General features: G+C 72.9%; 47 protein-coding genes and 11 pseudogenes (1 of these 58 cut by a window edge). 30 read left to right on the forward strand and 28 right to left on the reverse strand.

What is annotated here, in order from left to right; genetic code table 11:
• Window positions 1–357, forward strand: the 3' portion of a protein-coding gene (locus BM536_RS05805) for a GNAT family N-acetyltransferase (protein ID WP_073491300.1). 183 nt of this gene lie to the left of the window's left edge; 357 of the gene's 540 nt are visible here — the last part of the coding sequence; the start codon falls outside the window, past its left edge; it ends in the stop codon at window positions 355–357.
• 3 nt (window positions 358–360) lie between these two features.
• Here the strand turns inward: BM536_RS05805 and BM536_RS05810 are convergent.
• Window positions 361–1,013 (reverse strand): annotated as a pseudogene (locus tag BM536_RS05810) (glycerophosphodiester phosphodiesterase).
• A 258-nt stretch (window positions 1,014–1,271) separates the two neighbouring features.
• Between BM536_RS05810 and BM536_RS05815 the strand changes: the two are divergent.
• From BM536_RS05815 to BM536_RS40225, 5 genes are all read left to right on the forward strand, one after another.
• On the forward strand, window positions 1,272–2,669 hold the full coding sequence (locus BM536_RS05815) for a DUF6421 family protein (RefSeq protein WP_073491299.1): 1,398 nt from the start codon (window positions 1,272–1,274) through the stop codon (window positions 2,667–2,669).
• Window positions 2,670–2,707: 38 nt separating this feature from the next.
• Window positions 2,708–3,454, forward strand: a complete 747-nt coding sequence (locus BM536_RS05820) for an SDR family NAD(P)-dependent oxidoreductase (protein ID WP_073491298.1) — start codon at window positions 2,708–2,710, stop codon at window positions 3,452–3,454.
• Window positions 3,451–4,521, forward strand: coding sequence for a threonine aldolase family protein (locus BM536_RS05825; protein ID WP_073491297.1), 1,071 nt, complete (start codon window positions 3,451–3,453; stop codon window positions 4,519–4,521). The genes BM536_RS05820 and BM536_RS05825 overlap by 4 nt, the downstream gene beginning before the upstream one ends.
• A gap of 96 nt (window positions 4,522–4,617) precedes the next feature.
• The gene (locus BM536_RS05830) at window positions 4,618–5,190 is read left to right on the forward strand and encodes a transglutaminase-like domain-containing protein (protein ID WP_170109881.1); all 573 of its coding nucleotides are present in this window, start codon (window positions 4,618–4,620) and stop codon (window positions 5,188–5,190) included.
• Between the two features lie 528 nt (window positions 5,191–5,718).
• Window positions 5,719–6,105, forward strand: coding sequence for a hypothetical protein (locus BM536_RS40225; RefSeq protein WP_073491295.1), 387 nt, complete (start codon window positions 5,719–5,721; stop codon window positions 6,103–6,105).
• A 348-nt stretch (window positions 6,106–6,453) separates the two neighbouring features.
• Here BM536_RS40225 and BM536_RS05840 read toward each other — a convergent pair whose 3' ends face one another.
• Together BM536_RS05840 and BM536_RS05845 are read right to left on the reverse strand one after the other, a co-directional pair.
• On the reverse strand, window positions 6,454–7,182 hold the full coding sequence (locus BM536_RS05840) for a lysophospholipid acyltransferase family protein (protein WP_073491294.1): 729 nt from the start codon (window positions 7,180–7,182) through the stop codon (window positions 6,454–6,456).
• 192 nt (window positions 7,183–7,374) lie between these two features.
• The gene (locus tag BM536_RS05845; protein ID WP_073491293.1) at window positions 7,375–7,791 is read right to left on the reverse strand and encodes a DUF4395 domain-containing protein; all 417 of its coding nucleotides are present in this window, start codon (window positions 7,789–7,791) and stop codon (window positions 7,375–7,377) included.
• A 74-nt stretch (window positions 7,792–7,865) separates the two neighbouring features.
• Here BM536_RS05845 and BM536_RS05850 point away from each other — a divergent pair, with 74 nt between their 5' ends.
• From BM536_RS05850 to BM536_RS05865, 4 genes and pseudogenes are all read left to right on the forward strand, one after another.
• Entirely contained in the window at window positions 7,866–8,279 is a 414-nt protein-coding gene (locus BM536_RS05850; RefSeq protein ID WP_073491317.1) for a TlpA family protein disulfide reductase, read from the forward strand.
• 213 nt (window positions 8,280–8,492) lie between these two features.
• Window positions 8,493–9,001: pseudogene (locus BM536_RS05855) on the forward strand (flavin reductase family protein).
• Between the two features lie 218 nt (window positions 9,002–9,219).
• Window positions 9,220–10,008 (forward strand): electron transfer flavoprotein subunit beta/FixA family protein, encoded by a 789-nt coding sequence (locus tag BM536_RS05860; RefSeq protein WP_073491292.1) that lies wholly within the window; start codon window positions 9,220–9,222, stop codon window positions 10,006–10,008.
• 49 nt (window positions 10,009–10,057) lie between these two features.
• Complete coding sequence (locus tag BM536_RS05865; protein WP_094102623.1) at window positions 10,058–11,020, forward strand: electron transfer flavoprotein subunit alpha/FixB family protein; 963 nt, start codon at window positions 10,058–10,060, stop codon at window positions 11,018–11,020.
• Between the two features lie 118 nt (window positions 11,021–11,138).
• On the opposite strand, the gene BM536_RS05870 is transcribed toward BM536_RS05865, so the two are convergent.
• Window positions 11,139–12,083 carry an endonuclease/exonuclease/phosphatase family protein gene (locus BM536_RS05870; RefSeq protein ID WP_073491291.1) on the reverse strand — a complete coding sequence of 315 codons (945 nt, stop codon included), beginning with the start codon at window positions 12,081–12,083 and terminating at the stop codon, window positions 11,139–11,141.
• A 193-nt stretch (window positions 12,084–12,276) separates the two neighbouring features.
• On the opposite strand from BM536_RS05870, the gene BM536_RS05875 reads away from it, so the two are divergent.
• Window positions 12,277–13,581, forward strand: a complete 1,305-nt coding sequence (locus BM536_RS05875) for a DUF6986 family protein (protein WP_073491290.1) — start codon at window positions 12,277–12,279, stop codon at window positions 13,579–13,581.
• A gap of 67 nt (window positions 13,582–13,648) precedes the next feature.
• On the opposite strand, the gene BM536_RS05880 is transcribed toward BM536_RS05875, so the two are convergent.
• From BM536_RS05880 to BM536_RS05890, 3 genes are all read right to left on the reverse strand, one after another.
• Window positions 13,649–14,038 carry a VOC family protein gene (locus BM536_RS05880; RefSeq protein WP_073491289.1) on the reverse strand — a complete coding sequence of 130 codons (390 nt, stop codon included), beginning with the start codon at window positions 14,036–14,038 and terminating at the stop codon, window positions 13,649–13,651.
• 86 nt (window positions 14,039–14,124) lie between these two features.
• Window positions 14,125–14,790, reverse strand: coding sequence for a hypothetical protein (locus tag BM536_RS05885; RefSeq protein WP_425444611.1), 666 nt, complete (start codon window positions 14,788–14,790; stop codon window positions 14,125–14,127).
• 79 nt (window positions 14,791–14,869) lie between these two features.
• The gene (locus tag BM536_RS05890) at window positions 14,870–15,919 is read right to left on the reverse strand and encodes a LacI family DNA-binding transcriptional regulator (RefSeq protein ID WP_094102624.1); all 1,050 of its coding nucleotides are present in this window, start codon (window positions 15,917–15,919) and stop codon (window positions 14,870–14,872) included.
• 201 nt (window positions 15,920–16,120) lie between these two features.
• On the opposite strand from BM536_RS05890, the gene BM536_RS05895 reads away from it, so the two are divergent.
• The 3 genes and pseudogenes from BM536_RS05895 to BM536_RS05905 all read left to right on the forward strand — a co-directional run bounded on the left by BM536_RS05895 (window position 16,121) and on the right by BM536_RS05905 (window position 18,570).
• Window positions 16,121–17,074 (forward strand): ROK family protein, encoded by a 954-nt coding sequence (locus tag BM536_RS05895; protein WP_094102625.1) that lies wholly within the window; start codon window positions 16,121–16,123, stop codon window positions 17,072–17,074.
• A gap of 116 nt (window positions 17,075–17,190) precedes the next feature.
• Window positions 17,191–17,385, forward strand: coding sequence for a hypothetical protein (locus BM536_RS05900; RefSeq protein WP_073491287.1), 195 nt, complete (start codon window positions 17,191–17,193; stop codon window positions 17,383–17,385).
• Window positions 17,386–17,525: 140 nt separating this feature from the next.
• Window positions 17,526–18,570: pseudogene (locus BM536_RS05905) on the forward strand (NUDIX hydrolase).
• A 258-nt stretch (window positions 18,571–18,828) separates the two neighbouring features.
• Here BM536_RS05905 and BM536_RS05910 read toward each other — a convergent pair.
• Window positions 18,829–19,545: an MBL fold metallo-hydrolase gene (locus tag BM536_RS05910; protein WP_094102626.1), complete on the reverse strand. Its 717-nt coding sequence runs from the start codon at window positions 19,543–19,545 to the stop codon at window positions 18,829–18,831.
• Window positions 19,546–19,610: 65 nt separating this feature from the next.
• The gene (locus BM536_RS05915) at window positions 19,611–20,966 is read right to left on the reverse strand and encodes a dipeptidase (protein ID WP_073491285.1); all 1,356 of its coding nucleotides are present in this window, start codon (window positions 20,964–20,966) and stop codon (window positions 19,611–19,613) included.
• A gap of 134 nt (window positions 20,967–21,100) precedes the next feature.
• Here BM536_RS05915 and BM536_RS05920 point away from each other — a divergent pair, with 134 nt between their 5' ends.
• The 4 genes and pseudogenes from BM536_RS05920 to BM536_RS05935 all read left to right on the forward strand — a co-directional run bounded on the left by BM536_RS05920 (window position 21,101) and on the right by BM536_RS05935 (window position 25,280).
• Entirely contained in the window at window positions 21,101–22,363 is a 1,263-nt protein-coding gene (locus BM536_RS05920) for a geranylgeranyl reductase family protein (protein ID WP_094102627.1), read from the forward strand.
• A gap of 135 nt (window positions 22,364–22,498) precedes the next feature.
• Window positions 22,499–23,220: pseudogene (locus BM536_RS05925) on the forward strand (TetR/AcrR family transcriptional regulator).
• A gap of 124 nt (window positions 23,221–23,344) precedes the next feature.
• Window positions 23,345–24,574, forward strand: coding sequence for a sensor histidine kinase (locus BM536_RS05930; protein ID WP_094102628.1), 1,230 nt, complete (start codon window positions 23,345–23,347; stop codon window positions 24,572–24,574).
• A 41-nt stretch (window positions 24,575–24,615) separates the two neighbouring features.
• A pseudogene (locus tag BM536_RS05935) lies at window positions 24,616–25,280 on the forward strand (response regulator).
• Here the strand turns inward: BM536_RS05935 and BM536_RS05940 are convergent.
• Both BM536_RS05940 and BM536_RS05945 read right to left on the reverse strand, forming a co-directional pair.
• Window positions 25,241–25,651 carry a DUF6332 family protein gene (locus BM536_RS05940; RefSeq protein WP_073491284.1) on the reverse strand — a complete coding sequence of 137 codons (411 nt, stop codon included), beginning with the start codon at window positions 25,649–25,651 and terminating at the stop codon, window positions 25,241–25,243. The pseudogene BM536_RS05935 and the gene BM536_RS05940 overlap by 40 nt on opposite strands.
• Before the next feature lie 67 nt (window positions 25,652–25,718).
• On the reverse strand, window positions 25,719–27,209 hold the full coding sequence (locus BM536_RS05945; RefSeq protein WP_073491283.1) for an MFS transporter: 1,491 nt from the start codon (window positions 27,207–27,209) through the stop codon (window positions 25,719–25,721).
• Between the two features lie 85 nt (window positions 27,210–27,294).
• Here BM536_RS05945 and BM536_RS05950 point away from each other — a divergent pair, with 85 nt between their 5' ends.
• Window positions 27,295–27,690 (forward strand): MarR family winged helix-turn-helix transcriptional regulator, encoded by a 396-nt coding sequence (locus BM536_RS05950; RefSeq protein WP_073491282.1) that lies wholly within the window; start codon window positions 27,295–27,297, stop codon window positions 27,688–27,690.
• 7 nt (window positions 27,691–27,697) lie between these two features.
• On the opposite strand, the gene BM536_RS05955 is transcribed toward BM536_RS05950, so the two are convergent.
• Both BM536_RS05955 and BM536_RS05960 read right to left on the reverse strand, forming a co-directional pair.
• The gene (locus tag BM536_RS05955; RefSeq protein WP_094102630.1) at window positions 27,698–28,450 is read right to left on the reverse strand and encodes a maleylpyruvate isomerase family mycothiol-dependent enzyme; all 753 of its coding nucleotides are present in this window, start codon (window positions 28,448–28,450) and stop codon (window positions 27,698–27,700) included.
• A gap of 217 nt (window positions 28,451–28,667) precedes the next feature.
• Complete coding sequence (locus tag BM536_RS05960; protein ID WP_211362830.1) at window positions 28,668–29,873, reverse strand: MFS transporter; 1,206 nt, start codon at window positions 29,871–29,873, stop codon at window positions 28,668–28,670.
• A 74-nt stretch (window positions 29,874–29,947) separates the two neighbouring features.
• Here BM536_RS05960 and BM536_RS44750 point away from each other — a divergent pair.
• Window positions 29,948–30,112, forward strand: a pseudogene (locus BM536_RS44750) (carboxypeptidase-like regulatory domain-containing protein); the annotation flags it as partial.
• A gap of 209 nt (window positions 30,113–30,321) precedes the next feature.
• Here the strand turns inward: BM536_RS44750 and BM536_RS05965 are convergent.
• Window positions 30,322–31,794 (reverse strand): FAD-binding protein, encoded by a 1,473-nt coding sequence (locus BM536_RS05965; protein ID WP_073491281.1) that lies wholly within the window; start codon window positions 31,792–31,794, stop codon window positions 30,322–30,324.
• 137 nt (window positions 31,795–31,931) lie between these two features.
• On the reverse strand, window positions 31,932–32,711 hold the full coding sequence (locus BM536_RS05970; RefSeq protein WP_094102631.1) for a DeoR/GlpR family DNA-binding transcription regulator: 780 nt from the start codon (window positions 32,709–32,711) through the stop codon (window positions 31,932–31,934).
• A gap of 80 nt (window positions 32,712–32,791) precedes the next feature.
• Here BM536_RS05970 and BM536_RS05975 point away from each other — a divergent pair.
• Both BM536_RS05975 and BM536_RS05980 read left to right on the forward strand, forming a co-directional pair.
• Window positions 32,792–33,672 (forward strand): annotated as a pseudogene (locus tag BM536_RS05975) (SIS domain-containing protein).
• Between the two features lie 78 nt (window positions 33,673–33,750).
• Window positions 33,751–34,606: pseudogene (locus BM536_RS05980) on the forward strand (class II fructose-bisphosphate aldolase).
• Here the strand turns inward: BM536_RS05980 and BM536_RS05985 are convergent.
• The gene (locus BM536_RS05985) at window positions 34,593–35,729 is read right to left on the reverse strand and encodes a methyltransferase (RefSeq protein WP_073491279.1); all 1,137 of its coding nucleotides are present in this window, start codon (window positions 35,727–35,729) and stop codon (window positions 34,593–34,595) included. The pseudogene BM536_RS05980 and the gene BM536_RS05985 sit on opposite strands and share 14 nt — an antisense overlap.
• A 67-nt stretch (window positions 35,730–35,796) precedes the next feature.
• Between BM536_RS05985 and BM536_RS05990 the strand changes: the two genes are divergently transcribed.
• The 4 genes and pseudogenes from BM536_RS05990 (at window position 35,797) to BM536_RS06005 (ending at window position 40,045) form a co-directional block, all read left to right on the forward strand.
• Window positions 35,797–36,459, forward strand: coding sequence for an alpha-ketoglutarate-dependent dioxygenase AlkB family protein (locus tag BM536_RS05990; protein WP_094102632.1), 663 nt, complete (start codon window positions 35,797–35,799; stop codon window positions 36,457–36,459).
• Window positions 36,460–36,526: 67 nt separating this feature from the next.
• Entirely contained in the window at window positions 36,527–37,771 is a 1,245-nt protein-coding gene (locus tag BM536_RS05995) for an ROK family protein (RefSeq protein WP_094102633.1), read from the forward strand.
• Between the two features lie 902 nt (window positions 37,772–38,673).
• Entirely contained in the window at window positions 38,674–39,564 is an 891-nt protein-coding gene (locus BM536_RS06000; protein WP_073491277.1) for an NAD(P)-dependent oxidoreductase, read from the forward strand.
• A 59-nt stretch (window positions 39,565–39,623) separates the two neighbouring features.
• Window positions 39,624–40,045, forward strand: a pseudogene (locus BM536_RS06005) (PPOX class F420-dependent oxidoreductase).
• A gap of 22 nt (window positions 40,046–40,067) precedes the next feature.
• Here the strand turns inward: BM536_RS06005 and BM536_RS06010 are convergent.
• The 3 genes from BM536_RS06010 to BM536_RS06020 all read right to left on the reverse strand — a co-directional run bounded on the left by BM536_RS06010 (window position 40,068) and on the right by BM536_RS06020 (window position 41,663).
• Window positions 40,068–40,253 (reverse strand): DUF1272 domain-containing protein, encoded by a 186-nt coding sequence (locus BM536_RS06010; RefSeq protein ID WP_073491275.1) that lies wholly within the window; start codon window positions 40,251–40,253, stop codon window positions 40,068–40,070.
• A 229-nt stretch (window positions 40,254–40,482) separates the two neighbouring features.
• Complete coding sequence (locus BM536_RS06015) at window positions 40,483–41,067, reverse strand: DUF4865 family protein (RefSeq protein ID WP_073491274.1); 585 nt, start codon at window positions 41,065–41,067, stop codon at window positions 40,483–40,485.
• A complete protein-coding gene (locus BM536_RS06020; RefSeq protein ID WP_170109883.1) occupies window positions 41,043–41,663 on the reverse strand; it encodes a TetR/AcrR family transcriptional regulator in 621 nt (206 codons plus the stop codon). Before BM536_RS06020 ends, BM536_RS06015 begins: the two co-directional genes overlap by 25 nt.
• A 168-nt stretch (window positions 41,664–41,831) precedes the next feature.
• On the opposite strand from BM536_RS06020, the gene BM536_RS06025 reads away from it, so the two are divergent.
• Window positions 41,832–42,107 carry an SHOCT domain-containing protein gene (locus BM536_RS06025; RefSeq protein WP_094102684.1) on the forward strand — a complete coding sequence of 92 codons (276 nt, stop codon included), beginning with the start codon at window positions 41,832–41,834 and terminating at the stop codon, window positions 42,105–42,107.
• 172 nt (window positions 42,108–42,279) lie between these two features.
• Here the strand turns inward: BM536_RS06025 and BM536_RS06030 are convergent, their stop codons facing one another.
• A complete protein-coding gene (locus tag BM536_RS06030) occupies window positions 42,280–42,810 on the reverse strand; it encodes an ATP-binding protein (RefSeq protein WP_073491273.1) in 531 nt (176 codons plus the stop codon).
• A 270-nt stretch (window positions 42,811–43,080) separates the two neighbouring features.
• Window positions 43,081–43,404 carry a hypothetical protein gene (locus BM536_RS06035; RefSeq protein ID WP_073491272.1) on the reverse strand — a complete coding sequence of 108 codons (324 nt, stop codon included), beginning with the start codon at window positions 43,402–43,404 and terminating at the stop codon, window positions 43,081–43,083.
• A gap of 372 nt (window positions 43,405–43,776) precedes the next feature.
• Between BM536_RS06035 and cds1 the strand changes: the two genes are divergently transcribed.
• Window positions 43,777–44,901 (forward strand): L-cysteine desulfhydrase Cds1, encoded by a 1,125-nt coding sequence (gene cds1, locus BM536_RS06040; protein WP_073491271.1) that lies wholly within the window; start codon window positions 43,777–43,779, stop codon window positions 44,899–44,901.
• A 55-nt stretch (window positions 44,902–44,956) separates the two neighbouring features.
• Here cds1 and BM536_RS06045 read toward each other — a convergent pair.
• Window positions 44,957–45,432: pseudogene (locus BM536_RS06045) on the reverse strand (SRPBCC family protein).
• A gap of 54 nt (window positions 45,433–45,486) precedes the next feature.
• Entirely contained in the window at window positions 45,487–46,317 is an 831-nt protein-coding gene (locus tag BM536_RS06050) for a DeoR/GlpR family DNA-binding transcription regulator (protein ID WP_094102635.1), read from the reverse strand.
• A 302-nt stretch (window positions 46,318–46,619) separates the two neighbouring features.
• Here BM536_RS06050 and BM536_RS06055 point away from each other — a divergent pair, with 302 nt between their 5' ends.
• Entirely contained in the window at window positions 46,620–48,947 is a 2,328-nt protein-coding gene (locus BM536_RS06055; protein WP_094102636.1) for a hypothetical protein, read from the forward strand.
• Here the strand turns inward: BM536_RS06055 and BM536_RS06060 are convergent.
• The 4 genes from BM536_RS06060 to BM536_RS06075 form a co-directional block, all read right to left on the reverse strand.
• Window positions 48,944–51,385, reverse strand: a complete 2,442-nt coding sequence (locus BM536_RS06060; protein WP_073491270.1) for a right-handed parallel beta-helix repeat-containing protein — start codon at window positions 51,383–51,385, stop codon at window positions 48,944–48,946. The two genes, BM536_RS06055 and BM536_RS06060, sit on opposite strands and share 4 nt — an antisense overlap.
• A 169-nt stretch (window positions 51,386–51,554) precedes the next feature.
• Window positions 51,555–52,160, reverse strand: a complete 606-nt coding sequence (locus BM536_RS06065) for an Rv1733c family protein (protein ID WP_073491315.1) — start codon at window positions 52,158–52,160, stop codon at window positions 51,555–51,557.
• A gap of 201 nt (window positions 52,161–52,361) precedes the next feature.
• Window positions 52,362–53,186, reverse strand: coding sequence for an MOSC domain-containing protein (locus tag BM536_RS06070; RefSeq protein ID WP_073491269.1), 825 nt, complete (start codon window positions 53,184–53,186; stop codon window positions 52,362–52,364).
• Window positions 53,187–53,228: 42 nt separating this feature from the next.
• A complete protein-coding gene (locus BM536_RS06075; protein ID WP_073491268.1) occupies window positions 53,229–53,660 on the reverse strand; it encodes a DUF6643 family protein in 432 nt (143 codons plus the stop codon).
• Between the two features lie 297 nt (window positions 53,661–53,957).
• Here BM536_RS06075 and BM536_RS06080 point away from each other — a divergent pair.
• Window positions 53,958–54,683, forward strand: a pseudogene (locus tag BM536_RS06080) (TerD family protein); the annotation flags it as partial.
• Window positions 54,684–55,152: 469 nt separating this feature from the next.
• Here BM536_RS06080 and BM536_RS06085 read toward each other — a convergent pair.
• Entirely contained in the window at window positions 55,153–56,067 is a 915-nt protein-coding gene (locus BM536_RS06085; RefSeq protein ID WP_094102637.1) for an NAD-dependent protein deacetylase, read from the reverse strand.
• Window positions 56,068–56,256 lie beyond the last annotated feature (189 nt).

Consider the following 56,256-nt stretch of genomic DNA (forward strand, 5'->3'; position numbering starts at 1 on the left):
CCCGACACCCGGGTGCTCGCCGTGGAGCGGGCCGGCCGGATCGTCGCCTGCTGCCAGCTCGAAAACCGCGGCGACCACGCCTACTTCGGCATGTTCGCGGTCAGCCCCACCGTCCAGGGCGGCGGTCTCGGCAGGACGGTCCTCGAGGAGGCCGAGCGCCGGGCCCGCGCCGACTGGGGCGTCACCGAGATGCACATGACGGTGATATCCCTGCGCGAAGACCTCATCGCCTGGTACGAGCGGCGCGGCTACCGCCGTACCGGACGGATGACGCCGTTCCCCTACGGCGACGAGCGCTTCGGCATCCCGCAGCGCGACGACCTCGAGTTCGAGCTGCTGGTCAAGCCCCTCGGCTGAGGTTCACGCCGTGAGCCGGCCGGTGTGCCTGATCTCCGGACGGTCGGTGGTCGCGCCGTCCAGTCCGAAGGCCCGGACCAGCCGCAGCTGGTCGGCGTGTTGACCACCCAGCCGATGATCCGCAGGCCGTGGCGGCGGGCCTCCTCGACGATCTCCAGGGTGAGCCGCCGCAGGTTCAGACACACGGTCGCGGCCCCGACGGCCACCGCCCGTTCCACGATGCCGAGGCCGTCGTAGCGGCTGGCGATGAGCGCGGTGCGCACCCCGGGCACCAGCCTGGCGATCTCGACGATCGCCTCGTCGTGGAACGAGGACACCTCCACCCGCTCCACCAGGTCCCGCTCGAGCATCACCGCGGCGAGCGCCCGCGCCGCCTGCACGTCCTTGATCTCGGCCTGGAGCGGCACCGACACCGCCGCCAGGACCTCCTCGAAGACCGGCACGCGCTCGCCGAGCCCCGCGTCCAGGGCGCGCAGCTCCGCGAGGGTGTGGTCCGCGACGGGCCCGCTGCCGTCGGTCGTGCGGTCCACGTCGGCGTCGTGCATGACCACGAGCGCGCCGTCCTTGCTCAGGTGCAGATCGAGTTCGACGGCGTCGAGACCGGCCCGCTCGGCGGCGACGAACGACCTGAGGGTGTTCTCGGGCTCGACACCCATGACCCCACGGTGACCGATGGTGAGGAGGTGGTTCAAGAGACGGCTCGCTTCCCTGGACGGACCGGTGCGCCGACGTCGCACCGCGGGAATCCCTACCCAGCGGTCCGCGCCCAAAGCATCTGCCCACTCGGTGAAGTGCAGGAAGAAACGCGGTGACCATGGAGGTACGCAGGATAATTTCCCGAAGGTCATCTTGCTGGAAGAAACCTCTTATGCGTACGGTGTCACCACGTGAGGCTTTCCCGTGGAGGATGGGACATGACGCAAATTCTTGTGCAGGTGGGTACGGAGGAGCGGGTTCCTCCCGTGGCCAGGGTGGTGGAGCACCCGGCCTGGCCCGTGCTCAAGGATGCCGTGGAGCGGATCCGGCCCTGGCAGGCGAAGGACGGGTCGATCGACTTCACGGCCGAGGATGCCCCTGAGCGTGCCGACGCCGAAGACGCCGTGCACCGGGTGGCCGCCGCGGTCGACGAGCTGTCACCGCTGCTCCCGCACGACGCGGAATATCACCGCGCCCTGGTGCGGGACCTGCGCCGGTGGGCCGAGGGCGGCTTCGAGGTGCCGGACTTCCTGGACTCGCTGCTTGCCTTCCAGCCCGCCGAGAACCGTGCGGACGGCCTCCAGCACCTGGTCGTCTTCCCGATGTACACGCAGAACGGCAACCCGGACCGCAACCTCGAGGCGGTCGTGCTGCGCATGGTCTGGCCGGACTGGCTGGCCGAGCTGGAGCGCACCCGCTACGACAACCCGCTGTTCTGCGGCATCACCTTCGAGGACTTCACGGCGGGCTACGACACCAACTCCGCGGTCCTCTTCCCGGAGACCATCGCCGTACGCGAGGCGCCGGAACGTTTCTCCTGGGGTGGCATCTTCTGCGACCGCGAGGCCGCCCGCTTCCGCCGGGTCACCGACGCCGCCGTGGGCATCCTGGGCCTGGAACTGCCCGAGGACATCGCCGCCATGGTCCACGACCAGAAGCGCTGCGAGGAGGCCTTCGTGCTGTGGGACATGGTCCACGACCGTACCCACAGCCACGGCGACCTGCCCTTCGACCCCTTCATGATCAAGCAGCGCCAGCCGTTCTGGATGTACGGCCTGGAGGAGCTGCGCTGCGACCTCACCGCCTTCAAGGAGGCCGTGAAGCTGGAGGCCGAGGGCGTCCCGCAGGCCCGTGACGTGCAGTACGCGGTCCTCTTCGACCGTATGTTCCGCTTCCCGGTCACCGGCGAGCGCGTGCGCAACTACGACGGCCTCGGCGGCCAGCTCCTCTTCGCCTACCTGCACAAGCACGACGTCGTCCGCTGGACCGACAACAACCTGCACATCGACTGGCAGCGCGCCCCGCAGGTCACCAACGAGCTGTGCGCCGAGATCGAGAAGCTCTACCGCGACGGCATCGACCGGCCCAAGCTCGTCCACTGGTTCGCCGGCTACGAGCTGGTCTCCACCTACCTCGCCCCGCACCCCGGCTCGAAGTGGGCCAAGGGCCCGGACGCCCTGGACCTGACCCAGCCGCCGCGCAAGCTCGTCGATGACGTGCTTCCGGACGAGTTTCCGCTGAGCATGTTCTATGAGGCACTGTCCAAGAAGCTGAAGAACGTGATTGCCTCGACGAAGGGCATCACGGCGGACGGCGCCGAGCGGATCGCCGCGTGAGCGGCCTGCGTACCGAGAATGCTCAGGAGGCGAGGACCATGGGGAACGGGGCTCTCAGCGGTGCGGTGATCGCGGTGGCCGGCGCGGGCGGACCCGCCGGCCGGGCCGCGCTGATCAGGCTCGCCGAGGCGGGCGCGACGGTGGTGGGCGCGGACAACGACCCGGAGCGTCTCGCCGAAGCCGTGGACGCGGCGAGCTACGCCTCCGGCGGCGCGACCGTCATGGGCGAACCGGTCGACCTGCTCGACCTGCGCTCCACCCACGAGTGGGCCGCCCGCGTCGAGAAGGACTTCGGCCGGGTCGACGGTCTCGTGCACCTCGTCGGCGGCTGGCGCGGCAGTGAGACCTTCACCAAGACCAGTCTCGACGACTGGGACTTCCTGGAACTGCTGCTCATCCGCACCGTGCAGCACACCACCCTCGCCTTCCACGAGGCGCTCCAGCGCAGCGACCGCGGCCGGTACGTCCTGATCAGCGCCGCGGGCGCGAGCAGCCCCACCGCGGGCAACGCCGCGTACGCCGCCGGAAAGGCCGCCGCCGAGGCGTGGACGCTGTCGATGGCCGACTTCTTCCGAAAGGCCGGGGGGCCCGACGGGCCGACCTCCGCCGCGGTCATCCTGGTGGTGAAGGCGTTGGTGCACGAGGCGATGCGCGCCGACCGACCCCACGCGAAGTTCGCGGGATTCACCGACGTCAAGGATTTGGCCGAGGCCATCGCCGACGTCTGGGAGAAGCCCGCCGCCGAAGTGAACGGACACCGTCTGTGGCTCACCGAGAAGCCGTGAACCCACCCCGCACCGACGCCCGTCGCCACCACGATCCGGAGGTCCGCGGTTTCGCCAGCGACAACTACGCCGGCGCCCACCCGGAGGTGATGGCCGCCCTGGCCCTGGCCAACGGCGGCCATCAGGTGGCGTACGGCGAGGACGACTACACCGAGAACCTGCAGAGCGTCGTCCGCGGCCACTTCGGGCCTACGGCGGAGGCGTTCCCGGTCTTCAACGGCACCGGCGCCAACGTCGTCGCGCTCCAGGCGGTCACCGACCGCTGGGGCGCGGTGATCTGCGCCGAGAGCGCGCACATCAACGTGGACGAGGGCGGCGCCCCGGAGCGCATGGGCGGCCTCAAGCTGCTCACCGTGCCGACGCCGGACGGCAAGCTCACCCCCGAGCTGATCGACCGTCAGGCGTACGGCTGGGAGGACGAGCACCGGGCGATGCCGCAGGTCGTCTCGATCACCCAGAGCACGGAGCTGGGCACGCTCTACACGCCCGACGAGATCCGCGCGATCTGCGAGCACGCCCACGCGCACGGCATGAAGGTCCACCTGGACGGCTCCCGCATAGCCAACGCGGCCGCCTCCCTGGACGTCCCGATGCGGACGTTCACCAACGCGGTCGGCGTCGACATCCTCTCGCTCGGCGGGACGAAGAACGGCGCGTTGTTCGGCGAGGCGGTCGTGGTCATCAACCAGGACGCCGTCTCCCACATGAAGCACCTGCGCAAGCTGTCCATGCAGCTCGCCTCCAAGATGCGCTTCGTCTCGGTGCAGTTGGAGGCCCTGCTCGCCAAGGACCTCTGGCTGCGCAACGCCCGGCACGCCAACGAGATGGCGCAGCGCCTGGCCGAGGGGGTGCGCGCGGCACACGGCGTGGAGATCCTCCATCCGGTCCAGGCGAACGGCGTCTTCGCCAGGCTGCCGCACGACGTGAGCGAGCGCCTCCAGAAGCGGTTCCGCTTCTACTTCTGGGACGAGTCGGCGGGCGTCGTCCGCTGGATGTGCTCCTTCGACACGACGGAGGAGGACGTGGACGCCTTCGTGGCGGCGCTCAAGGAGGAGATGGCCCGCTAGAGGCAACCGCCACAGCGGACCCCGGTAATGCATAGGTATGCGATCACCTGAAAAACAATTGACGATCGGGTGATCGTGTTCCTATGCTCTCCCGGCATGGAGCTGATCCAGGAAACCCCCGACCTGTCCGCCTACCTGGCCGCTGACGAGGTCATCGACCACCATCACCCGCTGGTCCGGGACACCGCCGCGCGGCTCGCGAAGGACGCGGAGGACTCGTATGCCTATGCGCGGCTGGCCTTCGAGTTCGTGCGGGACACGATCCCCCACTCGCAGGATTCCGGCGACCTGCGGGTCACCTGGCGCGCCTCCGACGTACTGGAGCAGCGCACGGGCATCTGCTACGCCAAGGCCCACGCGCTGACCGCGCTGCTGCGCGCCGAGGACATCCCCACCGCGCTCTGCTACCAGACGTTCGACGTCGTCCACGGACTGGTCGCCGTCCGCTTCAACGGCGCCTGGCACCGACAGGACCCGCGCGGCAACAAGCCCGGAGTGAACGCCCGGTTCTCCTTGGGCGAGGAACAGTTGGCCTTCCTCCCCGACACCGCCGCCGGTGAAAGCGATCACCCCGTCCTGTACGCCGCACCGCCCCCGTCCGTCCTGCGCGCACTCCGGGCCGCCTCCGACCGCCCCCACCTCTGGAAGACCCTTCCCACCACGCTGTGACACCCCGCCGCACACCCGGCCGGCCGCAGTCGCAACCTCACCGGCATGCGCGATGGGGGAGAGGCCCGAGAGGCCGATGCGGACGGGGACGACGCACCGCGACAGGAGACCGGCCGGCCGGCGGAGCCCGCACCACCGACACTCCTGGGCCGGCTGAGGAGACACCGGCCGCTCGCCTCCGCCGTCGCCCTCGCGCTGGTCGCCACCGGCGTCGCCGTACCGCTGCTGCTGGCCGGCTCGGACGACGGCCCACCCTGCCAGGAGATCCCCGCCGCCACCCGCGCCCTCGCCGACGAACCCCGCGGCCGCCACCCGTGCCCTCGACCCGGGCGACGACCTGAGGCGTTTCGACGCCGTGCGCGCGATCCTCGCGCACGAACACCCCTGCGGAGACGGCGGCGAGGTGCTCGGCGCGGTCGTGCACGCGGCCACCCGCGCCGCCCGCCCCGACGCGCCACACGCCCTCGCCAGGCCCGCGCCGCCTTCGCGGTGGCCGCCGCTCCGAACGATGCCGAACCACCCGAGGGCATGGGATCCGCCGTCGCCCGCATGCTCGCCCGGTACATCGTCGACCAGCACCGGTACCTCGGCTCCGACGACGAGGCCGTCCTGCCCGCCGTCCCCGCCGAGTCGGCCCGGCCCGATGACGAGGGCTGGACCGATGACGAGGACTGGACCGCTCTCGGCCGTTTCCTCGCCCCCGGCGAGGCGCATGCCGACTTCGAGCACACCCAGCCCCACACGTCCGTCAGGGCCGATCCGGAGGACCTGCTCGCCGTACTCCCCAAAGGACCCGCAGGCGTTCACGATCCTCTACGCCCCCGAGCGCGCCTGGTTCGCCTACGACCTGGAGCGGCTCGACGGACGGGGCAGCGACTACGGGTACCCGGTCCCCGCTGTGCTCGCTTCCGATGAAGATGTCGCAGCCGTAGTCGCCGAGTTCCTTCACCCCGCCCGACGAGGTGCTCTCCACCCGTGCGCCCTCGGGAAGCAGATCGCACACGGCGTCACCGGGCAGCACCCCGTCACAGGCCGAGCGGATCGTCCACCATTCGTCGACGTACGGCCGGGCGATCCAGCACGGTCAGGCCGAGCACCAGCACAGCCGCCATCGACACCTTGATCCAGCGCCGTATCCTCGCCCCCCGTAGCGCGTTCGGCGGACGAAGCCCGGCCGACGGCCGCACCGGCCACGGGACACCGGGCTTCCCGTTCCTGGCCGGGACCCTGTCGGCCGCCGTGCCGATCCCCGGGGGGCGGAGGTCAGCGGGCCTCGGCCGCGCGCACCTGCTCCGGTGTCGGAGCCGTACCGCCCAGGTGGGCAGGCATCCACCAGGTGTCGTTCGCGTCCTTGGGGCGGACCGGGTAGGCGCGCTGGGCGGCCTCCAGCAGCTCCTGGACCCGCTCGCGCACCTGACGGGTGATCGCGCCCGCGTACTTGTCGCGGGAGGCCTCGAGCCCCTCGCCGACCCGCATGGTGATCGGGGTGTGGCTGCGCTTGAAGTTGCGCGGGTGGCCCTTGGTCCACAGCCGCTGCGTCCCCCACACGGCCATCGGCACCAGCGGCACGCCCGCCTCCTGGGCCAGGCGCGCCGCGCCGGACTTGAAGGTCTTCAGCGTGAACGACTCGGAGATGGTGGCCTCGGGGAAGACGCCGACGATCTCGCCGGAGCGCAGCGAGTCCAACGCGTGGGCGTACGCGGCCTCACCCTGCTTGCGGTCCACCGGGATGTGCTTCATGCCGCGCATCAGCGGCCCGGAGACCTTGTGGCGGAAGACGGACTCTTTCGCCATGAAACGAACGAGACGTTTCTGCGGGAGCGCCGCGAGCCCGTTGAAGATGAAGTCGAGATAGCTGATGTGGTTGCTCACCAGCACGGCTCCGCCCGAGCGCGGGATGTTCTCCGACCCCTGGCAGTCGATCTTGAGGTCCCAGACCTTGAACAGTGTCTGGGCGAGGCCGACGACGGGACGGTAGACAAGCTCAGCCATGGGCGAGGCGAACCCTTCCTGATCTCTGCCCGGGAGCGGCTCCCCGGCGGCAAAGTTACGCAGCCGTAGGTTTTACGGCATCCCGCAGATCGTGCCCGAAGAACGGCCGGGTAGCCAGTCCTCGCGCCTGCTTGGCGCGAGATTCTCGTCACTTCCGCCCCGCTTGATCCACCTCGGGCTTTTAGCTGGTCTTTACTCCGCCCGAACCTTCACCCGCCGTACGAGCAGGTACATCTCACAGCCCAGGCAATACCCGAAAGCGGCATTGAGGAACGCCGCCGCGAGCGCCGCCCCGGTGGCCGCCAGCCCCAACCAGTCGGCGCCCAGGGCGAAACCGAGCAGACCCGCACCCGCGAAGGCCAGCCCCACCGCCTGAGCGAAACGCGGTGGCTGCGGCGCCTCGAAAGCGGTGGGCGGCCCGAGCCTCGGGCGAACGGCCACCCGGAACGCCCAGCCGTACGGCGAGCGGCCGACCCCGCCGACCGTGCCGAGCGCGAACACCAGCGTCTGCCAGGCCAGCGGCCACGGGTTCAGGGTGATCAGTGCGACCGCCAGCACGACGGTCGTGACGGCCGCCCCGAACCGCGGTCCTCGCGCATCAATGTCCATGAATCAAGCATTCCGCAACGGACGGGCCGGCGGAGCCGGGAATCTTTGCGGTCTCATGAATGCTTGTGCCGATGATGACCGGATTCATGGTGTGCGTGGCGGTGCTCGCGGTGGCGAGCGCCTACGGAGTGGTGCACCGACGGCGGAGCGGGAGGGTGCGCGTGCGCGGGCGCGACGAAGGACAGCGGCTCGGGGCCGACCGGTTGGGCGGTGAACTGGGCGAGCGGGCCACGCTCCTGCAGTTCTCCAGCGCCTTCTGCGCCCCCTGCCGGGCCACCCGCAGGATCCTCGGCGAGGTGGCGGACCTGGTCCCCGGCGTCACCCACATCGAGATCGACGCCGAGGCACGCCTCGACCTCGTCCGGGAACTCGCCGTCCTCAAGACCCCGACCGTGCTCGTCCTGGACGCCGACGGCCACGTCGTGCGCCGTGCCACCGGACAGCCCCGCAAGGCCGACGTCATCGCGGCCCTGGGCGAGGCGGTGTGAGTCCGTGCCGCCGACGGTGAACCGGCTCCCGGATGCCGGAACGCGCTTGACTGCGCGCACCACCTATCGTCAGCCTGACCGTATGCCTGAGGAACTCCTTCTCCACGGACGGGTGCACGTCGACCTCGTGCGCACCGCGAGCGCGCGCTGTCCGGGCCGTTGAGCGGCCACGCCTTTGCCCGTCGCCCCCGGCAGAAGGACCAGGACCATTCCATGACGGCCACGCCCGGTCTCCATACTCCCCAGCTCGCCTCTCCGGAGCTGCTGCGCTCCGTCTTCCGCCGCCACGCGGCCGGCGTCGCCGTGATCACGCGCCCGGAGAGGGCGGGCCGGTCGGCTTCACCGCCACGTCGCTCACCTCCGTCTCCGCCGAGCCGCCGATGCTGTCCTTCGGCATCGGTACCGGGGCCTCCAGCTGGCCGGCGGTCTCCGCGGCCGGGCATGTCGGCGTGCACATACTCGGCGACCACCAGCGGGAGCTGGCCGCGACCTTCGCGCGCAGCGGCGCGGACCGGTTCGGCGCGCCGACGTCCTGGCGCGAGGGCCCCGAGGGGGTGCCCGTACTGGACGACGTGCTGGCCTGGCTGGTGTGCCGGGTCGTCGCGCGCGTGCCCGCGGGGGACCATCGGATCGTCCTGGCCGAAGTGGTGCTGGGCGATCCCGCGGGAGCGGGCCGGCCGCTGCTCTACCACCAGGGGCGTTTCACCGCTCTGCGGGATTGATCACTGTCCGGCGCTCCTGCGGAGCCCTTGAGTTCCGATTACGCTGCGTTGCGGAGGTCACAGTTCAAAGCGCTTGCTTAGCGGGCAGGAACTGGGTGTACTGATGAGTAATGTTTCGTTCGGGAGCGCAGGCGGCCCCGATCGGAATCGGCCGCTTGTGGCGCCTATGCTGCCTGAAAGAAGGCAGCCAGAACTGACGATGCAGTAGGAGAGCCGGCGTGAGCTTGAGGATCGTTGTCACTGTGAAGTACGTGCCCGACGCCACTGGCGACCGGCACTTCGCCGATGACCTGACCGTCGACCGGGACGACGTGGACGGTCTGCTCTCCGAGCTCGACGAGTACGCGGTCGAGCAGGCGCTGCAGATCTCCGAGAACTCCGACGACGACGTGGAGATCACCGTCCTGACAGTGGGCCCCGAGGACGCCAAGGACGCGCTCCGCAAGGCCCTCTCCATGGGCGCCGACAAGGCGATCCACGTCGAGGACGACGACCTGCACGGCACCGACGCCATCGGCACCTCCCTGGTGCTGGCCAAGGCGATCGAGAAGGCCGGCTACGACCTGGTCATCTCCGGCATGGCGTCCACCGACGGCACCATGGGCGTCGTCCCGGCCCTGGTCGCCGAGCGCCTGGGCGTCCCGCAGGTCACCCTGCTCTCCGAGGTCTCTGTCGAGGACGGCACCGTCAGGGGCCGCCGCGACGGCGACGCCGCCTCGGAGCAGCTCGAGGCCTCCCTGCCGGCCGTCGTGTCGGTGACCGACCAGTCGGGCGAGGCGCGCTACCCGTCCTTCAAGGGCATCATGGCCGCCAAGAAGAAGCCGGTTCAGTCCTGGGACCTGTCCGACCTCGACATCGAGGCGGAGGAGGTCGGCCTGGACGGCGCCTTCACCAAGGTCGAGACCGCGACCGCGCGTCCGGCCCGCACCGCCGGCACGATCGTCAAGAACGAGGGCGAGGGCGGTAAGCAGCTCGCTGAGTTCCTCGCGGGCCAGAAGTTCATCTGAGCCCTCACTCGCTGACCGCCCCTCATTCCGTACGCAGGAGAGCAATCCCATGGCTGAAGTCCTCGTCTACGTCGACCACGTGGACGGTGCCGTCCGCAAGCCCACCCTGGAGCTGCTGACCCTGGCCCGCCGTATCGGTGAGCCCGTCGCCGTGGCCCTCGGCAGCGGCGCCGCCGACACCGCCTCCGTCCTCGCCGAGCACGGCGCGGTCAAGGTCCTCACGCACGACGCGTCCGAGTACGCCGACTACCTCGTGGTGCCGAAGGTGGACGCGCTCCAGGCCGCCGTCGAGGCCGTCTCCCCGGCCGCGGTGCTGGTCCCGTCCTCCGCGGAGGGCAAGGAGATCGCCGCCCGCCTCGCGCTGCGCACCGGCTCCGGCATCATCACCGACGCCATCGACCTCGAGGCCGGCGCGGAGGGCCCGGTGGCCACCCAGTCGGTGTTCGCCGCGTCCTTCACCACCACCTCCCGTGTCGTCAAGGGCACCCCGGTCATCACGGTCAAGCCGAACAGCGCCGCCGTCGAGGCCGCTCCGGCCGCCGGTGCGGTCGAGGCCCTCGCGGTGACCTTCTCCGCCCAGGCGACCGGCACCAAGGTCACCGGCCGCACCCCGCGTGAGTCCAGCGGGCGCCCGGAGCTGACCGAGGCCGCGATCGTCGTCTCCGGCGGCCGTGGCGTCAACGGCGCGGAGAACTTCGCGATCATCGAGGCCCTCGCCGACTCGCTCGGTGCGGCCGTCGGCGCTTCGCGTGCCGCGGTGGACGCCGGCTGGTACCCGCACACCAACCAGGTCGGCCAGACCGGCAAGTCCGTCTCGCCGCAGCTCTACATCGCCAACGGCATCTCCGGCGCCATCCAGCACCGCGCCGGCATGCAGACCTCGAAGACGATCGTGGCCGTCAACAAGGACGCCGAGGCCCCGATCTTCGACCTGGTCGACTACGGCGTCGTCGGCGACCTGTTCGACGTCGTCCCGCAGCTCACCGAGGAGATCAAGGCCCGCAAGGGCTGATCCCCGACCGCCGCTGTACGAGGCCCCCGTGACCGAGCCGGTCACGGGGGCCTCGGTTCGTCCAAGGATCCCCTGTCCAGGGGTCACCTCATGCGGGGACACCTCATGCGGGGACACCTCATGCGGGGTCACCTCGTCCGAGGGTCACCGAGGCGCACACCGGCAGGTGGTCGCTGGGGTACTGGCCGTCCAGCGAGAAGGTGTCCACCCACGTCCGGTGGACCGTGACCCCCGGCGTCGCCAGGATCCAGTCGATGCGGTCCCCACCGGGCTGCGGACCCCGGTACGCGTGGAAGGTCCCGTAGGCCGGGCCGCGCCGCTCCGCCGTGTCCCAGGTGTCGACGAGGCCGCCGCCCAGCAGGGTCTCGTGGATCGTGCTGCGGTGCGCGGCGGCGTTGAAGTCGCCGGTCACCAGCAGGGGCAGGCCGGGATCGAACGCGGCGAGCCGCTCGACGATCATCGCGGTGGCGCGTTCGCGGGCGTACCGGCCGGCGTTGTCGAGGTGGGTGTTGAAGACACAGAACTGCCGCCCGGCCGCCTTCAGATCGCGGAACCGGACCCAGGTGACCATCCGGGGATGGGCCCCGCCCCAGGTGTTGGATCCGCGCACGGCCGGGGTGTCGGAGAGCCAGAAGTGGGCGTGCTCGACCGCGGCGAGCCGCCGGGTGTCGTAGAAGACGGCCATCGACTCGTCGTCGCCCCCGCCGCGCCCGGTGCCGATCCAGTCGTAGTGGGGTCCGAGGTCGGCCTCGATCTCGCGCAGTTGGGGAGGTTCGCCCTCCTGGGTGCCGATGACGTGGGGCGCCGCCGCGCGCAGCAGGGCGGCCATCACCGGACGGCGGGCCGTCCAGCTGTGCGGTTCCCTGGTGCTGGGGAACCGGAGGTTGAAGGTCATGACGTCCAGGTCCGGGACGACGGCAGCCCTCCTGATCGACTTCTCTTCGGCCGTGGCGACCCGGACGGCCGAAGAGGCCGGAAGCGTGCCGATCAGGGGAACGCCGACGGTGGCGGCCAGCGCGGTCCTCAGTCCCGTGCGCCGCGTGAGCCCTCTGCGGTCCGCCAAGTGGCTCCCCTTTCCCCTCGTACGCCAGGGTGATTGTACGAACGAGCGGACGGAAGAGGGCCCCGGGACGGAAGCGAGGGGAGGGCCGGCGCGGTCAGGGCATGGACAGGGTGTTGACCCACGAGAAGCCCCACGGTTAGCTTCGTTCAACGGATTGTTGATTCCGTACAGTGGAAAACAGAAGGGTGCGGGAATGGGCGAGGGCCAGCAGGAGACGGTGTCGACGAGCCTCGCGGGTGCTGTCGGCGAGGAGATCAGCGCCTCCCTCGCCCCGGTCGACGCCGAACTCGAACGCCGCTATCCGGGCGACCCCGGCACCCGCCAGCCCGTCCACACCGTCTACGTCCCCGGTGACGCCTTCGCCGCCGACACCATCCGCTCCTGGGGCGACCGGGCCCTCGCCGCGCTCGACGAACACGCCCCCGACGCGGCGTCGTTCGCCGCCGTCCTCGGCCTGTCCGGTGAACTCGCCGAGCCCGTGTACACGCGCGTGCGCGCCAAGCTGGAGCGCGAGCCGATCGAGGACCTGCGGGTCGACTTCGAGGACGGCTACGGCTCCCGCCCGGACGCCGAGGAGGACGAGGCCGCCGCCCGAGCGGCCCGGCTGATCGCCGAGGCGTACGCCTCGGGCACGGCCGCCCCCTACATGGGCATCCGCATGAAGTGCATGGAGGCCGCCGTCCGCGACCGGGGCATCCGCACCCTGGACATCTTCCTCACCGGCCTGATGGAGGCCGGAGGCCTGCCCGACGGGCTGGTGCTGACCCTGCCGAAGGTGACCTACGCCGAGCAGGTCACCGCGATGGTCCGGCTCCTGGAGGCCTTCGAGAAGGCGCGAGGTCTCACCCCCGGCCGGCTCGGCTTCGAGATCCAGATCGAGACCAGCCAGGCCGTCCTCGCCGCCGACGGAACCGCCACCGTCGCCCGCATGATCCAGGCCGCCGAGGGCCGCGCCACCGGCCTGCACTACGGCACCTTCGACTACAGCGCCTGCCTCGGCGTCTCCGCCGCCCACCAGGCCGCCGACCACCCGGCCGCCGACCACGCCAAGGCCGTCATGCAGGTCGCCGCCGCCGGCACCGGCGTACGGGTCTCCGACGGCTCCACGAACGTCCTGCCGGTCGGCCCCACCGGCCAGGTCCACGACGCGTGGCGCCTGCACTACAGGCTCACCCGCCGCGCCCTCGCCCGCGCCTACTACCAGGGCTGGGACATGCACCCCGGCCACATCCCGACCCGTTACGCGGCCGTCTTCGCCTTCTACCGAGAGGGCTTCGCGCAGGCCGCCGAGCGCCTCTCCCGGTACGCCAACCGGGCCGGCGGAGACGTGATGGACGAGCCGGCGACCGCCAAGGCCCTCAGCGGCTACCTGCTGCGCGGCCTGGACTGCGGCGCCCTCGACGCGGCCGAGGTGACCGACGCGACCGGGCTCACGCGGGACGCCCTGGAGGGCTTCGCGGCACCGCGCCGGGGCGATCTGACGGCCGCCGGACGGTGACCACCGGAAAGCGGGAGGGCCGCCGGAGCGTGGGTCACTCCGGCCGGCCGTCGGCGTTCAGCCCCGGCTACTGCTCGGGAAAGGTGTACGGGGTGGTGATGATCTCCATCCCGTGCCCCGCGGGATCCATGAAGTACAGACCCCGCCCGCCGTGGTGGTGGTTGATCTCACCCGGCCGCTTTCCGTGCGGATCGGCGAAGTACGTGATCCCGGCTTCCCTGATCCGCTCGAAGGCGGCGTCGAACTCCTCGTCGGAGACGAGGAAGGCGTAGTGCTGCATGGTGATGGACTCCGCCGGGATGGTGACGAAGTCCAGGGTGACGCCGTTGCTCGTGTCGACCGGGACGAACGGGCCCCACTCGGAACCGACTTCGAGCCCCAGGACGTGGGCGAGGAACTCGGCGGACTCCCGGTTGTCGCGGGAGTGGACGATCGTGTGGTTCAGCTCGACAGACATGTGTGGAATGCCTCCGTAAGGCAAACTCACGGGCACCTCCATGCCTCACCCAGCCGGTGACCGACACGCGATGCCGTGTGATGATCCTAACGGACGCGGAGGTGTTCCAGCCCGGAACGGGTCACCATCTTCTCCTTCGCGAACAGCTGTGTACCGCGCTCGCAGAGCCGCGCGTCGGCCCTGGCGCGGACACAGAACTCCTCCGGCGTCACGCCGAACATCCGCCGCAACTCGGTTGACGCCAGCAGGAGTTCGGTGATCAGGGGACGCTGTCCCGGATGGTTGCGCGGCACTCCGGCGCCGTTGTGCAGGACCCCGTGACGGTTGACGTACGCGAACACCCCGGACAACGTCCCGCCGTCGTCCGGTTCGACGCGCACCGACGGTTCGGGCAGCCGGACCCGGTCGAAGTTCGGCTCGGTCGCGTCGACGACGGCGAGCTGTTCGGCGTCCAGCCAGATGACGAACAACTCCCGGGTCACACCGGGCGCGTGGACGGGGGAGGCGGACACGTACCCCAGGATGCTCACATGGGCCGACACACCCACGTCGATGCCCGTGACCCGGGTCCGGACCATCGGGATCGGCGAGGTGAGGGCGAACCCGGCCATCTTGTGCCGCAGTTGAGCGGGGCACGCATTGGAGCCGACGGCCAGCACGGGCGTCCGGTCCGGGAACGTCAGGCGGTCCAGCGGCAACAGCCGGTCCCCGTCGAGCAGTCCGGACTCCGCCGGCCAGACTCCGGGATACATCAGCGGATGGTCGCGCGGGGCGTCGGACAGGCCCAGCGCCTCCAGGGTGCGGTCCTCCTCGTGTCCCTCCACGCCGGGCTCAGTCCGCCGGGGGCAGCTCGCCCGAGCCGCGGGTGACGAGCCGGGTGGGCACTTCGATGCGCTCGGGCGCGATCAGGGTGCCGTCCAGCTGCCGGAAGAGACGGTCCGCGGCGGTACGGCCGATGGCGGCGGCGTCCTGTGCGACCACCGTGACGCCCGGCTGGAGCAGGTCGGCCAGCTCCAGGTCGTCGAAGGCCACGAGGGCGGTACGGCGGCTCTGCTCGGCGAGCACCCGGATCACGGTGACCGTCACCCGGTTGTTGCCCGAGAACACGGCGGTGACCGGCGCCGGCCCGGTCAGCATCTCCTCGGCCGCCCGGCGGACCCGCCCGGGATCGGTGGCGCCCAGGGACATCCAGGCGTCCTCGACGGCTATCCCGGCGTCCTCCATCGCCGCGCGGTAGCCGCGCAGCCGCTCGGCCGCGGTGTGGATGCGGGGCATGTCCCCGATGAAGCCGATCCTGCGATGCCCGTGCGCGACGAGGTGGGCGACGCCCTCCCGGGCCCCGCCGAAGTTGTCCGACAGCACGCAGTCGGCGTCGATCCGCCCCGCGGGCCGGTCCACGAACACCGTCGCGACGCCCGCCTTGATCTCCGGCTCCAGATAGCGGTGGTCGTCACCGGCCGGGATGACCACGAGGCCGTCCACCCTGCGCGCGCACAACGCCAGCGCCAACTCCTGTTCCCGGTCGGGGTCCTCGGCGCTGGAGCCGTTGATGAGCAGCGCGCCGTGCGCCCGCGCCACCTCCTCGACGGCCCGGCTGAGGGGGCCGTAGAACGGGTCGGCGAGGTCCTCGAGGACCAGGCCGACGGTGGCGGTGCGGCCCTTGCGCAGGACACGCGCGCTGTCGTTGCGGCGGAAGCCGAGCGCGTCGATGGCCTCCTGGACGCGCCGCTCGGTCTCCGGTGTGACGCCCGGCTCGCCGTTCACCACGCGCGAGACGGTCTTGAGTCCGACCCCCGCGCGCGCCGCCACGTCCTTCATGGTGGGACGATTGCCGTAGCGGTTTCCGGAGATGCCGACAGCGCGGCGGGGCGTCTCGGGCACGGTGCGGGTCCTGTCCTGTTGTCCATGGAGACGCCCGCGGTGCGTGCGCCCCTGGAGATGGGTGAGGATGTGCCGACGAGCATAGGGCCTGGACAACGTTGTCAGATGCGGGAGAGACTGTCCACCGCAATCCCGGCCCACGTCCCCACCGCTGGACCGGCCAGCCCTTTTTTCGATGGTTGACGGGGAGAACCGAGACTGATGCACACCGACCTCGTGGCCGCGCTGGACATCGGCGGCACCAAGATCGCCGGCGCGCTGGTGGACGGCGACGGCGCGATCCTGGTCCGCGCCCAGCGGCCCACGCCCGCCCAGCAGGACGGCGACACCGTGATGCGGGCCGTCGAGGAGGTGCTCGGGGACCTGACGGCCTCGCCGCTGTGGGTGCGCGCCCGCGCCCTCGGCATCGGCAGCGCCGGCCCGGTGGACGCCTCCGCCGGCACGGTGAGCCCGGTCAACGTGCCCGGCTGGCGGGACTACCCGCTGGTCGAGCGGGTGCGGGCGGCCACCGGGAACCTCCCCGTCGAGCTGATCGGCGACGGCGTGGCGATCACCGCCGCCGAGCACTGGCAGGGTGCCGCCCGCGGCCATGACAACGCCCTGTGCATGGTGGTGTCCACCGGCGTCGGCGGTGGTCTGGTCCTGGGCGGCCGACTGCACCCCGGCCCTTCCGGCAACGCCGGGCACATCGGTCACATCAGTGTCGATCTCGACGGCGACCCGTGTCCGTGCGGGGCGCGCGGCTGCGTGGAGCGCATCGCCAGCGGGCCGAACATCGCCCGGCGCGCCCTGGAGAACGGGTGGCTGCCCGGCCCGGACGGTGACACCTCCGCCGCCGCCGTGGCCGCCGCGGCCCGTGCGGGGCACCCCGTCGCCGTGTCCTCCTTCGAGCGCGCCGCGCAGGCCCTGGCCGCCGGCATCGCCGCCACCGCGACCCTCGTCGAGATCGACATCGCGGTGATCGGCGGCGGAGTCGGCAAGGCGGGCGGCGTCCTGTTCACCCCCCTGCGGCGGTCCCTCGCCGACTACGCCACCCTGTCCTTCGTGCGGAGACTGACCGTGGTGCCCGCGCAGATGGGCACCGACGCAGGCCTGGTGGGTGCGGCCGCCGCGGCGCTGGCCAGCGGGCCGGAGATGACGGCCGCGGGGGTCTGAGCGGAGCCCTGGACAGCCGGTCCGGAGGAACGTTCCCTCACCGGGACGACGCACCCGCTCCGGAGCAGGTCGCGGTCGGCGCGTGACCTCACGCGGCCCGTGCAGTTGATCCGGGCATGAAGAAGCGCAGCATGCTCGCCATCGCCTCCCTCGCCACCGGTTTCGTCGTCGCGGCGATCACCCCCTCGCACGGCCTCGGCGGTGAGGGCCTCGACGGACTGAACGTGGGGGACACCCTCAGCACCCTCGACGACACCATCGCCAGGGACAGTCTGGCAGTCGACGAGGACGCCCTGGGCCAGACCGACTGACGGATTCCGCACCAGGCCGTGGCGCCGGTCCCCACCGCCCGGGGGCCGGCGCACGGCGTTCACGCGCCCTCAACGGGACGCGAATTCCGTGGCAGGGTGGAGCGGGCAAGCCACAGGGGGCCGACAGCAGAGGGGGAAACGTGACCGTCGTCTGGATCAACGGCGCGTTCGGTGCGGGAAAGACGACCACCGCACGGGAACTGATCGACCTGATCCCGAACAGCACGCTCTTCGACCCCGAGGTCGTGGGGGCGGCGCTCCCGCAGTTGCTGCCGCCCAAACGACTCGCCGAGGTCGGCGACTTCCAGGACCTGCCGATCTGGCGCCGCCTCGTGATCGACACCGCGGCCGCGCTCCTCGGCGAACTGGGGGGCACTCTCGTCGTCCCCATGACCCTGCTGCGCCAGGAGTACCGCGACGAGATCTTCGGTGGCCTCGCGGCCCGCCGGATCGCCGTCCGACATGTGCTGCTGGCCCCGGGGGAAACGATCCTGCGCCAGCGAATAGCCGGGCGGGAACTCCCGCCCGACCTACCCGACGCGGAGATACGGGTACGGCAGTGGTCGTACGACCACATCGAGCCGTACCGCGCCGCGCTCGCCGGCTGGCTCACCGCCGACGCCCACCCGGTCGACTCCAGCCACCTCACGCCGTACCAGACCGCCGCCCGTATCGCGGAGGCCGTCGGCAGCGGGTCGGTGGCCGCCTGCGAGATCGTGCAGACCCCCGAGCCGACCGCCGAGACGCTGGCCGCCGGAGTGCTGCTCTTCGACGAGCGGGACCGGGTGCTGCTCGTCGACCCGACCTACAAGCCCGGCTGGGAGTTCCCCGGCGGTGTCGTGGAGCCGGGCGAGGCGCCCGCGCGCGCGGGCATGCGCGAGGTCGAGGAGGAGACCGGCGTCCGGCTGGACGACGTACCCCGGCTGCTCGTCGTCGACTGGGAGCGGCCGACGCCTCCCGGCTACGGCGGGCTGCGCCTGCTCTTCGACGGCGGCCGGCTCGACTCCGCTGCGGCCGAGCGGCTGCTGCTGCCCGGCCCCGAACTGCGCGGCTGGCGCTTCGTCACCGAGGAGGAGGCCGCCGACCTGCTGCCCCCGGTCCGCTACGAGCGGCTGCGCTGGGGCGCTGCGGGCGCGGGAGCGGGGCGCCGCGCTCTACCTGGAGGCGGGGGTCCCCCTCGGGTGACCCGCACGCGGCCACGGCGCGGCGCAGTGCTTGCGCCGGGTAGGGGGTGGAGCGGCTCTCCTCCCGCAGCCGGCGTTCGAAACCGGTCATCCGGCCGGCCCTCCACGTCGACGCGCAACACCTGTCCGCCGACCCGGCTGCCGAGGGGCACGCCGGTCGCCACGAGATCCGCCGCCTCGCGGTCGCTCGGCGGGACGAGGGCTGTGGCGAGGGCGCGATGGGCGGTGAGGCGCGGGGACAGGGGCGTGATCCCCAGCCTCACGGCGTGGGGCGATGGCTGTCAGCCGCTTCGCGCAGGGCGGCCGACGCCCGTTCGGTCACCGGGTCGCCGTGGCCGAAGCAGGCCACGTCCGTGTCGAGCGCGGCGAGCCGGTGGAGCGCGGCGACGGTCAGGGTCCGGTCCAGGTTGAACACGCCCGGCATCACCGAACCGTCGACGGGCGAGGCGGCGACCGTGTCCCCCGTGAACAGCACGCCGTGGTGCGGCAGATGGAGGGCGATGCTGCCGTCGGTGTGACCGGGCACATGGACCACGCGCGCTCCCGCGCCGAAGGAGAGGACATCACCGTCGGCCAACTCCGTGATCGCCGGGGGCGGTTCGACATCGCGCACGGGCAGGCGGCGCAGCGCGGCGGCGTGCAGCGGACGTTCCCACTCCTCCAGCACCGGTTCCGGGGAAGGGACGTCGCGGCGCAGTACCGCCGCGTCCGCGGTGTGCGCCAGCACCTCCGCGCCGGTGAGGGCCGCCAGTTCGGCCGCTCCGCCCGCGTGGTCCTCGTGGAAGTGGGTGAGCACCACCCGCCGTACGGCCGCCCGATCGTGCCCCAGGGCGGCCACCGCGTCGGCGATCGCACGGCCGGAGCCGGGCGGTCCGGCGTCCACGAGCGTCAACTCGCCGGCGTCGCGCCAGAGGTAGGCCTGGCCGACCGGGAAGCGCAGCAGGTGCAGCCGGGGGAGGAGCGCGATGACGTCCATGGGACGACCGTAGAGAGGGCCCCGCCCACCGGGCGAGGCCCTCTGCCGAGAGCAGAGCGCGCGGCTCAGCTCGTCGCGTACGTGCGCAGGAACAGCGCCTCCGCCACCGACAGGCGCTCCAGCTCCTCGGGGGACACGCTCTCGTTGACCGCGTGGATCTGGGCCTCCGGCTCGCTCAGACCGATGAGGAGGATCTCCGCGCGCGGGTAGAGCGCCGCGAGGGTGTTGCACAACGGGATGGAGCCGCCCTGGCCGGCGTACTGCATCTCCTGGCCGGGATAGGCCACCGCCATCGCCTCGGCCATCGCCGCGTACGCCGGACTCGTGGTGTCGGCGCTGAACGGCTGGCCCTGACCGATCTGCTCGGTCCGCACCCGCGCGCCCCACGGCGTGTGCGCCTCCAGGTGGGCTTCGAGCAGCTTCGTCGCCTCGGCCGCGTCCACGCCCGGCGGCACTCGCAGACTGATCAGCGCCCGGGCGCTCGACTGCACCGACGGGGTGGCGCCGACGACCGGCGGGCAGTCGATGCCGAGGACGGTGACCGCGGGGCGGGCCCAGATACGGTCGGCGACCGTGCCCGAACCGATCAGTTCGACGCCGTCGAGGACCTTGGCGTCCTTGCGGAACTGCTCCTCGTCGTACTGGAGTCCCTGCCACGCCGGGGCGTCGGTCAGGCCGTCCACCGTCGTCGAGCCGTCCTCCGCGCGCAGCGAGTCCAGTACGCGGATCAGCGCGCCCAGCGCGTCGGGGGCGGCGCCGCCGAACTGGCCGGAGTGCAGATTGCCCGCGAGGGTGTCGATCCGCACCCGCATCATGGTCATGCCGCGCAGCGTGGAGGTGACGGTGGGCAGACCGACCCGGAAGTTGCCCGCGTCGCCGATCACGATGGTGTCGGCGGCGAGCAGCTCCGGGTGCTCCTCGGCGTACCGCTCGAGGCCGCCCGTGCCCTGCTCCTCCGAGCCCTCGACGATCACCTTCACATGGACCGGCACCCCGCCGTTCGCCCTGAGGGCGCGCAGGGCCAGCAGGTGCATGATGAAGCCGCCCTTGCAGTCGGCGGTGCCCCGGCCGAACCAGCGGCCGTCGCGCTCGGTCAGCTCGAAGGGCGGGGTGGCCCAGCCGGCCTCGTCCAGCGGCGGCTGCACGTCGTAGTGCGCGTACAGCAGAACCGTTTTCGCGCCCTCCGGCCCCGGCAGGAACCCGTACACCGACTGCGTGCCGTCCGGGGTGTCGAGGAGGGACACGTCCTGGAAGCCCTCCGCGCGCAGGGCGGCGGCTATCCAGTTCGCCGCGGCCTCGCTCTCGGCGCGCGGGAACTGGTCGAAGTCCGCCACCGACCTGAACGCCACCAGTTCGGTGAGCTCCGCCTTCGCCCGGGGCATCAGCGAGGCGACGGTCTCGGCGACCGGATTCGACGACATGGGCACGCTCCTTGTGGGTGCGACGTTGTCCTGACGGGTGTTGCCGATCCTCCCACAGCCGACCGCGGCGATCTCGGTCGTAGGATGCGGGGGACAGGTGCGGCAGGCGGCTTGATCGGGAGCAGTAGACCATCGTGAGCAGCGAGAACTCTTCGGCGGACGACGTGCAGCAGGTGTGGGACGTCGTCGTGGTGGGCGCGGGACCCGCGGGGGCTTCGGCCGCCTATGCGGCGGCGGTCGCGGGGCGGCGCGTCCTGTTGCTGGAGAAGGCGGAGCTGCCCCGCTACAAAACATGCGGCGGCGGCATCATCGGTCTCTCCCGTGACGCGCTTCCACCGGGTTTCGAGCTGCCCCTCCAGGACCGGGTGCACGCGGTGACGTTCTCGAACAACGGACGCTTCACCCGCACCCGCCGCTCCCGGCAGATGCTGTTCGGACTGATCAACCGGCCCGAGTTCGACCAGCAGCTCGTCGAGCACGCCCAGAAGGCCGGCGCCGAACTGCGCACCGGCGCCACCGTCACACGGGTCGAGCAGCACGGCTCGGCCGTGCCCGACCGGCGGACGGTCGCGGTCGTCCTCCAGGGCGGCGAAGCGGTGTTGGCACGGGCGGTCATCGGCGCCGACGGCAGCGCGAGCCGCATAGGGGCACACGTCGGCGTGAAGCTCGACCAGGTGGATCTCGGCCTGGAGGCGGAGATCCCGGTGCCCGAGACGGTCGCCGAGGACTGGAAGGGCCGGGTCCTCATCGACTGGGGCCCGATGCCCGGCAGCTACGGCTGGGTGTTCCCCAAGGGGGACACGCTGACGGTCGGGGTGATCTCCGCGCGCGGCGAGGGCGCCGCCACCAAGCGGTATCTGGAGGACTTCATCGGCCGGCTCGGCCTCGCCGGCTTCGAACCGAGCATCTCCTCCGGCCACTTGACCCGCTGCCGCGCCGACGACTCGCCGCTCTCGCGCGGGCGGGTGCTGGTGTGCGGGGACGCGGCCGGGCTGCTCGAACCGTGGACCCGCGAGGGGATCTCCTTCGCGCTGCGCTCGGGCCGGCTCGCCGGCGAGTGGGCGGTCCGCATCGCGGAGGCGCACGACGCGGTGGACGCCCGCCGCCAGGCCCTGAACTACGCCTTCGCGATCAAGGCGGGCCTCGGCGTGGAGATGAGCGTGGGAAAGCGGATGCTGGCCCTCTTCGAGCGGCGTCCGGGCCTGTTCCACGCGGCTCTCACCGGCGTGCGCCCCGCCTGGCGGGCGTTCACGGACATCACCCGTGGCCGGACGACCCTCGGTGAACTCGTGCGCTCGCACCCGCTCGCCCAGCGTGCCCTCGACGCGGTGGACCGGCGGCAGGCGACCGCAGCCGCGCGGACGGACACGGGCGGGGTCGAGCAGGCCGGTTCCTGAGAGGCCGTCCGGCCCCCGTGACGTACGACAGGGGCTGGTTCCCGGCGGGTCCGGCCCCCCCCGGTGAGCGGACCGCACGACGCGGGTCACCGGCTGTGGGTGACGGTGATCCGGAACACCGCGTGGTCCGGGGCGATGCGGCCGAGGCCGGCGTCGGGAATCCATGAGCAGCACCACCCGGGGGCCCGCGCCCGCGCACGGATCGACATCACCGCCGCCATCAGGGAGGAGGCCCCGCCGGCAGCTCGCCGCCTAGGGGGGCCGCCAAGCCGTCCCTGCGGGGCGTCGCCCGCCAACCGGGCATGGCATCCTCCGCGCCGCACCGCCACTTCCCGAGCCGCGACGACTGCTCACCGCGTTCATCATCAACGCCTACGACTCCCTCGGCGAGAGCGCGGAGGCCGCGCACTCCGCCGTCGCCGTCGCCGACCCCGTCCGGCGCTGGGTCGCGGTCCGTGAGGCGGTACGTGGCTGGGCGCTGGCGCATCCGCACGAGTACTCCCTGATCTACGGCACGCCCGTGCCCGGCTGCGGCGCACCCCTGACGACCGTCCCCGCCGACTCCCGCGTCGGACTCCTCCTGACCGGCGTCGCACGGGACGCGGGCCGGACCGCCCCGCCTGCCGCGCCGCCCCCTTCCGGCCGAGCCGCGCGCCGAGGCGAGCGAATCACGGCCGACGTCGCCCCCGACCTCCCCCCCCCCGGAGACCGCCGCCGCACTGGTCGCGGCCTGGGCCCAGCCGTACGGGCTGGTCGGATTCGAGGTGTTCGGCCGGTTCAGCCCCATGGTCGAGGACCGCGAGCCCTTCTTCCGCCATGCGGCGACCGAACTCGCCGGGGGAGTGGGGTCGGCGTAGGGACGTCGATCCCGGGGCGGGACCGCCGGTGCCCCCGGCGTCCGGTCGTACTTCGCCGGGAGTACACGCGATCACCTCGTCCGGCTGACGTCCGCCCAGGCCGGGGGCGTCTAGCGTGGCGGACATGGACGAGCGGCGGGTGCGCGAGCGGGGCGGGCCGGTGCGGTGGTGGCGGTACGGGCCGCCGTGGCCGGGACACCGCGAGGACGAGGAACCGGGCAGCCACCGGCCCTGGCGCTCCACCGTCCTGCTCACCGCGTTCGTGCTCATCGGCTCGAACTTCGCCGCCCACGAGCAGCAGGGCGAACGTGCGGCGCTCGACCCGTTCGCGCGCGTTCTGCTGGTCGTCGCCGCGGGTCTGCTGCTCTGGCGGCACCGGCATCCGGTGCCCGTCGTGTTCGGTACGGCCGCCGCCACCGCGGTCTACCTGGGCGCCGGCTACCCGTACGGGCCGGTCCTCCTGACCGTCGCCGTGGCCTGCTTCGCCGCCGTCGTCGCGGGGCACCGCCGAGCCGCCTGGACGGCCCTGGGCGTGCTGTGGACCGTGCGCCTGCTGGTCGCGCACTGGCTGTACCGGTGGCTGCCGCCGTCCGGGGACCGGCCCGCCTCCTTCGCCCAGGAGATCGTCGTCGCCACCTGGGTCGTGGTCATCGTCGCCGTCTCCGAGCTGGCCCGGACCCGGCGAGAGCAGTGGGCCCGGGATCGGGCCGAGCGCGCGCAGGCCGCCCGGCGGCGGGCCGACGAGGAGCGGCTGCGCATCGCCCGCGAACTGCACGACGTCCTCGCCCACAGCCTCTCCGTCATCAACGTGCAGGCGGGCGTGGGCCTCGCGCTCCTCGACACCGATCCGGAGCAGGCGCGCACCGCGCTCACCACGATCAAGTCCGCCAGCAAGGAGGCACTCGGTGATGTGCGCCAGGTGCTCGACACCCTGCGCACCCCCGGCGACGCCCCGCGCACCCCCGCGCCCGGCCTGGACCGGCTGCCCGAACTGGTGGAGCAGGCGGCGCGGGCCGGACTGACCGTCGAGGTGACGGGGAGGCCGCCCCGGCTGCCGCCCGGCACGGACCTCGCCGCGTTCCGCATCGTCCAGGAGGCCCTGACCAATGTCGTACGGCACTCCGGGTCCCGTCACGCGCGCGTGCACCTCGATCGGGCGAGTGGGGCACTGCGGCTGAGGATCGACGACGACGGGCCGTCGGTCGGCACGGACGCGGGCGGCAGCGGCAACGGCCTGGCCGGAATGCGGGAGCGGGCCGCGGCGCTGGGTGGCACGATCGAGGCGGGCCCGAGGGCGGACGGCGGCTTCCGCGTCCTCGCCGTCCTGCCGTCGGCAGCCGGGCCGGAGCGGTGAGCCACCCGCTGCCGTCCCCCACCGAAGCCGAGGAGGTCCCGGTGATCCGCGTACTGCTGGCCGACGACCAGTCACTGGTCCGCGCCGGCTTCCGGGCGCTGCTCGACGCCCAGCCGGACATCGAGGTGGTCGGGGAGGCCCCCGACGGCGAGGAGGCGGTGCGGCTCGTGCGCGAGCTGAGGCCCGACGTCGTCCTGATGGACATCCGGATGCCGCACCTCGACGGACTGGCCGCGACCCGCCGGTCACCGGCGACCCGGCCCTCGATGCCGTCAGGGTGGTCATGCTCACCACCTTCGAACTCGACGAGTACGTCTTCGAAGCGATCCGGTCCGGCGCCTCGGGCTTCCTGGTCAAGGACACCGAACCGGAGGAACTCCTGCGTGCCGTACGGGCGGTGGTGGCGGGGGACGCCCTGCTGTCGCCCGGGGTCACCCGGCGGCTCATCGCGGAGTTCGCCGCCCGTTCCAAGGCGCCCGCGGCCGACTCCGAGCTGGCCCGGCTCACCGAGCGGGAACGGGAGGTGATGGCGCTCGTCGGGATCGGTCTGACCAACGAGGAGATCGCCCGCCGTCTGGTGGTCAGTCCGCTCACCGCGAAGACCCACGTCAGTCGCACGATGGTGAAGCTCGGCGCCCGTGACCGGGCCCAACTGGTGGTGCTCGCCTACGAGTCGGGGCTGGTCCGGCCCGGCTGGCTGGGCTGACCCCCGGGGCGTTCGGACCCGCCGTCGGTGCGGCGGGCCGTGGCGTGGGTGTGACCGGTGGTGCCGGCGCCGGCCCCGGGAGGGGTGGCGGTGTGGCCGGCGGCTTCCCCGGTGGGCGTGGCCGCGCGGTGCTCGGGGAACCGGAGGAGCACGCTCACCACCCGCACCGCGAACAGCACGGGCGTGACCGTGAGTCCCACGTGCAGGAGCACCTTCTCGACGGTGGCGGGGAGTTCGAACAGCAGCGCCGGTCCGGCGACCGCCCCGAACAGCACCGCCGCCGCGAAGGCCGCGCTGAGCACCGCGTATCCGATCTCGACGGTGATCGCGTCCCGTTCCGCCTGCGTGCGGCGTCCCCCGTGGCCGGTCATAGGGGAAGTCTCACAGGAGGGCGCCCGGCGGGCAACAGCACGCCGGGCGCCCTCCGGAGGCGTCCCCCTAGTCGCGGACCGGAACCCGTTCCGCGTTCGCCTCCTCCACGGTGGACCTGGCGACCAGGACCGAGCCGCGGGTGCGGCGGGTACGCAGGCCGGGAAGGGTGATCAGGAGGCCCAGGGCGGCGACGCCCGTGACCACCATCAGACCGGGGCGGTAACTGTCCAGTACGGCCTGCGGGGTGGGGTCGGCCGGGGCGCCCGCGGTCACCACCGCCGTGACCACCGCCAGGAAGATCGCCCCGCCGACCTGGACGGAGGTGTTGAGCAGGCCGGAGACCATGCCCTGCTCGTGGTCCGCCACGCCGTTCGTGGCCTGGATGTTGAGCGAGGGGAAGACCAGCGCGCAGGCCGCGCCGATCAGCAGCATGCTGGGCAGGATGACCGCCGCGTACACCGGGTCGAGGTCGACGCGCAGGAACAGCGCGTAGCCGACGACCATGAAGGCGAAGCCCGTCACGATCAGCCGTGGGGTGCCGAACCGGTCCACGACCGAGCCGACCCTGGTCGAGGAGAGCGCCACCAGCGCACCCGCCGGCAGGAAGGCCAGCGCGGTGTGCAGCGCCGACCAGTCGAGCAGGTTCTGCATGTACATCGTCGCCAGGAACTGGAAGCCCACGTACGAGCCGAAGAACGCCATCGCCCCGAGCTGGGCGCGTATCTGGCTGCCCGAGCGCAGTACGCCGAGGCGGATCAGCGGGCCGGGTGAGCGCCGTTCGACCCGGACGAAGACGGTCAGCAGGACGGCGACGGCCAGGAAGGACAGCAGCGTGCGGACCGAGGTCCAGCCGGCCTCGGGTGCCTGGACGACGGTGAAGACCAGCAGCAGCATCGACGCGGTGCCGAGGACGGCGCCGGGGATGTCGTAACCGCTGTGGCCCTGCTCGCGTGCGCTGCGCGGCAGCAGCTTCAGGCCCACCACCAGGGCGACCAGGGCTATCGGGGCGGGCAGCAGCATGGTGAGGCGCCAACTGGCCTCCGTGAGCAGGCCGGAGAGGACCAGGCCCATGGAGAAGCCGGTGGCGGCGCAGGTGGTGTAGATGGAGAGCGCGCGGTTGCGCAGCGGGCCCTCCGGGAACGTCGTCGTGATGATCGACAGGCCCGCCGGCGCGGTGAAGGCCGCGCTCAGGCCCTTGATGAACCGGCTGGCGATCAGCAGCGGGCCCGAGTCGACGAGGCCGCCGAGCAGGGAGGCGAGCGCGAAGACACCGAGGGCGACGAGGAAGACCTGGCGGCGGCCGAGCAGGTCGGCCGTGCGTCCGCCGAGGAGCAACAGGCCGCCGTAGCCGAGGATGTATCCGCTGACGATCCACTGCAGGGTCGAGGTGGACAGGCCGAGGTCGGAAGCGATGGACGGCAGGGCGACGCCGACCATCGACACGTCCAGCGCGTCGAGGAACATGGCGGCGCAGAGCACCAGCAGCGTGCCCCACAGCCGGGGAGTCCAGCGAACCGCCGGGGACGGGGTCGCGGGGGAGGGGAGCGGAGAGGTCATGCCGAGGACACTACATGCGCATGCATCGAATGCAAGCGCATTTAATTCCGATGCAATAAACCGGGTTCTCTGCTACGGTGCCGCCATGGCGGCTGACAAGGTCGAACGGGCGCTCGTGGAACAGTGGCGGGAGATGCTCGCCCTGCACGCGCGCACGCAGTGCGAACTCGACCGCGCACTGCACGGACACGGCCTGTGCGCCAGCGACTTCGAGGTGCTCGACGTCCTCTCCGGAACCGCCCCGGCCGGCGCGTGCGACTTCCGTGTCCAGGAGATCGCCGAGCGGGTCCACCTGAGCCAGAGCGCGCTGTCACGGCTGATCGCCCGGCTGGAGAAGGACGGTCTCGTGGCGCGCGCGATGTGTTCCGAGGACCGCCGGGGAGTCCGGGTGGCGCTCACCGAAAGGGGGCGCGCGCTGCACGGCGAGGTGCTCCCCGTGCAACGCTCGGTGCTCACGCGCATGCTGACGGACCCGGACTGACCGCGCGTCAGCTCCAGGTCACGGCAGACTTCTCCCGCCACAGCCGCGCCAGCGAGGCGTCTCCCTCCACGGCGGGGTACGGCAGCCGGTTCCACAGCGACAGATAGAGCAGCGCCGCCGGTCCGGACACCTCGCAGTCCGCGTCCCCTGCGCCGCCGCGCTCCGTCACCGGCGGCTCCGCGGACAGACGTACGGTCCACACCGCGTCGTCGGCGTCCGTCGCCCGCACCCGCAGTACACGGGGAGCCTCGGTGCGCACCCTGCTCCTGGGGCGGGCGTGGAAGGCGCGCAGCAACTCGTCGATGCCGTCCGCCGCGAAGCCGACGGGGAGCGCGGCGGCCGTCTCCTCGGGTGCCGTGCCGCGCGCCGACTCCGCGTCCGCGCGGTGGACGGCCGTCTCGTGCGCCTGCCGCCTGGCCCAGAACGCGAGCGGCGAGGGCGCGGGCAGGAAGTGCCAGCACTCCACGTCCGCGGGCGCGGCGGCGAGCGCGTCGACCAGGCGCCGGTGGCCCGTACGGAACCAGTCGAGCAACTCGCCGCCGTCGAGGTCCGGCGGACCGTCTGCGGGGTACGGCGCGGTACGTCCCTCGGCGACGAACGACGTCGCCCACCGGTGCACCATGCCCGTGTGCCGCAGCAGATCCCGGACCTGCCAGTCCGGACAGGTCGGGACCCTGGCACCGGGCCCCGCCTCGCCCGCCGCGGCGGCGAGGGACCGGCCCTCCTGATCGAGGACGCGGATGAACTCGACGGTCTCCATGGGGGTGAGTGTGCCCGATGGAGTGCGGTCGAAGGGAAGGGGGCCGGGAGGGCGTCGAGGCGCTTGCCGTTCAGGCGGTGCGCGTGCCACCTGGTGCGCGGACACCGGGGTCATGACCGATCGCGACTTCGTACTGCCCGCGCCCGAGGGAGAGGGGTGCGATCCGCTCGCTCCGCGGAATGGCGGGGCACAGCCAGGGGGCCGGTGTGTCGGTTCCTCAGTCGCCTGCCGTGCGCCGCATGGTGAGGCCGATCAGGGCCGCGATCGCCGCCAGGGCCGCGACGCTGGTGAGGGCGGTGGGGAGGGAGAACCAGTCGGCCATGAAACCGATGGCGGGCGGGCCGAGGAGCATGCCGCCGTAGCCGAGGGTGGAGGCGACGGCCACGCCGGTGGGGCCGGCGAGGGTGCCCGCGCGTTCGACCGCCACCGGGAAGAGGTTGGCCAGGCCGAGTCCGGCGACGGTGTAGCCGACGAGTGCTGCCCAGGGCGCCGGGGCGAGGGCGCCGAGCAGCATGCCGACGGCCGCGACGGTGCCGCCGGCGACCACCGTGCGGGTGCGGCCCAGCCGTTCCAGGAGGGTCGTGCCGGTGAGCCTGCCGACGGTCATCGCGAGGGCGAAGCAGGCGTAGCCGGCGGCAGCGAGACCGGGGGAGGCGTCGAGGTCCTGCTGGAGGTGCAGGGCGCCCCAGTCGGCGAGCGCCCCTTCGCCGTAGGCCGTGCACAGGGCGATCAGGCCGAAGACGACGACCAGGCGGCGGGTGCGGGCGGTGAGGCGGGTGGGTTCCGCGGGGCGCGGGTCCGCACCGTCCCGGGAGGGTGCGCCGGCCGGTGCCTGGCGCAGCAGTGCGGGTCCGGCCAGTGCCGTCACCAGCAGACCGACGAGGCCGAGGCCCAGCAGGTGGCGGGTGGGGGAGAGGGAGCCCGCGACCAGGCCGCCGAGGCCGGCGCCGATCATGCCGCCCAGGCTGAACGCCGCGTGGAACGTGGGCATGATGGGCCTGCCCAGGGCGGTGACCAGGTCGACGGCGGCACTGTTGAAGGCCACGTTGATTCCGCCGTAGGCGGCGCCGAAGAGGAGCAGTACGGCGCCCAGCGCGGTCGCGGAGTGGGTCAGCGGGGGCAGGGTGACGCTGAGGGAGAGCAGGACCGCGCAGACCACGGTGACGGGGTGGCTGCCGTACCGCCGGCAGAGGCGGCCGGTGATCAGCATCGTCACCACCGCCCCGGCGGAGACGCCGAGGAGGGCCAGACCGAGGTCACTGGCGGAGGCGCCGGTCTGTTCCTTGATGGCGGGAATGCGCACGACCCAGCCGGCGAAGACGAATCCGTCGAGGGCGAAGAAGACGGTGAGGACGAGGCGGAGCCGGCTGAGGGAGTGGCCCCGCACGGCGATGTGCGAACGGGCTTTGTTTATTGGCGGCACAAAATCAGGCTAAGCGGAACGCCTTACCCCGGCAAGGTAGTTGATGCGTACATGCTTGCGGAACCCTCACGCCCGCGACCACGACCACCGGCAGCGACGGGGCATACGCCTTCTCGGACCTGGACAGCGGGCCGTACACGGTCATCGCGACCGGCTACCCGCCGCGCGCCGCCGGCGTCAGCGTCTCCGGCGGCGACATCGACGGCCACGACCTCGAACTGGCCCACCCTGCCGACTAGTCATTGCGCAGACCGGTCCAGGCGCCGACCGGTGCACGCGGCCGACCGGTGCATCCGGCCGAGCGGTCCACCACGCCGAGCGGTCCACGCGGCCGAGCGGTCCACCAGGCCGACCGGTCCACGCGGCCGACCGGTCCACGCGGCAGACCGGTGCACCCTGGCGACCGGTCCCCCCGGCAGACTGGTTCACCTTCGCCGCGGAGGCGGTTCTAGAAGATGCCCTGACCCGGGACCAGGATCCCCCGCGGGTCGTACGTCTGCTTCGCCGCCTTCAGCGCAGGCCAGGCCGGGCCGAAGTGGGTGCGCCAGTCCGCGCGGGTGAAGGGGATGCTGCCGACGGGGTACTGGGTGCCACCGGCCGCGGCGGCGGCCTCGTAGGCAGAACGGTTGGCGGCCAGGCGGCGGTCGACGGCCGCGGTGTCCTCGGTCGGGGTCGCGCCCAGGATGTCGAAGAGGTACGACACCGGCTCGTCCGTGGTGCGCAGCAGCGGGGTGGTGAGACGCTCGCGCAGCAGGGGGTAGAACAGGACGACGCCGGGGCCCAGTTCGCCCGGGGTGAGCGCGTCCAGGAGCGGTGCGCTCACGGCGGCGGCGGACGTGCCGGGGATCATGAGGTTCAGCCACGGGTGCGCGTAGGTCCAGAAGCCGGCCTCCTTCAGCATGGCGACGAGGGGGGCCAGCCGGTCGAGGAAGTCGTAGTAGGACCGGTCCTCGTACCGCACGCCGGAGGGCGTGTGGCGCAGGCCGCGCAGCAACGACGCGTCGTCCGGGGCGGGGCCGGACGGCGGGCCGTAGACCACCGCCTCCAGCGTGTGCACGCGGAACGCTCCGGCGGCGTCCGGGGTGACCTGGCCCTCGACGTAGTCGAAGCGGCCGTCCTGGACGAGGAGGCGCTGGTCGTCGAGGAAGGTCTCCAGGTCGTCGTAAGTCAGGTGGTAGTGGCGCACGGTCTCGGGCGCGGGCACCAGGCGCAGGGTGGCCTCGACGATGATGCCGCACTGGCCGAGGCCGGCCAGGACGGCGTGGAAGAGGTCGGGACAGCGGGTCGGGGAGCAGCGGACCAGCTCGCCCGCCCCGGTGACGACCCGCAGTTCGGTGACGTTGTCGACCTGGGCGCCGTGCCGGTGGGTCTGGCCCCCGAGGCCGCCCACGGACAGGGTGCCGCCGACGGAGAGTTCGATGTAGTCGGTGAGGACGGGCGGGGTGAGGCCGTGCGCGAGGGTGGCCCTGGCCACCTCGCTCCACCGGGCGCCGGCGCCGACGGTGACGGTGGTGCTGTCCGGTCCCACGCGACCGATGGCCGCGAGGGGCGTGGTCTCGACGACCAGGCCGCCCCGCACCTGCGCCTGGCCGAACGGGGCGTGCCCCCGGCCGCGCGGCGCGACCGGCACGCGGTGCTCGTTGCAGAACCGGACCATGGCGACGACGTCGCGGACCGAGCCCGGCCGCAGGACGGCCGCCGGGCGGTGGTGCACGATGTGCCCGTAATCGTCCGACGCGGCGCTGAGCGAGGCGTCGTCCCTGACGAGTGTGCCGTCCAGGCGTGGAATCCCGGCCAGCCGCGCGTCGGGCTCCGCCGCGTCCGCGCCCCAGGCACGGGCGGCGGGATCGAAGCCGGTCACCGCCGCTCCGGTGACCGTGAGTCCGCGCAGAACGGTACGTCTTGACGGTGTGCGGGGCATACGCACTTCCACCTCTCTACCTCCACGACATCCTCAAAATCGTCAGATCTTGAAATCCTCGACAGGGTAGGGCAGTTCGAGCCGTCACGTACGGTGTTCAGCCAGTGATCCGGTGTGCTCCGCGCGGGCCGGAGCGGTCAGACGGTGAGCACCCGGATTCCGGCCTCCTCGAACCGCAGTACCGTGCGCGCGTCGGCCGCCGAGTCCGTGACCAGGGTGTCCACCGCGTCGGCCGCGCAGATCCGGGCGAAGGCGCGGCGGCCCAGCTTGCCGGAGTCGGCCGCGACGACGACCCGTACGGCGCGCTCGCACAGCAGCCGGTTGACCGCCGCCTCGGCCTCGTCGTGCGCGGCGGCGCCGTGCGTCACATCGAAGGCGACGACGCCCAGCACCGCCACGTCCAGCGTGATCTGCCCCAGCACCCCGTCCGCGAGCGGCCCCACCAGCTCGTACGACTGCGCCCGCGCCACCCCGCCCGTCACCACGATCTTGAACTGGGGGCGCACCGCCAGCTCGGCCGCGATGTTCAGCGCGTTCGTGACCACGGTCAACGCCGGAGAGCCGACGGCCAGATCGCCGCGCACGGCCAGGGCCCGGGCCACCTCCGTGGTCGTCGTGCCGCCGGTCAGCCCCACCGCCTCGCCGGGCCCCACCAGTTCCGCCACCGCCCGCGCGATGCGCTGCTTCTCCGAGGCCCGGCGCGCGGTCTTGTACCGCAACGGCAGCTCGTAGGACACCCCGTGCACGACCGCGCCGCCCCGCGTACGCACCAGCATCTGCTGCTCGGCGAGCTGGTCGAGGTCCCGGCGGATCGTGGCCGCCGACACCCCCAGCTCCGCCGCCGTCTCCTCGACATCCAGCCGGCCGCGCTCCACGAGCAGGTCCAGCAGCGTCTTCCACCGGGTGTCGCGGGACATGAAGACTCCGTTCGCATGCTTGAAGTTGTTCGAAAAGTGGCTCTATCTTGCATGAATCATCACCGTCGGGAGGGTGGGACATGACCCACATCGAGGACGAGCTGACCGGCCAGCCCGAGTGCTGGACCCGCGCCACGACCGAAGTCACCCGCTTCCAAAACGAGTTGCCGACCGAGGGCGAACGCGTCGCGATCGTCGGATGCGGCACCTCCTACTTCATGGCCCGGTCCGCCGCCGCCCTGCGCGAAGGCGCGGGCATGGTGAGACCGACGCCCACGCCGCCTCCGAGTTCCCGTACCACCGCACCTACGACCGGGTCGTCGCCCTCACCCGCTCCGGCACCACCACCGAGGTCGTCGACCTGCTCACCCGGCTGCGCGGGCGTACCCGCACCACCGTGATCACCGCCGACCCCGGCACGCCCGTGACGACCGCGGCCGACCACACCGTGGTCCTCGACCACGCCGACGAACGCTCGGTCGTGCAGACCCGGTTCGCCACCACCGCGCTCACCCTGCTCCGCGCCCACCTCGGCCTGCACACCGACTCCGTCGTCGCCGACGCCCGCACCGCCCTGGCCGAGCCGCTGCCCGAAGGGCTCGTGGAGTGCCGGCAGTTCACCTTCCTGGGCCGCGGCTGGACGGTCGGGCTGGCCGACGAGGCCGCCCTGAAGATGCGTGAGGCGGCCCTCGCCTGGAGCGAGGCGTACCCCGCGATGGAGTACCGCCACGGCCCCATCAGCGTCACCACCGAAGGTACGGCGACCTGGATGTTCGGCGAGGCGCCCGCGGGGCTGGCCGAACAGGTCCGCGCCACCGGCGCCCTGTGGGTCCAGGGCACCCTGGACCCCCTCGCCGAACTCGTGCGCGCCCAACGCCTCGCCGTGGCGGTCGCCCAGGCCCGCGGCCTCGACCCGGACCGGCCGCGCCACCTCACCCGGTCGGTGATCCTCGCGCCTTGACGTGCCCCCTGCGTCCCCCGAACTCCCTGAACCCGCTGCCACCCGGAGCCCCGCCGTCCTGGCGGACGAGGAGACCCCGTGCCCCTCACCACCACCGGTGACCTGGTCACCCGGGCCCGAGCGGCCCGCACCGCCGTCCTCGCCTGCAACATCATCACCCTCGAACACGTCGAGGCGGTCATCACCGGCGCGGAGAACGCCGGGGTGTCCGTCGTCCTCCAGGTCAGCGAGAACGCCGTCAGGTTCCGCCACGGCCGCCTCCTCCCGCTCGCCCGCGCGGCCGCCACCGCCGCCGAACGGGCCACCGTGCCGGTCGCGTTGCACCTGGACCACATACGGACCGAGGCCCTGCTCCAGGAGGCGGCGGACGCCGGATTCAGCTCCGTGATGTACGACGCCTCGCACCTCCCCTACGACGACAACCTCGCCTCCACCCGCGCGGCGGCCGACCGGGCGCACGCCCAAGGCCTCTGGATCGAAGCGGAGTTGGGGGAGATCGGCGGCAAGGACGGGCGACCCGCGCGCGACGCCCACGCCCCCCGGAGCCCGCACCGATCCCACCGAGGCCCGCGCCTTCGTGGCCGACGCGCGCGTGGACGCCCTGGCCGTCGCCGTCGGCAGCGTCCACGCGATGACCACCCGCACCGCCACCCTCGACCACGGACTCCTGCGGCGGCTACGGGATTCCGTGGAGGTGCCGCTCGTGCTGCACGGCTCCTCCGGCCTGCCCGACGACGAGCTGCGGGCGGCCGTCGCGGGCGGCATCACCAAGGTCAACATCGGCACGGCCCTCAACCAGGCGATGACCGGCGCGATCCGTGACCACCTGGCCGCGCATCCCGACGCGGTCGACGTGCGGAGCTACCTCGCCGCCGGACGGGAGGCGATGGCGTACACCGTCGAGCGGATCAGCAGTCGGCTCAGCCCCGCTTGACGGCCTTCAGCACCACGAACTTCGGGTCACCGGCGACCAGTCGACTGTTGCCGAACAGGCGCCGCAGCTTCACGTGGTACCCGAGGTGCCGGTTGCCGACCACCCACAGCTCACCGCCCGGCCGCAGCACGCGGTGCGCCCCGGTGAACATCCGCCAGGCCGTGGCGTCCGTCGTGGCCTGGTGGGAGTGGAAGGGCGGGTTGTTCAGCACGAGGTCCACGCTGTCGTCCGCCACTCCCGCGAGCCCGTCGCCGACCCGGAACTCACCGTGCCCCGGAACCCCGTTGGCCCGGTACGTCGCCTCCGCGGAGGCCACCGCCTGGAACGACTCGTCCGTGAACAGCACCTCCGCCTGCGGGTTGGCCAGCGCCACCGCCGTCCCCACGACGCCGTTGCCGCAACCCAGGTCGACGACCCGCTGCGCGCCCGCCGTCCGCGGCAGATGCCCGAGGAGGAACCGGGTGCCGATGTCGAGCCGGTCGGCGCAGAACACCCCCGCGTGGTTGACGACCGGCCGCCCGGACAGCGGACCGACGTCGGCGGGGAGGTCGTAGCCGTACGGCCACGGGTTGGCCGGTCGCTCCAGCGCGGGGTCGGGAGTGCAGAAGACCAGCCGGGCCTTCTGCCGGGCGAGGGAGGTGCGGGTGGGGCCGAGGATCCGCTCGAACAGCTGGAGGGTCGAGGTGTGGATCTCCTTGACCATGCCGGTGCCGACCACGACCGTCCCCGCGTGCACCGAGGGCGCCAGCCGCAGCAACTGGTCCTCCAGCAGCGCGAGGCTCTTCGGCACCCGTACCAGCAGTACGTCGACCCGCTCGGGCGGCGGGTCCTGCGTGGTCAGCAGCCGCACGGAACCGGGCTCGACGCCGTTGCGGGCGAGGTTCGCCCGGGTCGCCTCCTGCCCCAGCCAGGAATCGGTGATCTGGGTCGGGCGGTGCCCGGCCAGCGCCGTGACCAGCGCGCCCCAGCGGTCACCGAGCACGACGACCGTGCCGGACAGCGGAACGTCCTGCTCTTCCAGGTGGCGCAACAGGTACGCGTCGGAGGCGTCCCAGGCGCGCAGCCTGTCACGCGGGTCCTCGGGGTGGCGGGCCAGTGCGACCTCGCCCCACGGCGTCGTCATACGGTCGTTCATCGTGGGTCAAGGCTAGCCCAGCCGCAGCTCAGACCCGGTGGGGCAGGATGGTGCCATGGACACCGAGCTGTTTCCCCGGGAACGCGCGGAGATCGCGCCGGGCGCCGTGCACCTGCCGGACTGGCTGGACACGACCGCTCAGCGGGAGCTGCTGGCGGCCTGCCGGGACTGGGCCCGCCCGCCCGCCGGACTGCGCACCGTCCGCACACCCGGCGGCGGCACCATGACCGCCCGCCAGGTCTGCCTCGGACTGCACTGGTACCCGTACGCCTACGCCAGCACGGTCGTCGACGGCGACGGCGCCCCCGTGAAGCCCTTCCCCGCCTGGCTGGGCGAGCTGGGCCGACGGGCGGTGACCGACGCGCTCGGCCCGCAGACCGCCGGGCGGGCGGCGTACGACATCGCGCTGATCAACTTCTACGACGGCGACGCCCGCATGGGCATGCACCGCGACGCCGACGAGAAGTCGGAGGCGCCCGTGGTGTCCCTCAGCCTCGGCGACACCTGCGTGTTCCGCTTCGGCAACACCGAGACCCGTACCCGCCCCTACACCGACGTCGAGCTGCGCAGCGGCGACCTGTTCGTGTTCGGCGGGCCCTCCCGGCTCGCCTACCACGGCGTGCCGCGGGTGTTTCCGGGGACGGCTCCGGCCGGGCTGGGCCTGACCGGCAGACTGAACGTCACCCTGCGGGTCGGCGGCTTCTCCGACGCTCCCTGACGCCCCCGGTCCGGGGCAGGGCCGATCCGAGGCAAACGCCCTGGCGGATCATGGGAGACTCGCCCTCATGAGCGGCAAGGCGGACCCCCGGCCGGCGGGGGATGGGACCACCTCGAGGGCGCGGCTGGACCGGGGGCGCGGTGCGCTCGGTCCCGCGCTGGAGCTCGTGCACACCGGGCGGGCGCCGACCCGCGCGGTGCTCACCGCCGAACTCGGTGTCACCCGTGCCACGGCGGGCGCGGTCGCCGCCGAACTGGAGGCGCTGGGGCTGATCCGGGTCGACGCACGGCCCGGCGCCGCCGCCGGCTCGCAGGGCCGGCCCTCCCACCGGCTCGAGGTCGACGAGGAGGGCCCCGTCGTGCTGGCCGCCCAGGTGCACGCCGACGGCTTCCGGGCCGCACTGGTCGGCCTCGGGGGGCGCATCGTCGCCACGACCCCCAGCTGCGAGGCCGTCGACGCCGACCCGGCCAAGGTGCTCGGCGCCGCCGTGGACGCGGGCGCCGACCTGCTGCGACGGACCGGCCGGCGCTGCGTGGGCGCCGGACTCGCCGTGCCGTCCGCGGTGACCGCACCCGAGGGCCTCGCGCTGAACCCGCTCCACCTGGCCTGGCCGGTGGGGGCGCCGGTACGGGAGATCTTCGCCGAGCGGGTTCGCGCGGCGGGCGTCGACGGTCCCGCGTTCGCCGCCAACGACGTCAACGCGGCCGCCCTCGCCGAACACCGGCACGGCGCCGGACGCGGCGCCCGCGATCTGCTGTGCGTGGCCACCGGCCACCGCGGGGTCGGTGGCGCGCTGGTCCTCGACGGCCGCCTGCACACGGGCAGTTCGGGCCTCGCCCTCGAAGTCGGGCACCTCACCGTCAACCCCGAGGGCCGCCCCTGCCACTGCGGCAGCCGCGGCTGCCTCGACGTCGAGGCCGACCCCCTGGCGCTGCTCACCACGGCCGGCCGCGAGCCCGGCCCCGAGGGCTCCCTGCTCCAGCAGGCCAACGAACTGATCCGCGAGGAGTACGCCGACCCCGTCGTCCACACGGCCGCGGAGGCCCTGATCGACCGCCTCGGCCTGGGCCTGGCGGGCCTGGTCAACATCCTCAACCCCGACCGCATCATCCTCGGCGGCCTGCACCGCACCCTCCTGGACACCGACCCCGACCGGCTCCGCGCGGTCGTCGCCGACCGCAGCCTGTGGGGCCGCAGCGGTGGCGTCCCCATCCTCGCCTGCTCCCTCGACCACAACAGCCTGGTCGGAGCGGCGGAGCTGGCCTGGCAGCCGGTGCTGGACGATCCGCTGGCGGCGCTGAGCGGCCGATAGGGGGCCGGGGCAGGCGCCGTTAGGGGCAGGCGTCCGCTCGGAAGTCCTCCATCGTCGCCGTCAGGCGGCCGGCCCGGTCGGTGCGTGGCGTGTGGGGGTTGGTGGGGTGGTGTGCCCGGCTGGGTGGGTGCGTGGCGTGTGGGCGCTGGCGGGACGGCGTGCCCGGCCCGGTCGGTGCGTGGCGCGTCGGCACCGGCGGGGTGGTGCACCCGTCACGGTCGGCGCCTGGCGCGTCGGCACCGGCGGAGTGGCGTACCCGGCCCGATCGGCGCCTGGTCAGAGGGGCGGGCGTGACGGCCACGGGGGCCGTCGAGCAGGAGTTGGCCGGGGTCCAGCCGTGCCGACTGGAGGTGCGGCCGTCCTCCGGCGCCCGAGGCATCCGGTCGTCGACGCTCCCGCCCTCGCCTTCCGGTGGCCAGTGCACAGGTGACGAGTCCCTCGACGGAGGGGGACCGGCTCCACCGTGCCACCGTGTCGCTCCGGTCCCGCGCGGTCCCCGTGCGAGGGGGCGCTCCCGACATAGCCGTGACAGGCCGTCAGCACCCCGACCGGTCGCCCGGCCCCGGTCACCGTGACGCCGGCGAGGCCCTCGACCGGCACGGTGCGACCGGCCCGACGGACGCCGAGGTGGCGGTTGGAGCCCGCCGCTGCGCCGGCCGGACCGGCGGCACGGCTCGACGCAGGTCACCACGGCGCGTCGCACTCGCAGGAGGACCCTCGATGGCCGAGCCTCCGCCTCCCGGCGGCTGTCGTACCCGCACGATCAAGCCCCTGGCGGCCCGGTCCGGTGCCGAACGGTCACCGGGCACGGCCGGCCGACCTGATGCGTGCCGCGTCGAAGTGACGCCGTCCCGTCCCGTACCGTCCGAAGTACCCCCGCTATGGATCAGGAAGTTGCCGTCATGACCGACAAGCTGACCGTGAGTGTGCTGGGCACCGGCATCATGGGTGCCGCGATGGCCCGCAACCTCGCCCGCGCCGGACACACCGTCCGCGCCTGGAACCGCACCCGCGCCAAGGCCGAGCCGCTGGCCGCCGACGGCATCGCCGTCGCGGGCAGCCCGGCCGACGCGGTCCGTGACGCCGATGTCGTGCTGACCATGGTCCACGACGGGCCCGCCGCCCTGGAAGCCATGCGCGCGGCGGCCCCCGGACTGCGGGAGGGCACCGCCTGGGTGCAGTCGACGACCGCCGGTGTCGACGCCGTCGAGGACCTGGCAGCGTTCGCCCGCGACAACGGCCTCGTCTTCTTCGACGCGCCCGTGCTGGGCACCCGCCGGCCCGCCGAGGCCGGTCAGCTGACCGTGCTGGCGGCCGGGCCGGACGCCCACCGCGACGCCGTGCGTCCCGTCCTGGACGCGGTGGGCGTCCGCACGGTGTGGACCGGTGAGGACGGCGCGGCCGGCACCGCCACCCGCCTGAAGCTGGTCGCCAACAGCTGGGTGCTCGCGGCCACCGCCGCCGCCGGCGAGGTCCTGGCCCTGTCCAAGGCCCTCGACGTCGACCCGAACGACTTCTTCGAGCTGATCGCCGGCGGCCCCCTGGACATGGGCTATCTGCGGGCCAAGTCCGCGCTGGTACTCGAAGACCGGCTCACGCCGCCGCAGTTCGGCGTGGCCACCGCCGCCAAGGACGCCCGTCTGATCGTCGAGGCGGGCGCCAAGCGCGGTGTCCGGCTGGACGTGGCCGCCGCGACCGCAGACCGCCTGGAGCGTGCCGTCGTCCAGGGCCACGCCGACGAGGACATGGCCGCCGCCTACTTCGCCAGCTTCGAGGACCAGCCGCCCGCCTGACCGGCGGGACGAAGCCGTGCACCGCCCCCACTCTCGCCCACTCTCCGAGGAGGAACCGCATGTCCGAGCCGCCACTGCCGCCCGAGGCCGTCGCACTGCTGAGCCGTCCCAACCCCTGCGTGATGGCGACCTGCGCGCCGACGGCACCCCCGTGTCCACGCCCACCTGGTACGTGTGGGACGAGGGCCGGGTCCTGATCAACCTCGACGAGAGCCGGGTCCGGCTGAAGCACCTGCGCCGCGACCCCCGCGTCACCCTCACCGTCCTGGACGGCGAGAACTGGTACACCCACGTCACCCTCATCGGCCGCGTGACCGAACTGCGCGACGACGAGGGCCTTGCCGACATCGACCGCATCTCCTCGCACTACACCGGCAACCCCTACCCGGACCGGGTGCGGGCCCGCGTCAGCGCCTGGATCGAGGTCGACCGCTGGCACGGCTGGGGCGCGATGAAGGACAGCGAACAGCCGTCGCCGTGACGGCACCGGCCCGGCCGCACCGTCACGCCGGTGCGGCGCGGTGGGGCCGGGCCACCAACTCGCCCCCGCAGTTGGGGCAGACGTCCCCCATGGCCTCGGCGCACGGCACGCAGAAGGTGCACTCGTAGGAACAGATACGGGCGGGCGCGTCGTACGGCAGGGCCGCCGTCGTGCAGCGCTCGCAGCGGTCGCGCATCTCCAGGGCCATGGCCGGGCGCTCCTCGTGGACGGTGTGTGGTCTCGCAGCCCATCCTCGGCACATCCACCGCCCACGGCAGCCGTGCGGCGGGCCGGAGATCGACACGATCGGGCCATGGCCCCCGGGTCTCTCGGGCGAGGGCTACCTCCACCGCGCGCCGAAGGCCCGCCCGGGATTCTCCGTCAGCATCCCCGCACGCCTCATCCCCGCACGCCTCCTCGCCGACGGCGAACGCGGTTCACCACCCGCGGCCACCGGGCAGGGCCGAGCGTCCCGGCGCCGACAGGTGCAGCACCTGGAACAGGTCCCCGTCCGCCTCCGGCGTGCCGTGCTCCCACAGCGAGAAGTGCACGGCCTCCCACCGGCTGGTGTCGACGGCCGCCGCCGCGAGGACCGCCCCGTCCTGCCGCGCCAGCCGCCCGGCCTCCTCCGCCGCCTCCCGCGCCACCTCGGCGTGCACCGCCCCGTCCGGCACCGGCACACGGTGTCGTACGGCGAACAGGGCCGGGGAACCGGCGGCGACGCCCTCCTCGTACGCCAGGCCCGTCCACTGCCGTACCGCCGGACGCCCGAAGTCGTCGCTCAGGGCCTGGAAGGGGCCGCCGAACAGGAAGGCGTTCATGCCCTCCGTGGTGTTCCACAGGTAGAACGGCGCGTACTGGCTGACCGGCGATCCGTGCACCCCGCGCTCGCGCAGCAGGTACGCCTTGACCCCCAGGCCCTGCCAGTCGTCCAGGAAGTGTCCGACGCGGGCCACGCGCGCGCGGACGATCCCGGTGTCGTAGTCGGCGGGCAGCGTCAGTTCGTACTGCATCGCGTGCATCGGGCTCCTCGGACGGTGGGGTGGTCCTGTGGGTGGAGCAGGGAGAGCAGGCCGCGGACGCCCGCGTCGAAGGCGGCGGGCGAGCCGGACGCGCGTGCGAGGACGTAGCCGCCCTGCACCGTCGCGAGGACGGTCGCCGCGATCGCCTCGCCGTCCAGCTCCGGCCCGAACTGACCCTGCTCCTTGCCCTCCTCGACGATCCCGGCGATGCGCTCGCGGATCGCGTCGAGGGTCGCGTCGACCGGCGCGCGCAGCTCGTCGCTGGCGACGACGTCCGGGTCCATCGTCAGCCGGCCGACCGGGCAGCCGCGCAGCACGTCCCGCTCGCGGCGCAGATAGGCCTCGATGCGCTCGTACGGGGTTCCGGGCCCGTCGAGCACTGCCTCTGCCGCGGCACGCAGCTCGTCGGCCGTCCGTCGGATCGCCGCCAGGGCGAGGTCCGGCTTCCCCGTGAAGTGGTGGTACATGCTGCCCTGTCCGGCGCCGGCCCGCTCCAGGATCGCCTTCGGGCTGGTGCCCACGTAACCGCGCTCCCAGAGCAGCTCCCGGGTGGACTCGATCAGTCGCTCCGCAGTGCTCACGCCTCGACTGTACATACTGGTAGTTACAGAAGTCGAGCACCGAGGACCGAGCATGCGGGAGCCACCCACGCGTACGCGCGTACTCCCCGGGAGGCAGTGGCGCTGCCGCCGCCCTACGACGACCGGGCCCCCCGGCGGGAGTCTCGGGGCAGCACCGGAACACCTATCTGGGAGATGACCGAGATGCAGACTCTGGCGAACCGGGGCGGTGGTCCCGGCCCGTGGATCCTGTTCCTCCCGCTGATCCGGGCTGCCGTCGTGATCGGCGTCGTGACCCTCCTGCGCCGCACGGGGTGGTGCGGCCGCAGCGGCCCCTGGGCCGCCGACCCCCGACCGAGCGGCGACTCCCCCCTCGCGGTCCTCGGCTGCCGCTTCGCCTCCGGCGACATCGACGAGGACGAGTACTGGCGCCGACTCTCCGTCCTGGACGAGCGGTTCGGCCGTGAGGGCGGTGCCTGACGGGCCTCGTCGCGGGAGTTCTGGCGGGCCTGCGCCCGGCCCGGTGCCTGCGGGGCACGCCCGGACGTACCGCGGGCCGTCGTGAGGGAGTGGTCCCGGTGGTGAGGGGCGGCCGCCCCGGCGCCCGGCCCGCTGCATGACTCCGTCGTACGGCAAAGGGGTCACCGCCCGGTCAGCCGACGACGGCCGACCGGGCGGGAGCATGTGCGGGGCTGAGGTCGCCGACCGTCACGACCTCCGGGAAGAGCCGGTCCGCGGCCAGCCGGCGCGGAGGCCGCGCCGCCCGCTCAGGTGCCACGACCGCCGCCGGCAGCGTGAACCAGACGACCTTGCCGGACTCGCCGTCCGGCCGGGCGCCCCAGTCCTCGCTCACCGCGGCCACCATGGCGAGCCCTCGCCCGCAGGTGGCGAACGAGTCGACCGCGTCGATGCCGTCGACCTCCGGAAGCCGGGGGTCGTGGTCGCGCACCGAGACCGTGAGCCGGTCGAGGAGCAGTTCCAGCTCCACGGTGCACGTCTTGTCGGGCTGGGCGTGCAGATGGACGTTGGTCAACAGCTCGGTCACGCCGAGTGCCGCCCGGTCTATGAGGGGATCGAGATGCCAGTAGCGCAGTTGCGCCGACACGATTCTGCGGACTTGGCCGATCCGCGACGGCAAAGCTTGGAGCTCTACCGTGCAATGCCTGCTTGGGTTGCTGATCACGGCTGCGACTCCCCGACTTGAGTCCGGAAGAACACGGAGTTCGGATCGATCGGAGCAGTACGTCTGCGCTAGGGCGGCCGCCTGCTGACATGGCCGGCGGGCTGGTTCGCAGCGTTATCGCCGGTAAACCCAGAGTGACGTGAGAACAGCGTGGCCCAGGAGGCAGGAGTGCGCAACTCGCGGTCGCCGTGCGGCCACTCCGGGTCCGTGCGGTTCTCCGCCCCGCGGGACCCGCGGGACCCGGGGCGGCTGGGTGCCGCGGCCCGCCCGTCAGTCCTTGCGTCCCGCCGCCCTGCGTACGGCCTCGATGAACCGGCGTGCCGCGGGGGGCCCAGGCTCACCGGGTGCCGGGTCGTGGTCGCCCAGGGTCAGCAGGTAGCGGTTGCCGTTGAGGTCGGCCAGCGCCCGGTCCTCCGGGGCGAACCAGGGCCGGGAGGCGCGTACCGCCTGCACCGGCGCGCTGTCGATCTCGCTGCCGTAGCTGGTGAGCAACTCAAGCCTGCCGTCGTTGATCCGGACCTGTCCGGCCCGGGTGAGCGAGCGCAGTCGCTTCCCGATCCGTACGCCCGTCGCCGTGAACTCCGGCTCCGCCATCCCCGCCCCCTTGCGCGTGGGTGTGCCGGCCCATGTTCCTGAGCGGGCCGGAAACCAGCTCGTGATCTCCAGTGTGCGCCCCCTGCGGGGTGCCTTGATCCAGTGCGGATCGTCCCCGTGCGGAACCTCCCGTCCCGCCGGGTGCAGTCTGCCCGCGCGGGGCGTGGAGCACCAGTACGCACGACGCCCGGTCCGGGGGCGCCCGGAGCACTCGCGCGAATGCGCCCCCGTCGGTGTACCCGCCGTCCCCATGGCCTCCTTTGGGGCCCTCAAAGATGCGTTTATGCAGGTGAGAAGCGTGTGAAAGCTGCCTATGATCGAGGTGTCGGCCGCGTGAGGCGCCGCCGGCGCCCCGCACGAAGGAGCCCCGCCGTGACCAGCACCCAGCAGACCCGGACCGGCGTGACCCTCGACGTCGACCGCAGCGATTCCGCCTACCGCCGCTGGCTGAAAGAAGCCGTCCGCAAGGTCCAGGCCGACGCCAACCGCTCCGCCGACACCCACCTGCTGCGCTTCCCGTTGCCCGAGCGGTGGGGCATCGACCTCTATCTGAAGGACGAGTCGACCCACCCCACCGGCAGCCTCAAGCACCGGCTCGCCCGCTCCCTCTTCCTGTACGCGCTGTGCAACGGCTGGATCAGGCCGGACCGCCCGGTGATCGAGGCGTCCAGCGGTTCGACGGCCGTCTCCGAGGCCTACTTCGCCAAGCTGATCGGCGTGCCCTTCATCGCCGTCATGCCCCGCACGACGAGCCCCGAGAAGATCCGCCTGATCCAGTTCCACGGGGGACAGTGCCACTTCGTGGACGACTCACGGAAGATGTACGAGGAGTCCGCCCGCCTCGCGACCGACACCGGCGGCCACTACATGGACCAGTTCACCTACGCCGAGCGGGCCACGGACTGGCGCGGCAACAACAACATCGCCGAATCCATCTTCCGCCAACTGGAGCTGGAGCGCTTCCCGGAGCCCGCGTGGATCGTCGCCACGGCCGGCACCGGCGGCACCTCCGCGACCCTCGCCCGGTACGTCCACTACACACAGCACGACACCCGCATCTGCGTCGCCGACCCCGAGAACTCCTGCTTCTTCGAGGGCTGGACCACCGGCGATCCGGACGTCACCTGCGACTGCGGCTCACGGATCGAGGGCATCGGGCGGCCCCGCATGGAGCCCAGCTTCGTGCCCGGCGCCGTCGACCGGATGATGAAGGTCCCGGACGCCGCCAGCGTGGCCGCCGTCCGCGCCCTGGAGGGCGCCATCGGCCGCAAGGCGGGCGGCTCGACGGGCACCGGCCTGTGGAGCGCCTTGAAGATCGTCGCCGAGATGGTGGCCGAGGGCCGGCAGGGCAGCGTGGTCACCCTGCTGTGCGACCCCGGCGACCGCTACCTCGACAAGTACTACTCCGACGCCTGGCTCGCCGAACAGGGCCTGAACATCGGCCCGTACAGCGCCGCGATCGCCTCCCTGCTGGCGACGGGGGTGTGGACGGACTGAGGGGGCACGACCGATCCGCGTCCGTTCCGCGCCGGATCCGCTGCCCGGCCGTCTCTCACGCCCGCCCGGCGATGCGCCGGTCCAGCAGCGCCACCGCGCCCCGAAAGCTCCGCCCCATGCCCGGCCGGCCAGCCGCAGCGCACCCCGGAAGGCGGCCGTCCCGTCCGCGGCGAACGTCCACCGCACCCGCGTCCCCGAACCGGCCGGCGCCAGCCGCCACTCCTCGACCAGGGCCCGCGTCCCCGGCGCGTTGGTGACGTCGATCCGGTAGGCGTACACCTCGGGTTCCTCCGACAGGAGGACGGATTCGCGGAACCGCGTGCCGCCCCTGAGCCGTACGTCGCGCCCCGCACCGTCCTCGGTCACCCGAGCGGACGTCACCGCGGGGAACCAGGCGGCCCACCCGGTCACGTCCTCGGCCAGTGCGTGGAAGACCTGCTCCGGCGCCGCGGCGACCTCCTCCGCGAAGACCAGCCGCACCGGCGCGGTCGTGAGGAAGCCGAGTCCTTCGGGACGCAGACGGTGAGCCATGCCGACAGCTCCTAGGACCGGGAAAACGGGTGCGTCACCCTAACCGGCGTCCCGTCAGATGTCTGCACCGTCGGCGGGCTCACCGGCGACTACCAGCCGCCGCAGATGCTCGGCGATCTCCGCGCGGGCCGCGCCCGGCAGCCCGGCGTCCGTCACCAGCGTGTCGACCTGCTCCAGCGCCGCGAAGGAACTCAGGCCCACCACACCCCACTTGGTGTGGTCGGCGACCACCACGACCCGGCGCGCCGACTGCACCAGCCGCCGGTTGGTCTCCGCCTCCGCCAGGTTCGGCGTCGACAGACCGGCCTCCGCCGATATCCCGTGCACGCCGAGGAACAGCACGTCGAAGTGGAGCGCCGCGATGGCCTGGTCGGCGACCGGCCCCACCAGCGAGTCGGACGGCGTGCGCACCCCGCCGGTCAGCACGACCGTGGCCGCGCCCTGCCGGGGGCCCGAGGTGCGCTGCGCCACGTGGAAGACGTCGGCCACCCGCACCGAGTTGGTCACCACCGTCAGATCCGCCACGTCCACCAGCTGATGGGCGAGCGCGTAGGTCGTCGTACCTCCCGACAGCGCGATCGCGCTGCCCGGCGTGACCAGCTCCGCCGCGGCCCGCGCGATGTCCTCCTTGGCGCTCAGCTCCAGGCCGGACTTGGCCTCGAAGCCGGGCTCGTGCGTGCTCGCCTCCACGATCGGCACCGCACCGCCGTGCACCTTCTCCAGGACACCCTGCCGGGACAGCGCGTCGAGGTCGCGGCGCACCGTCATGTCCGACACGCCGAGCTTGCGGGTCAGCTCGTTGACCCGGACACCGCCCCGGCGCCGGACCTCGTCCAGGATCAGTGCGCGCCGCTGCTCCGCGAGGAGGTTCTGATTCTCACTCACGACGCTCCGGTCCTCTCGACTCAAGCCGATCCACTCCGTCCGACACGCCCGCGCACCTGCCACGACATGGACATTCTGCCGGTCGGCGGCGGCGCGGGCGTCCCATCCTCGCACGGGCCACCACCGGCCGTGCCACCACCTGCCCGTCGCGCACATGCCACGCCGACGACACCCGACGGTCCCGTTCCTCACACGGAACGGGGGAGATTCGGTGACAACGGGTGTGCGCACACCGCGCAGCGGCGATCCTGGTGCCGCACGCACACAGAGCGACAGCGCGTCACGGGGGAAGTGGCAGAACAGTGGAACGTGCGCGGAAGCGAGCCCACAGCGACCCGGCGGCCGGAGCCGCCCTGGAACTCCTGGTCCACGGCGTGGGCGGAGCCACGCCCGAGAAGATGCTCAACGATCCGCGCACGGTGCGGATCACCGGCGACGACACGGCCGCCGTATACCGGCGCGAGGACGACGTGGACGCCGAGACGGCGGACGCGGCGGCCGGCGGCCCGGCGGACCGGCCGGTCCCCGAGGCCTACGTCTGGTGCAACCTCACCTCCGGCAACGGAACCCGCGCCCTGTGGCTCCTGCTGCTGCCGTTCATGGTCGTCAACCTCGCCCACTGGATGCGTCCCGCCGCCCGGGAGCGCACCCGCACGGTCCGCCTGTACGGGCTGCTGGTGCGCCTCACCGGCCTGACCCTGACCGTGCTGCTCGTCGCCGCCGCCTGCGAGGTCGCCCTGGACCTGACGGCCTGGCAGTGCGCGGGCACGCGCGCGTGCGCCGAACGGCACTCCTGGCTGGGCTTCCTGTCACCGGCGGTGTCCGACGGCGGCTGGTGGAGCCTGCCCGGCCGCCGCCTCGCCCTCGCGGCCGTCGTCCCGACCGCCCTCACCGTCCTGCTCTGGTACCTGTCCCACCGCACCTGGCGGGCGTACGAGTCCCAGGAGCCGCCGCACGGCAGGACGGAACCGGAGGACGCGCTCGGCCACACCGCCCTCGGCCGCCCCGGCTTCTGGTACGGGCGCCGCCTGGTCGCCCGGCTCCGCGCGGCCCACACCGCGGCCGGCCTGCTCACCGTCGCCGCCGCCGTCGGCACCGCCGCCGCGCGCGAGGACCGCAGGCCCGGCGGTCCAGCCCTGCTCGACGGCCTCGGCTGGCTCATGGAGGCCGCCCTCGCCGCCGGCGCGTTCGCCACGGTCTGGGTCGTGTGCCGCCGGGGCCGCAGCGAACACCGCCTCGACCGCCGCGTCGACGCCCACCTCGTACGGCGCCTGCCCCTGGCCGCCCTCGCCCTGCTCGCCCTCACCTTCGTGTACGCCGGGTGGGAGCGTCCCGAGTGGCGGTCGGCCGGCCGGCTCCCGGGAGATGTGACCTTCGGCGGCATCGCCCTCCTCCAGGGCGCGCTGGTCGTCGTCCTCGCCGTCGTCGCCTCGGCCCTGTACCGCGGCTCCGGGAGCGATCCCGGCGGGCGGGCCGCCCTGCACGGCCTGGGCGGGCCCGCCGTCGCGATGCTCGCCTGCGCCCTCGGCGGCGTGATGTCCGGCGGGGTGTCCCAGCGCGTCTCCGACTGGCTGGACGGCACCGGGACCTACCTCCCCGGACCGCCGGTACTGCTGACCTGGCAGGCGTCCGTACTCCCGGCGCTGCTGGTCGTTCTGCTCGCCCTGTGCGGGCTGCTCGCCCGCGGAGCCCTGCGGCTGGCCCGCGCCGAGCGTGTCGCGGTGGCCCACGAGTACGGCGTCGACCCCGGGGACCCGGCGCGCACCCAGCGCATCGCCCGCGCCCGCGCCATGGCCACGCTCACCGACCGGGCCCCGCTCCTGGTCGCCGTCACCTCCGCGGCGACCCTGCTGCTCGGCGCCGGCGCGCTCGTCGGCGCCTTCGCCACCGGCAGGACCCCCGACCGGGCCGCCGAGGACGCCCACCCCTTCGTCCACGGCGCCGCCCAGACCGGTCAGGCACTCGGCTCCTGGCTGATCGGGCTCGGCTTCATACTCTTCGTCACCTGGGGCCGGCGCGCCTACAAGGACGCCTCCGCGCGGCGGACCATCGGCATCCTCTGGGACGTCGGCACCTTCTGGCCGCGCGCCGCGCACCCCTTCTCCCCGCCCTGCTACGCCGAGCGCGCGGTGCCCGACCTGACCTGGCGCATGGCCACCTGGACCCGCGCCACCGGCGGACGCCTGGTGATCTCCGGCCACTCCCAGGGCAGCGTCCTCGCCGCCGCAGCGGCCTGGCAGCTCAGCCCCGCCGACCGCAGCCGCGTCGCCCTCCTCACCTACGGCTCCCCGCTCGAGCGCCTCTACGGCCGCTGGTTCCCGGCCCACTTCGGTCCGGCGGCGCTGCACGCCCTGCACGAGGACATCGACTGCTGGCGCAACCTCCACCGCCCCACCGACCCCATCGGCGGCCCGGTCCGGCTGGCCGGCGACGACTGCGGTCCCGAGGTCGACCGAGCCGCCCTCGCGGACCCGCTGGCCTACGGCCGCACCGAGGCGCACCCCCTGCCCTCGCCGATCCTCGGCCACTCCGACTACCAGGCGGACCCGGCCTTCGCGGAGGAACGCGAACGCCTGCTGTCCCGCCTGCACCAAAAGCTACCGGCGCAGCGCGCGCGGGCGGACGGCTAGTTTGGCAGCTCGGGCAGGTCCTCCGCGTACAGGAGGGTCAGGTCGTCCGTGCTCGGGTCCGGGACGTGGGCGACGCGGCTCGCGTGGCGTTCCACCATCGCCTCGAAGGTCTGGCGGGCGGTACGGCCGTTGCCGAAGGCGGCGCCCTTGGGGATCTCCGTGAAGTACTTCAGGAGCGCCTCCGCGGTCCCCGGCGCCAGCCGGTACTCGTGCTCCTCGGCCTGCTGCTCGACGATCCGCAGCAGTTCGTCGGGGCCGTAGTCGCCGAAGGTGATGGTCCGGGAGAAGCGGGACGCCACACCGGGGTTGACCGACAGGAACCGCTCCATCTCGGCCGTGTAACCGGCGACGATCACCACCACGGCGTCGCGGTGGTCCTCCATCAGCTTCACGAGCGTGTCGATGGCCTCCTTGCCGAAATCGCGCCCGGCGTCCTCCGGGGAGAGCGCGTACGCCTCGTCGATGAACAGCACACCGCCACGCGCCCGTTCGAACGCCTCCTGGGTGCGGATCGCGGTGGATCCGATGTGCTCGCCGACCAGGTCGACGCGCGACACCTCGACGAGATGGCCCTGCTCCAGCACGTGCAGCGCGGCGAGGATCTCGCCGTAGAGACGGGCGACCGTCGTCTTGCCGGTGCCGGGGGAACCGGTGAAGACCAGATGCCGCTTGACCGACGCCGCCTTGAGGCCGGCCTGCTGCCGGCGCCGGCCCACCTCGATCATGTCGGTGAGCGCCCGCACCTCGCGCTTGACGCTCTCCAGGCCGACCAGGGCGTCGAGTTCGCCCATGACGTCCTTGGGGGTACGCGCCTGCCGCTCGGGCTCGGCCGCGGCGGGCCGCGCCTCCGGCGCGGTGGCACGCTGCTGGGGGAGCGCGCCGAGGAGCCCCGGCGAGGGAGGCGCCGCCTCCACGGCAGTCTCCCGCGCGCCCGGTGTCGGTACGCCTGCGCTCTCGTCGCTCGTGCAGTCCTCGACCACCGGTCCCGAACCGGCCGCGGCGTCCGCGCCTGCGTCCGCGAACTCGTACCCGCGGCGCGCGCAGCGCTCGGTCCGGCACTTGCGCAGCGTCGTACGGCAGCCGTCTATGACGTGGAAGCCGTAGCCGCCGCTGTTGGTGACCCGGCAGTTCAGGAAGCTGCCGCGGCCGCCGGCCGACACGTAGAAGCCCGCCTCGGCGGGGGAGTCGACGGTGCAGCGCTCCACGGTGGGGTCGGCGCCCTTGGTGACGATCACGCCGGTCTGGGTGGCGTCCACGGTGCAGTTGTTGAGGGTGCCGCCGCTGCCGTGGTCGCGGAACCAGGCGCCGGTCGCCGCGTCCCGGATCCGGCAGTCGTCGAGCTGGGCGGTCGCGCCGTCGCTCACCGACACGGCCGTGTTGCGTACTTGGAAGAGGTCGCTGTCGACGACGTCCGCGCGCGAGCCGCGGTCGAGGACGAACAGGGCGTCCGGCACGTCGTGCACCCGGCAGGAGTCGAGGACCACGGTGGCGCCGTCGCTGACCCAGACGGCCGGATAGTCGCCGGTGCTGTCGAAGATCTCGCACTGGTTGGCGTCGACCCTGGTGCCCGGGTCCCACACCGACAGGCCGTTGCGCCCGAACTGACGGACCGTCGTCCGCGTCAGCGTCAGGACGGAGCGCGAGCGCAGATCGACCGCGTTCTCCGGGATGTCGTGGATACGGCAGTCGGCCAGGGTCAGTACGGCGTCCGTGTCGAGCGTGACACCGTCGGCGGTGGTGCGGTGCACATCGCAGTCGGTGAGGTGCGCGGTGGCGCGTGCGGTGATCTGCACGCCGCTGCCCCGGACCTCGTAGACCTCACACCCCACCGCCTCCAGCGCGGAGTTCTCGCCGGTCGCGCTCAGGCCGGCCCCGGAGGTGTGGTGCACCCGGCAGCGCTCCAGCCGCGGGTGGCCGCCTCCGCGCACGGCGACGCCCGCCTGTCCGGCGGCGACGACCTCGCACTCCTCGAAGACTCCGCCGCCGCCGTCGACCACGGCGATGCCGATGCCCGCGGGGTTGTCGACGGTGCACCGCCGGACCGTCGGCCGCGCGCCGCCGCGCACCTCGATGCCGGCCGCGGACCGGGTGACGACGCGCAGGTCCAGCAGTTCCGGCGTGCCCTCCTCGACGAGCACCGCGGGTGCCGCCGCGTCCTGACCCTCCACGTGCAGGTCCTGCACCACGGCCGAGGCCCGCACGGTCAACGGCACGCCGTCCAGGGGCGCGATGCGTACGGAACCGGGGGATCCCTCGGGGCCGCGCAGGGTCACCGCACGCTGTACGACGAGGTTCTCCCGGTAGGTGCCCGGGGCGATGGTGAGGACGTCGCCCTCGGCCGCGGCCTCCAGGGCGGCGGCGAGCGACGCGTACTCACCCGTGCGGCGCCGCCACCTCGATGTACCGGTGTGCGTCACCTGGACCGTGCCCTGTGCCATGGCGTTGCTGTGCCCCCACCTCGGTCTGTGCTGATCACTCGGTCGTCTGCGGGGCGCGCAAGCCGTGTCGCACCCCTACGGCTCCCTCGCGCGCGGGTCGATGCCGAATGCTCGGCCGGTCCACCGTAGCGTGCGCGCGGGCGGTGGGTTGACCAGAGACGGAAGGCTGTCAGCTGCCGGTGCCGGTGCGGCCCCAGTCCGGACCCGCGCGGTCCCAGGCCTGGTCCCAACGGGCGTAACGGCGGCGGACCATGCGCCGGACGACGAGTCTTCGGACACCCTCGACGAGACCCGCGGTGAGCAGTGCCGCACCGATTCCGGCGAGGACGGCGTGGGTGGTCGCGGTGGCGGAGTCCAGGGGGCGGGTCACCGGACGGCCGTGCGTGTCCGTCCACAGCGGGAAGTGGTCGCCGCGGTGGGCGGACCTGAGGCCGGCGAGGACCGTGCCGTGCCGCGGGGTGCCGTCGGGAGCGGTCCAGTCGGCGAGGACGCGGGTACGGCTCTCCCGCCCGGTGGCGGTCTCGGGGTCCGCATCCAGCAGTGCGCCCTCCAGCTCGCGCACCACGGTCGCCGTGACCTGGTGGCGGGAGTGGCGCTGCTCGCGGACGGCCTGCTGCAACGTGTCCTGGGTGAGTGCGCCGACGATCGAGCCGAGGACGGGTGCCACGAGCAGGATCAGGAGCAGGGCCGTCAGCGCCACCCAGGCCTCGACCAGATCCGTCGTACGACGCAGCGGATTGTGCCGCCAGCGCCAGAGTCCACCGATCGCTCCCACCACCCGCACCCCCTTCCCGCTCCGTGATAACCCCCCATGGAGCCGTTCAGGCGCGGGTCCGGGCGAAGAGAGAGCCACATCACCCGCGGCCGGTCCTCTCGTGAACGGCTCACGAAAGGCACAACGGCCGCAGATCGGGCGGAGGTTCCCACTGTGGCGCGGACCGGGTGACCCGGCCGGAAACCGGGTGTGACGTGCTGACTAGCCGACGATCCTGACCTGGTCGCCGACCCGGACGGTGCCGCGGGAGAGGGGCACCAGGTTCTGGCCGAAGACCAGCTTGCCGCCCAGCCTGCGGTGTCGGCCCAGTGTGTGGAGGGGTTCCCTGCCGCGTTCCGCGGTGGTCTGGTCGGTCGTGGTGACCACGCAGCGGCCGCACGTCTTGGCGACCCGGAAGTCCACCTCGCCGAGGGTGAGGCGCGACCAGCCGTCCTCGGCCCATGGTTCCGTGCCGGCCACGACCAGGTTGGGCCGGAAGCGGTTCATCGGCATCGGTCCCTCCGCGGCGTGCTCACCCCGCGCGATGAGCGAGTTGAGGGCGTCGAGCGAGGCGACGGCGGTGACCAGCAGCGGATACCCGTCGGCGAACGTGACGGTCTCTCCGGGCAGTGCGTACTCGGGATCGACGGGGCGGCGCGTGGCCGGGTCGTCCATGTGCACCAGGCGCACGTCCGTGCCGAGGTACGCGCTGCACCAGGCGTGCGCGGAATCGTCGGCGAGCACGCCCTCGACCTTGTCGCGGAAGATCTCCAGCGACACCGTGCCTATCGGCTGCGGCACGGAGACGGTCAGCGGCTCCAGACCGGGTGCGGACAGACGGACGCCGCCGCCGGGCAGAAGCTCGGCGGCGGCACGCGCGAGGCGCGGCTGCTGACGTTGCGTGACGACCTTTCCCCCGTCGTCGATCAGCGCCCAGCGTCGGTCTCCGGTCAGCCCCCAGGGCTCCACCACGGCCTCCCGTGGCGACTGGCCCCGGAACGCCTTGACCGGATGGACGTGGATCGACAGCAGCTCCGCATTCCCCATGGCCTCATCCTGCCAGGTGGCAGCGACTGTCCCCGGGTCGGCTCAGTAGCCGCGGTACTGCTGGTTGTTGTACGGGTCCTGGTACTGGGGCGCGGGAGGCCGGGGAGCCGCGGGGCGCATCGCGTCGTACCCCGTGCCGGGAGCGGCCGGGCGCGGCTGCTGCTGCATCTGCGGGCCGGGGTAGCCGCGCGGCGCGGTGGCCTGCGGCGGGATGTACGCGGCCGGCGCCTGCTGGAGCGGGGCGGGCTGCTGCGCCTGCGGGTAGCCGTAGGCGTAGGGGGACGGGGCCGCCGGGAGGGCGGGGAGCGCCGACTGCAACGCGGGCAGGTTGGCGCCCGTGTCGTAGGCGGCGGGGACCCGGATCGGGGCGATCTGCGGGGTGCCCCGCTCGGCCACGAGCGAGTCGTAGATCGGGGTGTCCGGGAAGGAGGCGGAGTAGTAGCCGCCGCCATAGGTGGAGCGGGGGGAGGTCATGGCACATAAGTTAAGCCCACGATGTGCTGGTTGGGGAGACCGATAAGAGGGTTGTTTTCCGTGTCGGCGATGACTCCGGATACCCAATGTGAGCGAACTTGGCAAAAAGGGGCGGCAATCGTGGTTCTGATCGTGTAAAGGCCGAGTTCCCAGGGGGTTACCGGCGGTTGGACAGGGATCTTCCGGCGCCATGGATGGGAGTTCGCGGTCCGGGCGAATAGGTTGACGAGTAGACAACCCGAAGGGTGCCGGAGTCTGCGGTCCGGCCGGTCACAGGTGAATGGGGCGGACATGTCCATGCCGAAGGGGTCCAATGTTCCGGTGCCGACGACGGCGCTCCGGGTCGAGGTGGGCCGCCGGTCGGGACCGGGTGTCCCCGACGCGGACGCCTCGGCCCTGCTGCTGGTCGGCGGGAAGGTCCGTTCCGACGCCGACTTCGTGTTCTACAACCAGCCGGGGCACTCCTCCGGCGCGGTCCGCCACGAGGGCAAGCGGGACACGGGCGGCAGGGTGACCGACACCCTGGTCGTCGACCTCGCGCGCGTGGAGCCCGCGATCGAGACCGTCGTCCTGGCCGCCTCGGCGGACGGCGGCACCTTCGGCCAGGTGCCCGACCTCGCCGTCGAAGTAAGGGACGCGGGAGCGAACACCGTGGTGGCCCGGTACGACGCCACCGGCGCGACCGTCGAGACGGCGTTCGTACTGGGCGAGTTCTACCGCCGCCAGGGTGCCTGGAAGTTCCGCGCCGTCGGCCAGGGCTACGACAGCGGCCTGGAGGGGCTGGCCACCGACTACGGCATCACGGTCGACGAACCGCAGCGATCGGCCACCCGCACCGCCCGCCCCCCGCCGGCACCGCCCGCCGTGCCGTCCTTCCCCGGCCACCGTGCCCCCCGCCGAGCCGGGCCGAGCCGGGCCGAGCCGGGCCAGCCGAGCCGGGCCGGCCGGGCCGGGCCGGGCCCGCCACGCTCGGTGTCCGCGGGCGGGGCAGGCATGTTCCGCCCGTGTCCGGATGCCCCGGCCGGTGGCGGTCGGCTCGCGGAACTCGCCGGTGAGGAAGATCCGTTCCACGCCCTGCCCTGCCCTGCCCTGCTCTGCGGGTGAAATCCACCGCTGCCGACTCAGCGAGGGGGTGGCCGTCGGCGGTGCGCTCGACGACGGCGAGTGCGCGCGGACCAGGACGGAGACACGACGGCGACGTGTACCAGCGGCCCCCCCCGCCGGGGCCAGTTGCAGTCGCCCGACGAGGACGACCGGGGCGGGCGGCACCGCGTAGGACACGAAGACGCGGTCGGAGGGGCCCGTGCTGGGCGAACCCCTGCTCACCCGCCAACGCGGTCGTGAACGCCGTACGACTCCCTGCGCCATGTGTGCCTCGACGAGTGACCGTGGATCCTCGGCCGCGCACGTCGGGGCCGGCGTGATCCGTGGACCGGCGTCGGTGCCTCGGCGAGTCGAGACGTACGGATGACCAGGAGCCTCGGTGTGGCGCTCAAGCGCCGTCCCGCGTGGCCGCCACCTCGTCGTGGACAGCGATGCCGAGCCGGCCGGCCACCGTGGCGAGGGCCTCTCCCAGCGGGAGCGCGACCCGGGTGACCGCGTGCGGGTCGCCCCGGGTCGGGTCCCGGTTGACGATCAGCACGGGTTTGCCCGCCTGGGCGGCCTGGCGGACGAACCGGAGCCCGGACATCACCGTCAGCGAGGAGCCCAGGACCAGTAGTGAGGTGGCCTCCCGGACCAAGTCGCGGCAGTGTTCGACCCGCGGCGGCGGAACGGCCTCGCCGAAGAACACCACGTCCGGTTTGAGGATGCCGTCGCAGGCCGTGCAGGACACCACGCGAAAGTCCCCGACCTGCTCGTCGGTGAGGTCGGCGTCGCCGTCCGGGTTGATTCCGGCGGCCACCGGCTCGTAACCCGCATTGGCCTGCGCCAGCCGTCGGGCGAGTTCTCCACGCGGGGTGAAGGCGCCGCAGGAGAGGCAGACGACCCGGGCCAGGCTTCCGTGCAGTTCCACGACGCCCTCGCTGCCCGCGGCGTCGTGCAGGCCGTCGACGTTCTGGGTGATCGTGCCCGAGAGCAGGCCGTGCCGCCCGAACGCGGCCACCGCCCGGTGTCCGGCGTTGGGGCGGGCGCGGCCGAAGGTGCGCCAGCCGAGGTGGCTGCGCGCCCAGTACCGGCGCCGGGCCTGGGCACTGGCGGTGAAGTCCTGGTAGGTCATCGGGGTGTGCCGGCTCAGGCTCCCGCCCTCGCCCCGGTAGTCGGGGATGCCCGACTCCGTGGAGATGCCCGCCCCGCTGAGCACCAGCACACCGCCCGTGCTCAGCGCATCGACGACCGGCTCCAGATCCGTGGTGCCCGGCGGCAGGTCCTCGGCAGGGGTCCAGCTCAGGGTGGGGCGCATCCGCATGCCACCAGGGTACGGAACCGCCTGCCGCCACCCCTCTCAGCGCGCTTGCGAGCGGCGGCAGCGGGGCGTCCCGACTTCTCGCCCGTGCCCACGAAGGGCTCGAACCGTCCCGCCGACCGCTCGTCGGATCACCGCCCCGATCGACGCCTCCCTCATCAGCGCGCCAGAGCCACCGACCCAACACACCGG

Origin of the sequence: Streptomyces phaeoluteigriseus (genome assembly GCF_001896135.2) — a bacterium.
GTDB classification, from domain to species: Bacteria; Actinomycetota; Actinomycetes; order Streptomycetales; family Streptomycetaceae; genus Streptomyces; species Streptomyces phaeoluteigriseus.

Bases quoted from the DNA above. Each gene is read 5' to 3' on its own strand.
- BM536_RS05995 (WP_094102633.1), top strand. From the start codon at position 36,527: ATGAGCGGCAAGGCGGACCCCCGGCCGGCGGGGGATGGGACCACCTCG.
- BM536_RS05865 (WP_094102623.1), top strand. From the start codon at position 10,058: ATGGCTGAAGTCCTCGTCTACGTCGACCACGTGGACGGTGCCGTCCGC.
- BM536_RS06075 (WP_073491268.1), bottom strand. From the start codon at position 53,660: ATGACCTCCCCCCGCTCCACCTATGGCGGCGGCTACTACTCCGCCTCC.
- BM536_RS05990 (WP_094102632.1), top strand. From the start codon at position 35,797: ATGGACACCGAGCTGTTTCCCCGGGAACGCGCGGAGATCGCGCCGGGC.
- BM536_RS05840 (WP_073491294.1), bottom strand. From the start codon at position 7,182: ATGGCTGAGCTTGTCTACCGTCCCGTCGTCGGCCTCGCCCAGACACTG.
- BM536_RS05910 (WP_094102626.1), bottom strand. From the start codon at position 19,545: ATGGACGTCATCGCGCTCCTCCCCCGGCTGCACCTGCTGCGCTTCCCG.
- BM536_RS05875 (WP_073491290.1), top strand. From the start codon at position 12,277: ATGGGCGAGGGCCAGCAGGAGACGGTGTCGACGAGCCTCGCGGGTGCT.
- BM536_RS05850 (WP_073491317.1), top strand. From the start codon at position 7,866: ATGACCGGATTCATGGTGTGCGTGGCGGTGCTCGCGGTGGCGAGCGCC.
- BM536_RS05815 (WP_073491299.1), top strand. From the start codon at position 1,272: ATGACGCAAATTCTTGTGCAGGTGGGTACGGAGGAGCGGGTTCCTCCC.
- BM536_RS06035 (WP_073491272.1), bottom strand. From the start codon at position 43,404: ATGGCGGAGCCGGAGTTCACGGCGACGGGCGTACGGATCGGGAAGCGA.
- BM536_RS05950 (WP_073491282.1), top strand. From the start codon at position 27,295: ATGGCGGCTGACAAGGTCGAACGGGCGCTCGTGGAACAGTGGCGGGAG.
- BM536_RS05930 (WP_094102628.1), top strand. From the start codon at position 23,345: ATGGACGAGCGGCGGGTGCGCGAGCGGGGCGGGCCGGTGCGGTGGTGG.
- BM536_RS06020 (WP_170109883.1), bottom strand. From the start codon at position 41,663: ATGTACAGTCGAGGCGTGAGCACTGCGGAGCGACTGATCGAGTCCACC.
- BM536_RS06000 (WP_073491277.1), top strand. From the start codon at position 38,674: ATGACCGACAAGCTGACCGTGAGTGTGCTGGGCACCGGCATCATGGGT.
- BM536_RS05940 (WP_073491284.1), bottom strand. From the start codon at position 25,651: ATGACCGGCCACGGGGGACGCCGCACGCAGGCGGAACGGGACGCGATC.
- BM536_RS05915 (WP_073491285.1), bottom strand. From the start codon at position 20,966: ATGTCGTCGAATCCGGTCGCCGAGACCGTCGCCTCGCTGATGCCCCGG.
- BM536_RS05885 (WP_425444611.1), bottom strand. From the start codon at position 14,790: ATGTATCCCGGAGTCTGGCCGGCGGAGTCCGGACTGCTCGACGGGGAC.
- BM536_RS05965 (WP_073491281.1), bottom strand. From the start codon at position 31,794: ATGCCCCGCACACCGTCAAGACGTACCGTTCTGCGCGGACTCACGGTC.
- BM536_RS05945 (WP_073491283.1), bottom strand. From the start codon at position 27,209: ATGACCTCTCCGCTCCCCTCCCCCGCGACCCCGTCCCCGGCGGTTCGC.
- BM536_RS05900 (WP_073491287.1), top strand. From the start codon at position 17,191: ATGAAGAAGCGCAGCATGCTCGCCATCGCCTCCCTCGCCACCGGTTTC.
- BM536_RS05845 (WP_073491293.1), bottom strand. From the start codon at position 7,791: ATGGACATTGATGCGCGAGGACCGCGGTTCGGGGCGGCCGTCACGACC.
- BM536_RS06010 (WP_073491275.1), bottom strand. From the start codon at position 40,253: ATGGCCCTGGAGATGCGCGACCGCTGCGAGCGCTGCACGACGGCGGCC.
- BM536_RS05895 (WP_094102625.1), top strand. From the start codon at position 16,121: ATGCACACCGACCTCGTGGCCGCGCTGGACATCGGCGGCACCAAGATC.
- BM536_RS06025 (WP_094102684.1), top strand. From the start codon at position 41,832: ATGCAGACTCTGGCGAACCGGGGCGGTGGTCCCGGCCCGTGGATCCTG.
- BM536_RS40225 (WP_073491295.1), top strand. From the start codon at position 5,719: ATGGGATCCGCCGTCGCCCGCATGCTCGCCCGGTACATCGTCGACCAG.
- BM536_RS06070 (WP_073491269.1), bottom strand. From the start codon at position 53,186: ATGGGGAATGCGGAGCTGCTGTCGATCCACGTCCATCCGGTCAAGGCG.
- BM536_RS05955 (WP_094102630.1), bottom strand. From the start codon at position 28,450: ATGGAGACCGTCGAGTTCATCCGCGTCCTCGATCAGGAGGGCCGGTCC.
- BM536_RS06060 (WP_073491270.1), bottom strand. From the start codon at position 51,385: ATGGCACAGGGCACGGTCCAGGTGACGCACACCGGTACATCGAGGTGG.
- BM536_RS05985 (WP_073491279.1), bottom strand. From the start codon at position 35,729: ATGACGACGCCGTGGGGCGAGGTCGCACTGGCCCGCCACCCCGAGGAC.
- BM536_RS05820 (WP_073491298.1), top strand. From the start codon at position 2,708: ATGGGGAACGGGGCTCTCAGCGGTGCGGTGATCGCGGTGGCCGGCGCG.
- BM536_RS05830 (WP_170109881.1), top strand. From the start codon at position 4,618: ATGGAGCTGATCCAGGAAACCCCCGACCTGTCCGCCTACCTGGCCGCT.
- BM536_RS06015 (WP_073491274.1), bottom strand. From the start codon at position 41,067: ATGCACGCGATGCAGTACGAACTGACGCTGCCCGCCGACTACGACACC.
- BM536_RS05880 (WP_073491289.1), bottom strand. From the start codon at position 14,038: ATGTCTGTCGAGCTGAACCACACGATCGTCCACTCCCGCGACAACCGG.
- BM536_RS05970 (WP_094102631.1), bottom strand. From the start codon at position 32,711: ATGTCCCGCGACACCCGGTGGAAGACGCTGCTGGACCTGCTCGTGGAG.
- BM536_RS06085 (WP_094102637.1), bottom strand. From the start codon at position 56,067: ATGCGGATGCGCCCCACCCTGAGCTGGACCCCTGCCGAGGACCTGCCG.